Origin of the sequence: Arthrobacter sp. SLBN-83 (genome assembly GCF_006715285.1) — a bacterium.
In the GTDB taxonomy this organism is placed as follows: Bacteria; Actinomycetota; Actinomycetes; order Actinomycetales; family Micrococcaceae; genus Arthrobacter.
In genome coordinates this window covers 57,672-115,342 of the sequence record NZ_VFMX01000001.1, presented here as the reverse complement: position 1 = coordinate 115,342, position 57,671 = coordinate 57,672, and the positions used below count along the sequence as shown (strand labels likewise).

Sequence of the window (57,671 nt, the reverse complement as noted above, 5' to 3'; positions counted from 1 at the left end):
GCGTGAAGAGTGCGATGGCTACGAGGAAGAGGTTGCGCCGGCCCAGGATGTCACCGAACTTGCCATAGATGGGCATCACGATGGTGGTGGCCAGCAGGTAGGCCGTGGTGATCCAGGCCTGGTGCTCCACGCCGCCCAGCTTGCCCACAATGGTTGGCATCGCGGTCGAAACGATGGTCTGGTCCAGGCTGGACAGCAGCATTCCGGCGATCAGCGCGGAGAAGATGATCCAGATGCGTTTTTGCGTCAACAGCAGGGGCCCTGCCGGCGCCTTGGTGGTGGCGGTACTCATGATTGTCCTTTTGCGGAGATGGGATCCGGAATATCGAAGGGCTGGGAGAAGAGCAGGCTGGCTGCGGAAAGGTTTTCCAGGAGCAGGTCCCGGTAACTTCGGGTGTTGCCGTCCGCGAAGTAAGCCATGCTGCTCTTGCGCGCGATGGTGCTGAGCAGCACCACCGCCATCTGCACCACGGGGTGGTCCGGGGCGACACCTTCACGCCGGGCAACATCCCGCGCGAACTGCGCCTCCCGCTGCTCCGTCACGCCGATGATCCGGAGGATGAGCTGGGGTTCCTTGCGGACCACCCCGATGAGCTGCCGGGTCTCCTCTTCCGAGGCAGCCATGTCCTCGGCCAGGCGGAGCGAGAGCCTCACCAGGTCCCGGAACAGGGTGGGCGAGATGTCGCCTGCGGGTGAGCCGGCTCCGCCAGCCACGAATTCCTCAACGGCGTCAGCCGGAACGTCGTCATCCGCGTGCCCGATGATGGCGTCTTCCTTCGTGGGGAAGTAGTTGAAGAAGGTCCGGCGTGATATGCCCGCTGCCTCGCAGACTTCCTCCACGGTGTACCCGTTGAGCCCGCGTTCGGCCGTCAGGGCGCGGGCGGTGGAGGTGATGGCGGCGCGGGTGGCGGCGCGTTTGCGCTCGCGGAGGCCGGAATCAGCGGAAGTTGCACCATCGGACATAGAGTATATTTTTGCACTCATATGCACTTAGTGCAATTTGGTGCTTCGACGTTAAAGTACGACGGCGGCCGGCCACCTTCCGTGCGAAAGGTGGCCGGCCGCCGTCGGGCGTTCAGCCGTTGGCGCCGGGGGCGTCAGGCCTTGTGGGCCGGGGCCGTCATGGTGGTGACGTCCAGTGCTTTGTCCAGGTCGGCTTCGGAAACCTTGCCCTCACCCTCGCCGACGAAGCCAAGCTTCTCGGTGGCCTGGCGGATGGTCAGGCCCTCCTTGACGGCGGTCTTGGCGATCTTGGCGGCGTTCTCGTAGCCGATGTACTTGTTCAGCGGGGTGACGATGGACGGCGACGCCTCGGCCAGGAAGCGGGCGCGCTCCACGTTGGCGGTGATGCCGTCGATCATCTTGTCTGCCATGACGCGGCTGGTGTTGGCCAGCAGGCGGATGGATTCGAGCAGGTTGGCGGCCATGACGGGAATGCCGACGTTGAGCTCGAAGGCACCGTTGGTGCCGGACCAGGCGATGGTGGTGTCGTTGCCGATGACCTGGGCGGCCACCATGATGGAGGCCTCGCAGATGACCGGGTTGACCTTGCCGGGCATGATCGAGGAGCCCGGCTGCAGGTCCGGGAGGGCGATTTCGCCCAGGCCCGTGTTGGGGCCCGAACCCATCCAGCGAAGGTCGTTGTTGATCTTCATGAAGGAGATGGCGATGTTGCGCAGCTGGCTGGAGGCCTCGATCAGGCCGTCACGGTTTGCCTGGGCCTCGAAGTGGTCGCGGGCCTCAGTCAGCGGCAGGCCGGTGTCCGTGGCGAGCAGTTCAATGACGCGCTCAGGGAAGCCTGCGGGCGTGTTGATGCCGGTGCCCACGGCGGTGCCGCCCAGCGGAACCTCGGCCACGCGGGGGAGCGAGGCGTTGATGCGCTCGATGCCGAACCGCACCTGCGTTGCGTAGCCCCCGAACTCCTGGCCCAGGGTCACCGGGGTGGCGTCCATGAGGTGGGTGCGGCCGGACTTGACGACGTCCTTGAACTCGGCTGCCTTGCGTTCCAGCGACTCGGCCAGGTAGCCCAGGGCGGGAATGAGGTCGTTGATCAGCGCGGAGGTGGCGGCAACGTGGACGGAGGTGGGAAACACGTCGTTGGAGGACTGGGAGGCGTTGACGTGGTCGTTCGGGTGGACCACCTTGTCGCTGCCGGCCGCCTTCAGTGCACGTGTGGCCAGCTCGGCGATGACCTCGTTGGTGTTCATGTTCGACGAGGTGCCGGAACCGGTCTGGAAGACGTCGATGGGGAAGTCGCCGTCGTACTTGCCGGCGGCCACCTCATCGGCAGCGTCCGCAATCGCCTTGGCCAGCTCGCCGTCGAGCACGCCCAGTTCTGCGTTGGCCTGGGCAGCAGCCTTCTTGACCCGTGCCAGCGCCTCGATGTGGGTGCGCTCCAGGGTCTTGCCGGAGATGGGGAAATTCTCTACTGCCCGCTGCGTCTGCGCGCGGTACAGTGCGTTCATGGGGACGCGGACTTCGCCCATCGTGTCATGTTCAATGCGGAACTCTTCAGTGGAAGTCATGGGGCTAGCTTATGGCGATTGGGCGCCCCATCGAAAACCGTTAAGGGTGCTTTGCCGGCGGCCCGTCTGGCCGCCGGCAGGTTGCTTCTAGAGCTCGCCGATTCCGGAAACAAGGTCGGCGCGGCCCTCTGCCAGGCGGTAGGAGAGGCCGATGACAGCGGTGCGGCCTTCCTCGATTGCGGTGGAAATCACACGCGAGCTGTCCGCGAGGCGCTGCGACATCTGCTTGACGTTCTCCACCACCATGTCGTTGACCTCGGTCTGGTTGTTCCGCAGGGAGGTGAGGACGGAGGGGGTGATGCGTTCCACGAGGTCGCGGATGAACCCCGCCGGCATCTCGCCGGTCTCAACAGCGTCCCTGGTGGCCGTGACGGCACCGCAGCTGTCGTGCCCAAGCACCACGATCAGCGGCACCCCCAGCACGGCCACGCTGTATTCCAGGGAGCCGAGGACGGCGTCGTCAATCACCTGCCCGGCTGTTCGGACCACGAAGACGTCGCCCAGGCCGACGTCGAAAATGATCTCAGCCGCAAGCCGGGAATCGGAGCAGCCAAAGATCACCGCAAAGGGGTTCTGGGTCTCCACCAGCGAGGAGCGCCGTGAGGCGTTCTGGTTCGGATGGCTGGATTCGCCGTTTACGAAACGTTCATTGCCTTCGCGCAGGCGGCGCCATGCCAGTGCAGGGGTCAGGTTAGTAGCCATGCTTACTACATTAAGGCGCGGGGGTGGCGGACAGGGAAACTGTGACGGCCGGGTTGGCGTCAAGGGAGGCTACGACGGCGGCAGCCAGGGCCGCGAATTCGTCCAGTTCCGCGGCGCCGGAGAGGACGACGGTGCTGCCCTTGTAGTTCAGGATCATCGATTTCTCGCCCTTGCCGGTGTCCCGCAGTTCCCATTCCTGGCCGCCGGCGTTCCGGGTCCCGGTGACGGGGGCGTTCTTGGTTTGCTGGAGGAGCCAGGTGGGGTTGGCCTTCGTGGTCTGAACCAGGCCGATGAAGGACGTCTTGGGGGTTACGTAGCCGACCTCCCACGTGGGCACGCCGTTGCCCGTCCCAGCCTCCCACCGGGCATAGTTCGCGCGGAACGCGTTGCCGGTGTCCGGTGCAACCGGTGTGAATCCGGCCACATCCGCCGCGTTCCGTGCCACGGACGCAACATCGACGTCCGGCCGGAAGCTTTCGCCCTTGGGCTGGGGATTCATGAGGACAACAGGCAGGAACGCAGCAATGCTGAGCACCAGGGCGATGATCATGCCGATTACCGAGGCGTTGGCCCGCTTGGCGGCGGCCGCCGGAATGACGGGCTTAACCGGGGTTTCGGCACTGCTGCCGGCAGCGGCGGGGCGGCCTTCGGGCTGTGCCTCGCCGGAGCTGGGACTGGTGGCTTCCTGCATGTCGTTCACCCCTCTATAGTCGCCCATCCCGGAGCCGGACTTCCATTCGGGCCCTGACCTGGGGCTGCAGGCAGTTGCAGGGGTACATTGCGCAGTTGCGTCATGGGCCGCCCGCGGCACGGCGCCGCGACTATGATCGATAGCAGAGGAATCACCGTTCTGCTGCACCGGCGGGCGGGTTCAATGATCGCCACTCGAAGAAGAGGTTCACGTGTCACCAGCGTCCATGACCCAGAAGTACTCCACGATTTCACCGTCCCTTGCGGTGGGCCACGACGAGCCGGACCGCAACCTTGCCCTTGAACTTGTCCGCGTCACCGAGGCCGCCGCCATTGCCGGCGGCCACTGGGTTGGCTTCGGCGACAAGAACACCGCCGACGGTGCAGCCGTCGACGCCATGCGTTCCTTCCTGCAGACCGTCCACTTCAACGGCGTCGTGGTGATCGGTGAAGGCGAAAAGGACGAAGCCCCCATGCTGTTCAACGGGGAGCGTGTTGGCGACGGCACCGGCCCCGAGGTGGACGTGGCTGTCGACCCCATCGACGGAACGCGCCTGACTGCCCTGGGCATCAACAACGCACTGGCTGTCCTGGCTGTTGCCGAGCGTGGCTCCATGTTCGATCCCTCCGCCGTGTTCTACATGGAGAAGCTGGTCACCGGCCCCGAAGCCGCGGACATGGTGGACCTGCGCCTGCCGGTCAAGCAGAACCTGCACCTGATCGCCAAGGCCAAGGGCGTCAAGGTCAACCAGCTCAACGTCATGATCCTTGACCGCGACCGCCACCGCCCGCTGGTGGAGGAAATCCGCGAAGCCGGTGCACGCACCAAGTTCATCATGGACGGCGACGTTGCCGGCGCCATCGCCGCGGCCCGGTCCGGAACCGGCGTGGACGCGCTCATGGGCATCGGCGGAACCCCCGAGGGCATCGTGGCCGCCTGCGCCATCAAGTCCCTGGGCGGCGTCATCCAGGGCCGCCTCTGGCCCACCAGTGACGAAGAGAAGCAGAAGGCCATCGACGCCGGCCACGACCTGGAGCGCGTGCTGTCCACCAACGACCTCGTCTCCAGCGACAACTGCTACTTCGCCGCCACCGGAATCACCGACGGCGACCTGCTCAAGGGCGTGCGCTACTCCAAGGACAAGGTCCTGACCCAGTCCATCGTGATGCGCTCCAAGTCCGGCACCATCCGCTTCGTGGAGGGTGAGCACCAGGCCAGCAAGTGGGAAGGCTACGCCCGCAAGAACTGATTCCCTTCAGTGCGGGATCCAAAGCCCCGGGGCGCAGCGTGCGCACCCGGGGCTTTGCCGTGAATGCGTTGGTATAGGGTTTAAGCCATGATTCCTGCTGTTGTGCCCTGTACTGACCGCGCCCTTTGGGACGAGCACGTTGACCGGTTCCAGGGGCATCCGCAGCAGCTGTGGGGCTGGGGCGAGACCAAGGCGGCACACGGCTGGTCCGTGGACCGGGTCCTGGTCAAGGCCGGGGACGAAACCATCGGTGGCGCCCAGCTGCTGGTCCGCAGCCTTCCCTTCCCCTTCCGTGCACTGGTCTACATTCCGCGCGGCCCCATGTGCTCCGTCGAGCACACCCAGGTGGTCCTCAACCGGCTGGCCGAACACGCCCTCCGGCACCGGGGCGTGGCCCTCAGCATCGAACCTGACTGGGACCGGGACTCCGCTTTCGCCGGCGCCGTGGCCGCCGCCGGGTTCCGCGAGTCCACCAACACGGTGCTCATCCCGCGCACGCTCATCCTTGACCTCACCCGGACCGACGACGAGCTGATGGCGGAGATGTCCAAGTCCACGCGGGCCAACATCCGCAAGGCGATGCGCAGTGACGTGGAGTTCCGCAAGGTGAAGAACGATTCCGAGCTGGAACAGGTCCTGGCCATCTACCACCAGACCGCCGAGCGTGCGGGCTTCGGCATCCACGAGGACCAGTACTACCGCGACATCTTCCACAACCTCGGGGACGCCTCGCCCATCATCGGAGCGTTCGACGGCGAGCAGCTGCTGGCGTTCACGTGGCTGTCGCGCAGCGGTACCACCGCCTTCGAGCTTTACGGCGGCGTCTCCGCAGAAGGACAGAAGCAGCGCGTCAATTACGGCGTAAAGTGGGCGGCCCTGCAGTCCATGCGCGAGGACGGCTGCAACCGGTACGACTTCAACGGCCTGCTCAACGACGGCATCTCCGACTTCAAGAAGCAGTTCGCCCGGCACGAGAACATGCTGCTGGGCACGTGGGAGAGGCCGCTCTCGCCCTTCTACCCTGCCTACGCCAAAGCCATGCCGCTGGCGCGCAAGGGCCTCCAGCAGGGGCGCCGGCTGGTGAAGGACGCAGCCGGGCGGGTCCTGCCCCTGGTCCGGAAGCTGCGTCCGGGCAACTGACTGAACCAGAAAAGAAGGGCGACTCCGGCACCCACGCGGGTGCCGGAGTCGCCCTTCTTGTTGCCGTTGGCTAGAGCCCGGTGGTCACGGCGAAGGCCAGCGCAGGTTCCCCGCTTCCGGCCACCCAGTGGACGTTGATGGGGGCTTCCGCGGCCGCGATGAACGCGCTCCTGCCCCGTGACAGCTGCAGGTCGCCCTTGGGTGAGTCAAGGTACACCTCGCCGGCCACGACAATGACCACTGCGGCCCCGGACTGCGCCAGGGGTACGGGGCCCGAATCCGGTCCCAGCTCGATGCGCTGCAGCTGGAACTCCTTGAACGGGGGACGGAACAGTTCCTGGTCCATCACCGTCTTCTCTGCGTCCAGCATGGGCACGGCCACGGGGTGGAAATCGATGGTGTTCAAAAGCTCCGGGACATCGACGTGCTTGGGCGTCAGGCCGCCGCGCAGGACATTGTCCGAGGAGGCCATGACCTCCACGCCCAGCCCGTGCAGGTAGGCGTGCACGTTCCCGGCGGGAAGGTAGACCGCTTCGCCGGGCTTCAGCGAGATCCGGTTCAGCAACAGCGAGATCAGCACGCCGGGGTCGCCCGGGTACTTTTCGTTGAGGCTGATCACGGTGCCCAGTTCGGCCTGGTACGGCTCGAGCGAAGCGCGCGACAGCAGTGCTTCGACCAACAGGGCGGTATCCTCCGCCACTTTCTGGCCGCCGGTGATCAGCCGCTCAAAGGCCCGGCGCAGTCCTGCGCCTTCGTCCGTGGCGGCGAGATCGTCAATCAGGGCCTGGACCAGCGCGGGGGAGGAGGTTCCCTCGGGGAAGGCATGGGCGATGTGCTGGAAGACTTCCCGGGTTTCAGCGGCAGGACGGAACCCGCACAGCGCCTCGAACGGAGTCAGCGCGAAGATCATCTCCGGCTTGTGGTTGTCGTCCTTGTAGTTCCGGTTCGGAGCATGGGCATCCAGGCCGGCGGCGTTTTCCCGGGCAAATCCCTCGCGCGCCTGCTCCAGGCTCGGATGGACCTGGAGGGAGAGCGGCTGCGCGGCCGCCAGGATCTTGGCCAGGAACGGCAGCCGGGGGCCGAAAGCGGAGACGGACTCCGCGCCCAGGAAATGTTCCGGGTTTGACGAGATCAGCGCATCGAGCGGGCTCCGGGTACCGTCCTCCGGCACGTGCGCCACCGACGGCGAGTCGGGGTGGGCGCCGATCCACAATTCGGCTTCCGGGCCCCCCGACTCGGGGCGGCCCAGCAGCGAGGCGATGGCCGTCGTCGAACCCCAGGCGTAGTCCCGGAGGACGTTTTCAATCTCGTACAAAACCGTTCCGTTCCTTGTGGATGGGCATTGATGCTTGGGCGGCCGCCGTTGCCGCTAGAGCGGGCGGCACTGTCCGTTGGTGGCCACGAGCTGGCGGATGGCCTCTTCGTTGCCTTCGAGCTTGAGCTGGGTGAGCATCTCTTCGGTGATCGGCTCACCGTCGGGCGTGGTGGTCACCGGGGTGAAGTCCGACGGCGAGGGCTGCTGGGCAGCGTTGCCGCCCGTGGGCAGGGTGGCGGGGATGGACCCTGCCGCCTGGACATGTCCGGCGCCTGCCGCTGGAACTGCCGTGCCGTCGTCGGGAATGCCTGCGGACTGTGCGCCCTTTGCGGATGCCTGTGCCAGCAGTTGATCCACCCGCTCGTGGATCTGGTCGAAATCCGGGTTGGTGGAGAAGGACGGGTCGAAGTCCGGCGGGCCGATGGTGAGCCGCTTGACGTCCTTGCCCCGTGCCTTGATGGCGAGGTCCAGGAAGCTGCCCAGCTGGGCGGAAGAGACGTTGGACTCCACCACCTTGGTTCCCGCGCTGGCAATGTCTTCGAACTTGGACAGCAGGGTAGTGGGATCGAGCTGTTTCAGCATGGCCTGCTGCACGCACTGCTGGCGCTGGATGCGGGAGTAGTCGTCAACGTATTCGCGCGAGCGTCCGTACCAGAGTGCCTGGTCCCCGTTGAGAGTCTGGTCGCCGGCCGGGATCCAGCCGAGGGGCATCCCGTGGGTCTTGGTGGTTTCGTCGAAATAGCCGCTCATGGGAACCCACCCGCCGGCCTTGATCCGGATACCGCCCATGGCATTGATCAGAGTAGAGAAGCCCTGCATGTCAACCAGGACGTAGGACTGGATCTGCATGCCGAGTGTTCCGGAGACGGCTTCCATGGTTGCCTGCGCGCCCGGGTCCGCCACGCCGGGGTAGAGGTTGGCGTGCTCGTTGGTGACTTCTGTGTTGATGGCGTTGATGAGGCATTCGTCGCCGCAGTTGTAGCCGTCGGGGTAGAGGGCGCGCATGGGGGAGCCCTCGCTGAACTGCGCGTTCTGGAAGTTTCGAGGGACCGAAATGATGGCGGTCTGGCCGGTCTCGGCGTCCACGCTGAGCACGGAGAGGCTGTCCGGACGGCGGCCGGTGCGGTCATCGCCCGCGTCGCCGCCCATCATGAGGAAGTTATAGCGCCCGTCCACGGGTTTGATCGCCGGGCCGGACGAGAAGATGTTGCCGATGGCATTGCGGCCCACATTCAGCAGATAGGCGGCATAACCCATGGACCCGCTGCCCAGGACCAGGGCAACCACTAGGGCGATGCCGACGGCGGGGCGCGCCTTCGGTGCCAGCAGGACGGGGCGGATGAGCCTCAGGGTGTTGAGGAACAGCAATGCCCAGCCGAGGGCCAGCGCAGCCAGCAGGACCACCAGCACCAGCGACGTGACCGGGTTGGTCACGATGCTGATGACCATGCTTCGGTCCAGCAGCAGCAGGACCACTGCCAGCAGCAGGATGGCCCACACACAGAGCGTGATGCGCAGCGCGGTCCGCCCCAGCTTCCGGTCGCCCGCCACCAGCTGCGCGCTGCCCGGTACCAGGAGCGTCAGCAGGACCAGTACGAAGGCGCGCTTTGTACGGACCGGGGAGGAAGCGCTGACCGGGTAGCGCACGGGGTCTGTCAGGGACGCCCCGGACCCGGTATTGAGCACGCTGCTGCTGCTGCTGGCCATGCCCGCCGCCCTAACGGCTGCCCCGAAGAGCGCCGGAGCCGTCCGGGAAGACTTCGCTAACTTTTTGCCGCAGGTTTGCGCCCTTGCGGGAGGCGACGGCGTTGAGGTCGGCGGCGAAGTCGAGGAGGTCAGCACGCAGGGAGGCGGCGAGCTCGTCCGTGCCCGACGCCAGCATCCGAACGGCCAGGAGCCCGGCGTTCCGTGCTCCGGCGATGGAGACCGTGGCCACCGGAACCCCGGCCGGCATCTGGACGATGGACAGCAGGGAGTCCATCCCGTCAAGGGTCTTCAGGGGAACCGGGACGCCAATGACGGGAAGCGGCGTGACGCTTGCGAGCATGCCCGGGAGGTGGGCGGCACCGCCGGCGCCGGCGATGATCACCCGCAGGCCGCGTTCATGCGCCGTCTGCCCGTACCGGATCATTTCCGTGGGCATCCGGTGGGCTGAGACCACGTCCGCTTCGAACGGTATGCCGAATTCGGCCAGGGCGTCCGCCGCGGCCTCCATGACCGGCCAGTCCGAGTCGGAGCCCATGACCAGGCCCACCAAGGGGCTGGTGCCGGATGCGGCGGGGGTGGCTTCGGCGCTCATGCCTTCTCCTCGAAAATCGCAGCAGGTTCTTCGGTGGAAACCCGTCCGTCACGGATGATGCCGGCCACGGCTGTGGCGCGGCGGCGGACCGAGTCCACCTCCGCGGTGGAACTTCCCACCAGGTTGACGTGGCCGATCTTACGTCCCGGACGTACCGATTTGCCGTAGCAGTGGACTTTCGCGGCGGGTTCGGCGGCGAGTGCCATGGGGTAGGCGGAGTACAGGTCCTGGTTCTCCCCGCCCAGGAAGTTCTTCATCACCGTCACGGGAGCCAGCGCGTCCGTGGCGCCCAGCGGCAGGTTCAGGACGGCACGGAGGTGCTGTTCGAACTGGCTGGTGATGGAGCCGTCCTGGGTCCAGTGGCCGGTGTTGTGCGGCCGCATGGCCAGTTCGTTGATCAGGAACCCCGCTCCGCTGCCCGGCGTTTCGAAGAGTTCCACGGCGAGGACGCCGGTTGCGTCCAGTTCGGCGGCGATGCGCAGGGCGGCGTCCTCCGCGGCGGCCGCCACCTCCAGCGGGATGTCCAGCGCGGGAGCAATCACCTCGTCGCAGACACCGTCCACCTGGATGGTGTGGACCACCGGCCAGGCACGGGCCTCGCCGTCGGGAGTCCGGGCCACGAGGGCGGACAGCTCGCGGGTAAATTCAACCTTGGCCTCGGCCAGGAGGGGACTCATTGCGGCGAACCAGTCGGCCGCCTCGGCGGCCTCCTCCGGCGAGCCAACGATCCGCACGCCCTTGCCGTCATATCCGCCGCGCGGGGTCTTCAGGACAACGGGCCAGCCGATCTCCTCGCCGAAGCGCACCAGCGCGTCAACGTCGGCCACCGATGCCCAGGCGGGGTTCGGCAGTTCCAGCCGGTCGATGGCTGCACGCATGACCAGCTTGTCCTGGGCGTGGACCAGGGCGTCCGGTCCGGGCTGGACGTTGACTCCGGCCTCCTGCAGTGCGCGGAGGTGGTCCGTGGGCACGTGCTCGTGGTCGAACGTCATCACGTCCAGGCCCTTGGCAAAGTCCAGGAGCGTCTGCAGATCCTTGTAGTCGCCCACCGGCGTGGTGGGTACTGCCGATACTGCGGACACGTCCTCACCCTCGGCGAGGACGCGGAGTTCAAAGCCGAGGGCTGTAGCGGCAGGGGCCATCATTCGCGCGAGCTGGCCGCCGCCAACCACGCCTATCACTGGAAAAGTCACATGTGCCAGCCTACCGAAGACGGGGCCGATCGACGCTTTTGCGGCCCGACGGGGGATGGACATTTTCGGTGGCAGGGGCACCCCGCTCCTGCATTCGGGGGGCCGCTTTGAGCCTTTGGGGCTAAAATGGACCTTTGGCCGAGTGGCCCACAGTTCGTCACGGCCATGGAGGGTCATGTTTAGCGCACTTGCAGATCGTATCCGGGGGCTTGCCTCACTTTTTTGGCGCGAGGTGGCCAAGTTTGGTGCGGTGGGCGGTGTGGCGTTCGTCATCGATAACGGCCTGACCTATTACCTGATGCACGGCCCCATGTCTGACAGCGAGGCGAAGGCACGCTTCGTGGGTGCCACCGTGGCAACGATCTTCTCGTGGGTGGCAAACCGCTTCTGGACCTTCCGTCATCGGCGGCAGGCCAACGTGCTCCGCGAGTTCGTGATGTTCGTGATCATCAACGGCATCGGCATTGGCATCTCCACCGGGTTTACCGCCCTGGCCAAGTACGGCATGGGCATCGACGACAAGAACCTGCTGTTCCTTGCGGGCGTGGTTGGCATCCTGGTTGCCACGGTTGTGCGCTTCTTCGCCTACCGCTTCCTGGTGTTCAACCAGGAACTGGACCAGGAACCGGAGTTTTCCCACGACCACGAAATCATCGAAGCGCACCCCCACAAGCAGCCCGCGGGTGCCGCGGAACGCCCGGCACCAACGCCGGCCGACGGCGGCCCGCAGGCCTAGGCCGGCGGCTGCTAGCTTCCGTGGATCCGTTCGTCGGCCATCAGCTTGTCCGTGAGCGCCACATCGGGATGGGTCAACACCACTGAGCCGCCCTGGTGCCAGGCTCCCAGCGCATTGGCCAGTACAGCTTCAAGTCCGGCATCGGCCGGAACGTGCAGCCTGGCGCCTTCGGTATGCGGCACGGCAAAACCGGTGATCAGGTCCTGGTGCAGGACACTTCGTCCCTGGCTGGTCAGCACAGCGCGGGATGACGGATCAGGATCGGCGTGCGGCATGAACACGTCCCCGTGTGACCGCACTTCGGCGGCATAGTCGAGGCAACCGGCCGGAAGGTCACCGCCCCAGCGCATGGCGAGGGCCGGCAGGGCAACGGCAACGACGGCGTCGTACTGTCCGTCGGACCCGGCAGGATCGTCAGTGGCAAGGAAGTCCGCCTGGCCGTCGTCGAGCACTGTTTCCAGTCCCAGCTGCCAACCGGCCAGTGCCCAGACCAGAGCCTTCCAGTGGGCCGGAAGCGCGAGCCGGAGCCGCATGCCGGGTTCCGCGTCCAGTTCGTCCTGCAGCAGGTTGCTCGTCTTGGCAACCCAGTTGTCCAAGACCCGGCCCGACAGTTCCACCCGCTCCGAGTCAGGCCCGTACCAGGTCAGGCGTGGTGCCGTGGAGTTGCCGGAGCGGAGGCCTGCCGTGAGTTCGAGCGCGGGGATTGATGTCATGCGTTCATCCTGCCACTGTCCGAATCCCCTGGATATCCAGCTGCAGAGACGACGGTGAGGCTGGCCGGGTGGATGGTGATGTTAATCACCCTTATTGCTAAGCGTGCTTGCTATTTCGGGGGATAGCGGGTATTTTCCCCGCCAGCACACGGGATGGACGGCTTTTCTGCCGCAAAATCCACACCATATCCATCCGCCACGCCCGGCCGGTGGGGAAACCCGGGCGTGGCGTGCGCGAATTTCCCGGCTTCGACTGTCTATTATCCCGGCAACGGCTTGACTCACCCTAGTTACACACGTGTAATTAGGTAACTAAAGCAATTGCGTAAATACCGGCACACAACCGAGTGTCCATGTATCCAGGCAGTGGCTGAACCATCAGGAGGGTCGCCGTGGGGCAAGCAGAGCGTATCCAGGAAGATGCCGTCGTGGCCGGTCAGGCAACGGCAAAATACCGTGCGCGGGGGGTGCCAAGCGATTGGTACGTGGATCCCGCTGATCCTGATGCTGCGGACCGGTACAACAGGAATTCCACCAGCGTCCTCGAGGACCAGGCAACAGCGTTCCTCGCGGCGCACGAGGCCCTCCTTGACGGCGGCGCCGAGCCGGAAGACGACCTCGATCCGCCCATGGAGCTGGCTGCGGCCGGTACCACCCAGCCGGTGTGGATCGGGCTGCCGCTGCAGCAGGATTTCGACGACGAGGGCGAACTGGGCTGGCAGACGGACGCTTTGTGTGCCCAGACGGATCCGGAAGCCTTTTTCCCCGAGAAGGGCGGCTCCACCCGCGATGCCAAGAAGGTCTGCGGGGCCTGCAACGTGCGGTCGCAGTGCCTGGAGTACGCGCTGGCCAATGACGAACGGTTCGGCATCTGGGGAGGCCTTTCCGAGCGTGAGCGCCGGCGGCTTAGGAAGCGAGCAATCTAATTCTTCAGGATGTGCATGTCACTGCCGTTGTGGTTGCCCACAACGGCAGTGCTTATCTGCCCAGAACCCTTTCAGCCCTGGCGTCCCAAACCCGGCCCGTTGACCGTGCCGTGGGGGTGGACACGGGGTCCGGCGACGACTCCTGCCGCCTCCTGCGGGAGGCTTTGGGTGAAGCCAACGTTCTCAGCCAGCCCCGGAGCAAGGGTGGCATGGGCGCAGCCGTCTCCGCTGCGCTCGCGGAGCTGGTTCCCGTGCACGGGGACGGCGATGGTGGCAGGACCGAGTGGATCTGGCTGCTGCACGACGACGCCGCACCCGCGCCCGAAGCCCTTGCCGAACTCCTGGGTGCCGTGGAGCGTGCGCCCTCGGTCACCGTTGCCGGCTGCAAGCAACTGGACTGGCATTCCCCGCGCAGACTCATTGATGTAGGGCTTTCCACCAGCCGGTGGGCGGAGCGTCTGACCCTGATCGACGCCGATGAAATGGACCAGGGCCAGTATGACGGCCGTACCGATACCTTTGCCGTCAATTCCGCAGGCATGCTGGTGCGCCGGGATGTCTGGGACCAACTGGGCGGCTTCGACCCCGCCCTGCCGGGCAGCGGAGACGACGTTGACTTCTGTTGGCGGAACCGCCTTGCAGGCCACCGTGTGGTGGTGGTCCCGGCAGCCCGGATGCTCCATGTGGCGCATCGTCCACATGCCCTCGGAAACCCCTCGGCGGCGCGCAAGGCCCAGGTTCACCTGCGCCTGAAGCACAGCCCGCTCTGGATGGTGCCTGTCCACGGCATCGGTGCCTTGCTGGGCAGCCTCTTCAAGCTGGTCCTGAGTATCGTGGTCAAGGACCCTGGCCACGGGATTTCCCAGCTTTTCGCCACGTGCGCCGCACTGGGCAGGCCCGGCGCCGTGGCCAAGGCCCGGCGGGCAGCCAGGCGGACACGCCGGATCCGCCGGTCTGTCATCCGCAAGCTGCAAACCCCCCGCCGCGAGGTGTGGAGCCACCGCCGGTCGCTGATGGAGGCGCTGGGATCCGACGGGTCCGGTGCCGACCACCTCGTACAGGATCCGTTTTCGCACCAACCCACCGGTGACGCCGCAGATGACTTCGCTGCCCTGGCCACCACAAAACGCGGCTGGGTGGGCAACGGTGCCCTGGCCGCCGTCATCATCGCATCCGTGGCCTCGCTCCTTGCACTCGCGGGACTGTTCCGGGCGGGAGCGGTATCCGGCGGCGCCCTGATTCCCGTCTCCGCGGGCCTGGGGGATATCTGGCACAACGCCTCCAACTGGTGGATCAGCCTGGGAGCGGGCCTTCCCGGCCGCGGCGATCCCTTCGACTACGTGCTGTGGATCATCGGAGTCCTGGGCGGCGGCGACGCCAACCCCGCCATGGCCTGGCTGCTGCTGCTCGGTGCCCCGTTGTCCGGCCTCACGGCATGGTTCGCGGCGGGCGGGCTGACGGTTCGCCGGCGGCTCCGCCTGGTGGCGGCGCTCTTTTGGGCAGCGGCCCCCGCGCTCCAGGCCGCACTTAACCAGGGCCGGGTGGGTGCGCTGATTGCGCACATCATGCTGCCGCTGGTGGTACTTGGCCTGCTGCGGGCTACGGGCTGCGCGGTGGGACACGGCAGGTTCGAAGCCGGCACATCACCGGGACACAACCCGAGTGAACAGGCACCGGCCAAGGCAGGGGTCAACGGCATGCCCTCGTGGACGGCGGCGGCAGCCGCGGGCCTGGCCCTGGCGGTCACTACCGCCGCGGCGCCCTCCCTGCTGATCCCGGCTGCCGTGGCCATCGTGCTTTGCGGCCTGCTGCTGGGACGGCGGGGGCGCACCGTGTGGTGGGCGTTGCTGCCCGCTGCAGCCCTGTTTATCCCGTTTGCACTGTCCACACTCGACAGGCCGCGTGCTGTTTTGGCCGATCCCGGGCTGCCCCTGGGATTCGACGCCGCCCCGCTGTGGCAGCAGGTCCTGGGCCAGCCCCTGTCATTCGACCCCGCTGCCGGCCTCCAGGGACTGGCCGCCTTTACCGGCGGGACCGTGCCCTGGGCCCTCCTGCTCGCCCTGCTCATCGCGGGGCCGGTGCTGGCCCTTGCCATCGTGGGACTCTTCAGCGCAGGACGCCGGGCCCGTGTTGCCCGATGCTTCTGGATTGTGGCGCTCGTCGCCCTGGCCGCCGGCTGGTTCAGCAGCCATGTCGCCACAGGCTTTAATGCCGGCGTCCTGGTAACGCCTTTCACCGGTCCGGCGGTGTCCGCCGCGTCCTTTGCCCTCCTTGCGGCGGCACTCCTCGGAGCCGAGCAACTCCTGTCCACAGCGGACCGGTCAGCGGGCACCGCGGCGAAGACCGGAAGGGCGGCGCGCACAGGGCTGGCGCTGGGCTTGGTAGTGGTGCTGGCCGGGCCGCTGGCCGGGATGGCTGCCTGGTCGGCGCAGAACCTTTTGCGTCCGGCCGGGACAGGCGCCGCCCAGGCCATCGCATCCCAGGGAAGCGTTGCTGCCCCCGCGCCAACAGGTTCCGGGAACGGGGGAGCCCTGGGCACGCCGCGCCTGGTGGAAGCCTCCAACGCACGCTCCCTGCCCGCCACCGCCGTCGACCGGGGGACCGGGCCTGAACAGACCCGGACCCTCCTGCTCAGCACTGGAGAGGACGGCACCTTCAACGCGTCGTTGATGCGTGGTGCGGGCACCACGCTGGACAGTCTCTCCGCCATCGCCTCTGCGCGGAACATCATCGGTGCGCCGGGTGCCGAGGAGGTGCGTGGCGACGACGATGTCACCTCGGCGGTCCGCCGCGTGGTGGCCACCCTTGTGGCGGGTCAGGGTGTGGATCCACGCGCCGACCTGGAACAGCTCGGGGTTGGATTCGTGGTGCTGCGTGCCGCGGACACCGCAGCCCAGCTCACCGCCAGCCGGATGGATGCCGTCCCGGGGCTTGTCGCCGTGGGACAGACCGACGTGGGCTGGCTCTGGCGCATCAGCCCACTGAACCAGCCGGTTCTGCAGGCTGCTGACGTGGCCCATCGCGTCCGTATCGTGGATCCCCGCGGCGCGGCCACCGCTTTGGTCGCCTCCGGAACCGATGACGTCGATGCCGCCGTCCCTGCTGGGCCGGAAGGCCGGCTGGTGGTGCTTGCAGAACGGGCCGATCCGGGGTGGAGCGCTTGGCTCGACGGCCGGAAGCTGACCTCCACAACGGACGGCTGGTCCCAGGCCTTCACGCTTCCGGCATCGGCCGGGCAGCTGACGGTCCGATACGAGAACCCGTGGTCATTCTGGGCTGCCGCCGCCCAGATCACGGTGATCGGGCTGACCGTCATCCTGGCAATCCCCATGCCGGCCCGGCGCCCGCGGACCGGTATCTCGCGTGACGAGGGCTCCCTGCGTAAGGAACACCAACATGCATGAGCACACCCCGCCGGCCGCCGGCGATCCTTCCGCCGAGGGAGAAATGCAGGTCCGGGCCGGTGAAACGCCCCAAACAGCGTCCGGCAAAGGCAGGAAGACATCCGGCCGCGGCGCCACACGTGTGCCAGGTGGCAAGGGGCGGGCGGCCTCTGTGGCCGGAGTTGCCGCAGGCGTCCTCATCCTCGCCGGTGGCGGAGCACTGGTGGCCGGAGGGTCGCTAATGGCCGGGCCCGTATCCACCCGGACAGTGCCGCCCACGGAAGCCGCCGTCCCGGCAGGAGCCAGTATTGGCGTCTGCCCCGGCCCTGCGCGGCTGCTGGCGGGAACCGACGCCGGCACCGACGCCCAGTTCCGGCCTGAGTCCGCCACTGCGGCAACGAAGGTCAGTGCCGCCGTGCTCAGCGCCGGAGGTGTGCTTCCTGGAAGCAGGCTCGCGCGCCTGGATGGTGAGGGCGCCCTCGAAATCTCCAAGGACCCTGGTCCGGCACCTACTGCCGCCGCACCCCAGGAGCTGCTTGCCGGAGTGGCCGCGGACCGTGTGGTGGACCAGGTAAGCGTCCTCACTGCCAAGGCCGTGGCCAACCAGAATGCCTCGGCCGCCGCCGCAATGAAGTACACCGCCAAGGATGGTGACCTGCAGGGCAGTGCTGCTGCCACCTGCGCGCAACCTTCCAACGACCAATGGCTGGCAGGTGCCAGCACCACCGTCGGCCGGACCTCCGTGCTGGCACTGACCAACGCCTCCAGTACCCCCGCCACAGTGAGCCTTGAACTTTTTGGTTCCGGCGGGCAGATCCAGGCGCCGGGCAGCCGTGGACTGCTGGTTGCCCCCGGCAGCACCCGCAGCGTGGTCCTGGCCGGCCTGGCACCCAACGAGCCGAGCCTCAGCGTGCACGTCCGCAGCGCCGGTGGCCCGGTGGCCGCCTCCATCCAACAGAGCGTACTGCGCGGCCTCACTCCGGGCGGCGTGGATTTCATTAGCCCAGGGACCGCCCCTGCTGTCCGCCAGGTGATGACGGGGGTGGATATCCAGGACCCCGCGGGGATTGCTGCCCTGACGGCCCAGGCCGCCTACAAGGATGCCGGCCCGGCCCTCGAGCTGACAGTTCCCGGCGCCGCCGATGCAGTGGTGGAAATCAAGCTCTACGGACGGGACGGCCAGCACGCCCTTCCCTCCGGCGGCGTCATCACCGCGAAGGCTGGGTCCACCACCGAGGTCTCCCTGGCCGGTGTACCCGCCGGCCAGTACACCGTGGCGGCCTCATCCGACGTCTCCTTTGTTGCTGCCGCACGCATGGGCCGCGGGCTGCAGGCAGGACAGCCATCGGATGTTGCTTGGGCGCCGTCGGCCGTGCGGCTTGGCAGCCAGCACGTGGTTCCCGTCCCCAAGGGCGGCCAACGCCAGTTGGTGTTCGGGGCGCTGGACACCAGGGCCAACATCACGTATGCACCCATCACTGCCGATGGAAAGGTGCGTGCAGCCGCCACCGCCGACATTGCGGGCGGAACGACCGCGACCATCGGCATTCCGGAACAGGCTGACGGGGTGGACGTCGTGGGCTATGTGGTTTCCGCCTCCGGCGACGCCGCCTACGGGGCGGTACTGGTGGGCCAGGACGGACGCAACGACGTCTCGTCCCTGGCTTTCCTTGCTGCCGCTGCCGGCCAGGAAACGGTCCCGGTCGCCCTGGGCTACTAGGCTGCGCGTTCAGTAGCGGCGGCGGTACACCGGATCCAGCGTCTCCGGCGCGACACCCAGCATTTCCGCCGTGTGCTCCACCACCACGTCGTGCACCAGGTCCTGGAGCTCTTCCACGCTGGAGCATGCCTGCTCCACCACCCGGCGGTACACAGTGATCGTGGGCCCGTCCTCTCCCGCGGCGGGGGTATAGGCGCCCATGGGTGCAGGGGTGGCGTTGGCGGCAAGCTGTTCCAGGTCCGGCGGAATCTCATCCACACCGAACCTGACGCCGTCGAGCGTTTTGCCCCAGATGTCGTGCAACCGTTGGGCGGAGTCCAGCACCATGTCGTCAAAGCGGTCGCCGCGCGTCCGGTAGCCCGGATGCGTCGGCAACATCACTTCGCCCCGAAGGCCGCGCCCGTGGCGGTTCCGGCGCCGCCTGAAGAAGCTCCTGCCGGCGGTTCCCACGCCCGTTGCCGCTGGGGCATCCGGGTCAGCCAACCGGACCGAAAAACCTGATTCATGGTTCGATGACTGCATACATCGACTGTAAACCCGGGGGAGGATTTACGCGATACATCCTCCCGGCTGCCCAGGGCGCGTCTGATTGGGCCGGCAATGCGCAGCTTTTGGTCGGTGAAGGGGTAGTCTGTGATGTCGTGGGAGCTATCCGTCAGTGTTCAAGGTCTGCCTGCCGCCAGCCGGCGGTAGCCACCCTGACGTACGTTTATGCAGACTCCACCGCGGTCCTGGGGCCGTTGGCCACCTACGCCGAGCCGCACTGCTACGACCTTTGCGAGCAGCATGCTGATTCGTTGACGGTTCCCCGCGGCTGGGAAGTACTTCGCCTGGCAATGCCGTCCACTCCACAGCAGCCCGGGCCCGATGACCTGCTTGCCTTGGCAAATGCAGTGCGCGACGCCGCAGCCCTGCCTCCGGAGGCGCAGCCGCCCGCCCAGCGCGGCCACCATTCGGCACTGGAAGCTCCGGCAGGCACGGACGGGGCGCGCCGCGGCCACCTGCGGATCCTCCGCGAACCTTCCTGACCCGCATCTGGCGGTACGCTGGAACCTGCACATCTTTTCCGCTACCGGCGCGAGCGCGCCCGCCAGGGAGCATGAACAAATGCCAAAGATCAGCCCCGAGCTGTTGTCCGTCCTGCGTTGCCCCGTGACCGGCTCGCCCCTGGTCCAGGAGGGGGAGGAACTGGTGGCCACTGCCGCCGGGGACACGGGCGTGAAGAACCGATACGCGATCGAGGACGGGATCCCTTTGCTGCTGCCTCCGGAACTGCTCGCCGCAGCAGCCTCGGCAGGTTCGGACCAGCACGATTCCGCTGCAGCAGGGCAGTAATCCACCTGTATCAGCTTCACCTGCACTGGTTATCACAGAAACAGCAGAACGGGGACTGGACCAGGACCCGGACCAAGCAAAGGACCACCCATGACTTTTGAGTACAAGGTTGCCGATATTTCCCTGGCGGAAGCCGGCCGCCACCAGATCCGCCTCGCGGAACACGAAATGCCCGGCCTGATGTCCCTCCGTGAGGAGTTCGGCCCCTCGCAGCCGCTCAAGGGCGCCCGGATCGCCGGTTCCCTGCACATGACGGTGCAGACCGCTGTGCTGATCGAGACCCTCACCGCGCTGGGTGCCGAGGTCCGCTGGGCGTCCTGCAACATCTTCTCCACCCAGGACGAGGCCGCGGCGGCCGTGGTGGTGGGCAAGGGCACCGTCGAGGACCCGCAGGGCGTCCCGGTGTTCGCATGGAAGGGCGAAACCCTCGAGGAATACTGGTGGACCGCCGAGCAGATCCTTACCTGGCCCGGCGCCGAGTCCAATCCCGAGCTGGGCCCCAACATGATCCTTGACGACGGCGGCGACGCCACCATGCTGGTCCACAAGGGCGTCGAGTTCGAGGCCGTGGGCAACGTTCCCTCCGCCGACCCCGAGGATTCCGAAGAGTACGGCATCTTCCTCGACGTGCTCCGGCGCTCCCTTGCCGCCGACCCGCAGAAGTGGACCAGGACTGCCGCCACCATCAAGGGCGTCAGCGAGGAAACCACCACGGGTGTGCACCGCCTGTACCAGCTAGCGGACCAGGGCAAACTCCTCTTCCCTGCCATCAACGTCAACGATTCCGTGACCAAGAGCAAGTTCGACAACAAGTACGGCATCCGCCACTCCCTGCCCGACGGCATCAACCGTGCCACCGATGTGCTCATGGGCGGCAAGGTGGCCGTGGTCTGCGGTTACGGCGATGTTGGCAAGGGCGCGGCGGAAGCCCTGCGCGGCCAGGGCTCCCGCGTCATCGTGACCGAGATCGATCCCATCTGCGCGCTCCAGGCAGCCATGGACGGCTACCAGGTGGCCAAGCTGGAATCGGTCCTGGCCCAGGGCGACATCTTCATCACCACCACCGGCAACAAGGACGTCATCCTGGCTGAGCACATGGCCGGCATGAAGAACAAGGCCATCGTGGGCAACATCGGCCACTTCGACAATGAGATCGACATCGCCGGCCTGTCCCGCATCCCCGGGATCAAGAAGGTTGAAATCAAGCCGCAGGTCCACGAATGGGTCTTCGACGAAGGAACTGACGCGGAGCGCTCCATCATCGTCCTGTCCGAGGGCCGGCTGCTCAACCTGGGCAACGCCACGGGCCACCCGTCGTTCGTCATGAGCAACTCGTTTGCCAACCAGACCATTGCGCAGATCGAGCTGTGGACCAAGCGGGACCAGCACGAGTACGAAAACAAGGTCTACGTCCTGCCGAAGGTCCTGGATGAGAAGGTGGCCCGGCTGCACCTGGCTGCCCTGGGCGTTGAACTCACGGAGCTGACCAAGGACCAGGCGGAATACCTGGACATCGACGTCGCGGGCCCGTACAAGCCCGAGCACTATCGTTACTGAGACGTAAGGGCCCGGGCGCTGGACAAGCGCCCGGGCCGTTATTTTCTGCACGTAGGATCAAAAACATGGAGTCTGATGTAAAGCCCCGTCGCCGGGGGAAGACCAAGAAAATCCTTGCCGTGGTTGCCGTCTGTGTCCTGGCTGCCGTGGGCGGGGTTTTCGCCGCCGTCGCTCCGGGCCTTGCCGGCGGACCCCTGGAATCGGAAGCAGGCTCCGCGCTGCGGACATCCCCGGGAATCGCGTCCCCCGTTGTGCCGCCGGTGGCCCTCGATGCTGTCCCCGCCAACGGCGCCAAGCAGGTAAACCCGGCCGCGCCGGTTTCCCTCAAGGTGGGCAACGGAATTATCCAGCGCGTCACCCTCGCCAGCACGGCCGGGAAGAGCATTGACGGCAGCATCGACCCCAGCGGGACGGCGTGGTCCGCCACCGGGCCCCTTGAGTTCGATACCGAGTACAGCTACACCTACGTGGTCAAGGACTCGGCAGGACGCGAAACAAGCACCACCCAGTCCTTCAATACCGTGTCCAGCTCGCACGAGGCCGACGCCGCCATCTACCCCCTGAACGGCATGAAGGTGGGTGTGGGCCAGCCCCTGCAGATCATTTTCAGCGAGCCCGTCACCAACCGTGCGGCAGTGGAGAAGGCCATCAAGATCACCACCACGGCAGGGCAGGCCGGGGCTTTCCACTGGTACAGCGACACCATGGTCCGGTACCGCCCCGAGAACTTCTGGGCTGCCAACTCCACCATCACCATGGACATGCAGCTCTTCGGCGTTGACCTTGGGAACGGCCAGATCGCCAACTTCAACAAAAAGGTGAACGTCTCCATCGGGGACAAGAAGGTAGCCATCGCCGATGCCACCGCGCATACATTTACGCTGAGCGTCAATGACCAGCCCGTGAAGACTCTGCCCGTCAGCATGGGGGACAAGCGGTTCCCCTCGGCCAAGGGATTCGCGGTGCTGATGGAGAAGAACCGCTTTGACCACTTCCGGGCGGCGAGCATCGGCCTGAAGCCCGGCGACCCCGCCTATTACGGTGAGGCGGACGTCGAATACACCATCCGCCTCACGCTCAGCGGGGCCTACATCCACCAGGCGCTCGAGTCCGCGTATCCGTACATCGGCAACACCAACGTGTCCCACGGCTGCATAGGTTTCCTGCCGGACGGAGCGGCCTGGGTCTTCGACAACATGGGAACCGGGGACGTGGTCCAGATCATCAATACCGAAGGTGACTACGCGGCGCACACCGACGGTTTTGGCGACTGGAATATCCCGTGGAGCGAATACGACAACTAAGGTCAGCTGCTGAACGGCAGCCGCTGCAGCCGCTGCCCCGTCTCGGTGTACCGGCGGCGTGATTGCGACAGCCTGGTGAACTCCCGGTTCCGCCGTTCAGCCACGACGGCGGCCAGAAAGTCATCGGGGCCCGTTCCCGGCGGTGGGGCAGGGGCTACGTGGGCAGACAATTCGGCCGCGATCGACGCGGCCATGCCTGCCCTTGACAGCGGGGCCATCCGGCCCGCCTGGCGGATGAACTGGGCGGCCCTGCGCGCTGTGGCGTCAGGGATGCGGCCAATGTCCGCGGCCGCAGCCCAGGACTGCAGGTACGGCGGGACGAAAACCCGGATGGCCTGCTCAGCCGGCACCCGGCTCCGCACGGCGTAGGTCCCGGCCATCAGGTCGCCCAGCCGCCGGGATTTGTCGTTGAAGAGCGCCACGGCAAGGGCAAGGCCGCCGAACGTCAGGTAGATCTCCAAAAAACCGGTCAGGCCACGGATCACCGCGTGCCGGAACCGGATGGCGCCGCCATCCTCCCGGACCACGCGCAAACCTGTAGCCAGCTTGCCCAGGGACCGGCCCCTGCTCAGCGTCTCCACAGTCACCGGCACCACCACCAGGCAGAACACGACGGCGGCGAGGCCAAGGGCGCGTGCCGCCGCAGGGTCAAGGTCCCGGCCGGCGGCCGACAGGCCAATCATGATCAGCACGAGCAGGACGACATGGACAACGACGTCGATGACCAGGCCCAGGGCGCGCGCGGCAAAGCTGGCGGGCCGAAGCTCGAGTACGACGGCCTCTCCGGTGATGATTGGACCCACCCTGCGGCCCTGCCCTTCGCAGCTGATGTTCGGTTGGTGCGGACGGTCAAAGTCTAATGCCGGGCGCTAGGCTGTAGCCGTGGACATGGATGCCTTCGCCGCCGTCAATGCGGACAATTGGGCGCGGTTGCAGGAGCTTGCCGGCAAAGGCAGGCTGACCGGCGCCGAAGCCGACGAATTGCTGGCGCTGTACCAGTCCACGTCCGGACACCTGTCGCTGGTCCGTTCCGTGGCCCCGGAAAGCGGACTCTCCGCGTCCCTCTCCGCCACGCTGGCCCTGGCCAGGACCCGCTTTACCGGCGCCCGGTCCAACGTGATGGCTGACCTGGCCCGGTTCTTCGTGGTGGCCCTTCCGGCCGCGCTGTACCGGTTGGCCTGGCTTACCCTGGCCTGTGGCGCAGCATTCGTCCTCATCGCGGCCGCCTACGCCGTATGGATCGGCACATCCCCTGAAGCCCTTCGGGCCGTGGCGTCAGAGACCGCGGCAGCCCAGTATGTGAGCCAGGACTTCATCAACTACTACTCGGAAAACCCGGCAGCGTCGTTCGCCGGTGCCGTATGGACAAACAACGCGTGGATCTGTGCCCAGGCGGTGGCACTGGGCATTACAGGCGTGTGGGTGCCGATGATCCTGTTCAGCAATGCGCAGGGGGTGGGCGTCGCGGCCGGGATCTTCGCATCGGCCGGCAAGTCCGATGTGTTTTTCAGCTACATCCTGCCCCACGGACTGATGGAGCTCACCGCCGTCTTTATTGCCTGCGCCGCAGGCCTCCGGATCTTTTGGGCCATGGTGTCACCCGGTCCCCGCACGCGCGGCCGGGCTGTAGCCGAGGAAGGCCGCTCACTGGTCACGGTGGCCCTTGGACTGGTCCTCGTTCTTTTCGTCTCGGGGCTGGTTGAAGGGTTCGTCACCCCCAGTCCGCTGCCCGTGTGGGCCAGGATCGGCATTGGCGCTACGGTTCTCGCCGCGTACTGGGTGTATGTCCTGGTGTGGGGCAGGCGGGCGTTCCTGGCGGGGGAGCGCGGGGATATCCGCCGGGAAGACGCGGGCTACACGGAAATCGCTGCCTGAATCGTTGTAATCCAGCCGGGGTGGTTCCTCGCCCAGCGGAAGTTCCGGACGGTAGGCTCGTCTGCAGAATGAAGCGCGCCGGCGAACTGGGACCGGTGCGGAACCCAACGGAAGTGACGCTGCTGTGAATGACGAAACACCGGCCCGCGCCAAAAGCGCTGCGCCGCAGCCGGAGCCTTTCCTGGACACGTCCGGGGATTCCGACGAGCCCGCGTTCTCCTGGCTGACGCCCACCGACGGAGACACGTCCCACCGGGACAACCCCAATGCAGACCAGTCGGATGCAAACAAGTCCGCTGCAGACAAGCCCAGTGGGGACAAAACCTCTGGGGGCATCACTGACGGCGGCGCCTCCGACCGGAACATTGCCGGGGAGGGACCGGGCAGGGGAGCGGTCGGCGGTGAAACCGACCGGGAGGCACGCCGGGACACCCGCAATGCCGCCCAGCCTGAAACCAGGGCCGACCGCAAGGCTGCGGAAGCCGCCGTCGGATCTTCTGCCCTTGGGACTCCGGCGTCCGCACGTCCCGACGCGGAACGTCCGGCAGCCGGAGCGTCAACAGCCGGCCCGCCTACAGCCGGCGCGTCCATACCGGGATCCTCCGCCGATGAGGGGAACGACAGCGATTCTCCGGTCTTCAAGGAACCCCTCCCCACGTCAGCACTGCACGTACGCCCCCCGGAAGAGGAGGTGGAGCGCCGCAACGCCCAGCGTGAAAGCGCCGCCAATGCCAAGCCGGTGGCGCCGCGTGTCATGCAGGTCCTGCTCGCCATCATCTATCCGTTCATCCTCCTGATCCTGGCCGTCCGGGCCGTGACCAGCCCCCTCTTCCTCTGGGTGGAATATAATCGGCCCGGCTTCCCGGGCGATGGCTACGGCTTCAACACCGATGACCGGATGACCTATGGCTCCTACGCCGTGGACTACCTCAGCAACTGGGCGGGCCCGCGGTACCTGGGTGACCTGGTGAACCGCGGCGGCGAAAAGCTCTTCAAGGACGGCGAAGTCAGCCACATGGCGGACGTGAAAGTGGTCATCCTGTCCACCTTCGGCGCCGGCGTTGCGCTGCTCCTCCTTGCCCTGATCGCCATCCTGTACCTGCGCAAACGCAGCACCGGCGGGACCAGGCGCGGACTCTTCGCCGGCTCCATCATCACGCTGGTCCTGATCCTGGGCCTCGGTACACTGGCGGCCCTGGGCTGGCAGCAGTTCTTCACCGAGTTCCACCGGATCTTCTTCGCCGACGGGTCCTGGACCTTCAGCCTGGACGACACCCTCATCCGGCTCTTCCCCAGCCAGTTCTGGATGGATGCCGGCATCGCCATCGCGGCAATGGTGCTCCTGGCATCCATCGTGACGCTGGTGCTTACCTGGCCCACCCGCCGTCGTCGTGGTGTTGTACGCGCGGAAGAGCCGGCCAAGGCCGGGCGGGAAAAGGCGGGCCAGGAAACGCCGGAGCAGGAAAAAGCGGCTCAGCCGTAGATCTTGGCGATTTCCGCCTGGAACTCCCTGACCACGGCTGACCGCTTCAGTTTCAGCGACGGCGTCAGGTGCCCGGACTCCACGCTGAACTCCGCATCCAGCAGCCGGAACGTGCGCACCGACTCCGCCTTCGACACCATCTTGTTGGCCAGGTCCACGGCTTCCTGAAGGGCAGCCAGGACCTGGGGATCGTTGGCGGCTTCACTGAGGGGGAGCGGGGGCAGGCCCCGCTCGGCGCGCCAGTCTGCAACGCCTTCCGGGTCCAGGGTCAGGAGGGCTGAGACGAAGGGCTTGCCGTCGCCCACCACCACGGCATGGGCCACGAGCTGGTGGGTCCGGATCATCTCTTCCAGTGGCCCGGGGGCCACGTTCTTGCCGCCCGCCGTGACCAGGAGGTCCTTCTTTCGGCCCGTGACAGTGAGGAAGCCGTCCTTGTCCAGCTCGCCAAGGTCGCCGGTGCGGAAGAAGCCGTCCACGAACGCTTCGGCGTCCGCCGCCGGGTTGCCGTGGTATCCCCTAAAGACTCCGATGCCCTTGACCAGGATTTCGCCGTCCTCGGCCACGCGGATGGTGGTGCCGGGAATGGGAATGCCCACCGTTCCCACCCTGGTGCGGGAGGGCGTGTTCACGGTGCATGGCGCGGTGGTCTCGGTCAGCCCGTAGCCTTCGAGGACCGGAATGCCCACGCCCCGGAAAAAGTGTGCGTCTTCGGTTGCAAGGGGACTGGCCCCGGAGACGGTGTACTCCACCTCGCCCCCGAACGCCTGGCGCAGCCTTGGATAGACCAGCCGGTCATACAAAGCGTGCCGGGCACGGCTCAGCAGCCCGGGACCGGATCCCTCCCCACGGCTCTGCCGGTCCTGTTCCCGGGAGTAGGCAATGGCGGCAGCTGATGCGGCATCGAACAGGCGTCCCTTGCCTGCCACCGCCGCCTTGTGCGCGGCCGTTGCCCGGACTTTTTCGAAGATGCGCGGCACCACCAGAAGGAACGTTGGCCGGAAGGTGCCAAGGTCTTCGAGGAGCTGCGCCGCCCCGGGGCTGTGAGCCACCGTTGCGCCTGCGGTAACGCAGACCACCTGGACCGCCCGGGCCAGGACATGGGCCAGCGGCAGGAACATCAAAGTGCGCGCCATGTCCTTCTGCAGGATCTCCGGCAGGAACGCGACGATGTTCTTGGCCACCAGGGCGAAGTTCGCGTGCGTGATCTCGCACCCTTTGGGTTTGCCCGTAGTCCCGGACGTGTACACCAGCGAGGCGAGGTCGGCCAGGCCTGCACGGCTGCGCTGCCGCTCCAGTTCGGCGTCGCTGACTCCGGTGCCTGCAGCGGCGAGGCTGGCAAGGTCCGGGGCCTCGCCGTCGTAATCCATCCGCACCACGTTGACCAGGCGGTCGCTGAGCTCGGCGGAGCCGGCCACCACGCCGGTGACCAACTGCACCATGGCGCGTTCGCCCGCGAAGACCCGCCGGACCCCGGCGTCCCTGATGATCCACTCCACCTGGCTCGCTGAGGACGTTTCATAAATGGGCACGGTAACGCCGCCGGCAAACCAGATGGCAAAGTCCACCAGGGTCCACTCGTAGGAGGTACGGGACATCACGGCCACGGTGTCCCCGGGTTCCAGGCCGCCGGCGATGAGTCCTTTGGCGAGGGCGCTGACGTCCTGGAGGAATTTCTGCACGGGAACATCCACCCAGCCATTGGGCCCCTTCCGCCGGTACAGGGCGCGGCTGGGATTGGCGGCGTGCTGCTCCAGCAGCAGGTCGGTCACGTTGCTGCTGGCGTCCATTTCAACCAGCAGTTCCGTGCTTGCTTCTCTCACAGCAGGTCTCCGTTTCCGCTGCCACGCCGCGGCAGCGGCTCCTTCAGGTCTCTTTTGACATCCTGCCCTAGATCCAGGACGGCATCCACATCCGGACCTTCCAGTCGATGTAGGGGATCACTTCGGCCGTCCAGATCGGGTAGAAGAACGCCGACAGCAGGACTGCCGCCACCAGGAACAGCACCACCAGGTACAGGCCGGAGCGGCGGCGCCACGGCGGGTCCGAGGACCTGCCCAGGACCAACCCAAGGCAGTACACCAGGGCCAGGACCAGGAACGGCTCGAAGGACACCGCGTAGAAGTAGAACATGGTCCGTTCCGGGTACATGAACCACGGGAGGTATCCTGCCGCGACGCCAGCCAGCACGGCACCGGCCCGCCAGTCCCGGCGCCCGGCCCACCAGAAGAGCAGGACCACCAGCGAGATGGCCGCCGACCACCAAATCAGCGGGTTTCCGACGGACAGGATGGCGGACGTGCACTTCTCCACGTCACAGCCCGGAGTGCCTTGGGGCGGGGATTCATAGAAGAACGACGTGGGCCGTCCCATCACCAGCCAGCTCCAGGCGCTGGCCTGGTACGGGTGCTCGGCACTCAGGCCCTGGTGGAACTTGTACGCTTCCAGGTGGTAGTGGACCAGGGAGCGGACCGAGTCGGGGAGCCAGCCCCATTCGGCCGACGGGTTGCTTTCCGCCCAATGGCGGAAGTAGGCGTTGTCGGAAAGGAACCAGCCCGTCCAGGTGGCGGAATAGACGATCCCTGCCACCGGGACCATTCCGAGGAACGCCGGGATCCCGTCCCGGATCACGCCGCCGCTGATCCAGCCGCGGATACCTGCCACGCGGCGCGCATTGAGGTCCCACAAGACGGTGAGGATGCCGAATCCGGCGAGGAAGAAGAGGCCGGACCACTTGGTTCCCACCGCAAGGCCCATGCAGATGCCCGCGGCGACCCGCCACCAGCGCACGCCCAGCCACGGCCCGGACAGCAGCGCGCCCGCGGGGGGCTGGCCGCCGTTCGCGGCAACGGAACGGGCCAGCCGTACGGCCAGCCTGCGGCGTCCGTGGTCACGGTCCATCAGCAGGGCGCCGAAGGCTGCAAGGATCCAGAATGTGAGGAAGATGTCCAGCAGCGAGGTCCGGGACATCACCAGGTGATGGCCGTCGACGGCGAGGAGCAGCCCGGCGGCGCCGGCCAGCGGAAGCGAGCGGAACAGCTTCAGTGCGATCAGGGAGACCAGCAGCACGGTGAGGGTGCCGGTAAGGGCTGCGGCGAAGCGCCAGCCAAAGGGGTTTTCCGGCCCGAACAGCCACATGCCCGCCGCGATCATCCATTTGCCTACCGGCGGATGGACCACATATTCGGGAGTGTTCAGCAGGACGTCCGGGTTGCCGGTGTTGAAGGAATCGTTGGCTTTGTCCGGCCAGCTGCGCTCGTAGCCGCTGATGAGGTAGGAGTACGCATCCTTGACGTAGTACGTCTCGTCGAACACCAGCTTGTGCGGCACCTCGAGGCGGATGAACCGGAGGAGGCCGCCAATGACTGCCGTCAGGACGGGGACCAGGACGAACCAGAGCCGCAGCGACGGCGGGTAGTCCCGCCACGACGTGCGGGCACCGATCAGCCTGGCCTGCAGCGCCTCGGCGGTGAACGCCTCATCCGGCCGGCTGATCCAGGAACGGGCGGCCTTACCGCCAGGGTCCACCGCTGTGGCGCCTGTTGCTGGAGGGGATGCCGCCGGGCTGGGTTTCCCGGCCCCGGCGGGCCGCGTCGAGGTCTGCGTCACGAGGCCCATGCTACCTTTTGCGGCTGGAAGACCCGGCAGCAGTAGGCTTGGTGGGTGGACCCGAACCCCAGCCCCCTTCCCGAGCCAGCCCCTTCGACGGCGGGGCGGATCGTCCTTGCCGCTACACCCATCGGGAACACCGGCGACGCTTCCGCGCGGCTCGTGGAACTGCTGGGCACGGCCGACATCGTGGCCGCCGAGGACACCCGGCGGCTCCACCGCCTGGTCCAGAGCCTGGGCGTGACCGTGGCCGGCCGCGTCATCAGCTACCACGAGCACAACGAGGCCACCCGGACGGCCGAGCTCCTTGATCAGGTGCGTGCCGGCAGCACGCTTCTCATGGTGACCGACGCCGGGATGCCTGCGGTTTCGGATCCCGGGTTCCGGCTGGTGGAGGGCGCCGTTGCGGCGGGGCTTACCGTCACCGCTGTCCCGGGCCCCTCGGCTGTGCTCACGGCACTGGCGCTGTCCGGCCTGCCGACCGACCGGTTCTGCTTTGAAGGGTTCCTTCCGCGCAAAGCCGGCGAGAGGGCCTCACGCCTCGGCGACCTGGCGGGGGAGCGGCGAACCATGGTCTTCTTCGAAGCTCCGCACCGCCTGGAAGCCATGTTGCGGGCCCTGCGCGAGCGGTTCGGCCCTGACCGTCCCATCGCCGTCTGCCGGGAGCTGACCAAGACATACGAGGAGGTCATCCGCGGCACCGTGGGCGAACTCCTCACCTGGGCTGAGGAGAATGAGGTGCGCGGCGAGATCGCCGTGGTGCTGGGCGGTGCACCCGAACAGGCAGCCGGCACTCCGGAGGACCACGTGGCGGCAGTCAATGAACTGGTGAACCAGGGCATCCGGCTGAAGGAGGCCGTAGCCGCCGTGGCCGATGATGCGCGCGTGAGCAAGCGGGAACTTTATTCGGCTGTGCTCGCCGCCCGGTAGCGTCCACGGGGGCACCCCGGGTTCCTGTGCAGCTGCACAGCAAAGCTTCGATTCCGCAGTGCGCAACGGCGTAGACCGTTGCGGTGCCCCGCAGTAGTCTGGCAGTTAATCAGCCCCATGATCCCGGTCACTCCGAACCGCGGCGGCGGGCTGCCACAACCCTACTGACGAGGGAGTCATCGTGACTGTCACTGCACAGCCGGCCGTTACCGCCGAGCGCGAAACCCGGCTTTTGGCCTCCGTTCCCACCGGGCTGCTCATCAACGGTGAGTGGCGCGACGCCGCCTCAGGCGAGACGTTCGACGTCGAGGATCCCGCCACCGGGAAGGTGCTGCTGAGCATTGCCGACGCCGGCCCCGAGGACGGTGCAGCCGCCCTCGACGCCGCCGCCGCTGCCCAGGAATCCTGGGCGAAGGTGCCGCCCCGGGAACGAGGCGAAATCCTCCGCCGTGCCTTCGATATGGTGACCGAGCGGGCAGAAGACTTCGCCCTCCTGATGACCCTGGAAATGGGCAAGCCGCTGGCCGAAGCCCGCGGAGAAGTGACCTACGGCGCCGAGTTCCTGCGCTGGTTCTCCGAAGAAGCCGTCCGGGCCTTTGGCCGCTACTCCGTCTCGCCCGACGGCAAGTCCCGGCTCCTGGTGGCCAAGAAGCCGGTGGGCCCCTGCCTGCTGATCACGCCGTGGAACTTCCCGCTGGCCATGGCCACGCGCAAGATCGCCCCGGCCGTTGCCGCAGGCTGCACCATGGTGTTGAAGTCCGCAAACCTGACGCCGCTGACATCCCAGCTGTTCGCGGCTGTCATGCAGGAAGCCGGCCTGCCCGCCGGTGTCCTCAACGTCATCCCCACCTCCACGGCCGGAGCCACCACCGGGCCCCTGATCAAGGACTCCCGCCTGCGCAAGCTGTCCTTCACCGGCTCCACCGAAGTGGGACGCCGGCTGCTGGCCGATGCGTCCGAAAACGTCCTGCGGACCTCAATGGAGCTGGGCGGCAACGCCCCGTTCCTGGTGTTCGAGGACGCCGACCTGGACGCCGCCGTCACCGGCGCCATGGCAGCCAAGCTGCGGAACATGGGCGAGGCCTGCACGGCGGCCAACCGCTTCATTGTCCACGAGTCGGTGGCCGGCGAATTCGCGGAGAAGTTCGCCGCGAAGATGAAGGAAATGACCACTGCCCGCGGAACCGAGCCCGAGTCCAAGGTAGGCCCGCTGATCGACGGCAAGAGCCGTGACAAGGTCCACGAACTGGTATCCGACGCCGTCTCCTCCGGCGCCAAGACAGTCCTGGGCGGTGCGCCGGTGGAGGGGCCGGGCTACTTCTACCAGCCCACCATCCTGTCCGGTGTGTCCGAGGGTGCCCGCATCCTTTCCGAGGAGATCTTTGGCCCGGTTGCCCCGATCATCACCTTCAGCAGCGAGGACGAGGCCGTGCGGCTGGCCAACAACACCGAATACGGCCTGGTGGCCTACGTGTTCACCAAGGACATCAACCGCGGCATCCGGATGGGTGAAAAGCTTGAAACGGGCATGCTCGGCCTGAACGCCGGTGTCATCTCCAACGCGGCCGCACCCTTCGGCGGCGTCAAGCAGTCGGGCCTGGGCCGCGAAGGCGGGCTGGAAGGCATCGAGGAATACCTCTACACCCAGTACATCGGCATCGCCGACCCCTACGCCGGCTAGCATCCGGCCGGCGCAACCGCAGGCAGACCACAAAGTGCCGCCCGGGAGTTTTCCGGGGCGGCACTTTTGGTGTCAGCGCCCGCCTGCCCTCCGGCCGCCGTCGTGCGTGTCCGGCCTGGCTGGCCCTCCCGTGGCAGCGGGCCGGACCGAAGCGCCGGTCGCAGCCGACGTGCCGCGCCCGGACCGGAAACGTCCCACCGGCTGCCCCGCAGCCGCCAGGGCCCTGCCTGCCGCGCTGAACGGCTTCCTGAGCAGCAGGCCCAGCCGGCGGATGACCGACGGGGGAAGCCACGCCGCGGCCAGGCGCCGGGGCAGCGCGGCGTTGGCCCGCAGTGACGCTTCGATAGCGGCAACCCCGGTGGCGATGTCCGCGGGTGCCGCGTCGGTGCGAAGGCTGGTCACTTGGGCGCTGCCGGCCCTTTGGGTACCGCCTCGACCGGGCCGGCCATACCGGTGGTGCTCGAACGCCGATGTGAGTGACGCAACGGCATCATGCGCGTCCTGGTCCATGCCACCCGGCTCGCCCAGCAGCGTTTCCCTGAAGCGCGCCGAATAGGCCCGGGGCGTTTCACTGGCGGAAGCGGGCAGGCCGTAATCGGTGCCAAGGTCCCTGATCTCATTCCACGCCAGCGGCACAGCCTGTTCGGGCCGCTTTGGCCGCAGCCTGCGCGATCGCATGCCTGCGCGGACCAGATGGGGAGTGGCCGCCAGGAGCACCAGGGCCGCAACGCCGGCCGCGCCGATGAGCCAGGGCATCAGTTCGGGGCCGCCGCCGGTGCTGCTGCTCCCGGTGCCGGGAACAGCCGGCGCCGAGGCGCTGGGCGTTGGCGTGGGCACCGGGGCGGTATCGGGGACGAGCCCGTCGTTGTTGCCCAGGGAGTCCGGGGCCGAGGAAAGTGACGTCTCAGTGGCGTAGTCCGGGACCACGCCACGCGAGGGCGTCGGTTCGAAGGGCACCCATCCCAGGCCCTGGAAGTACAGTTCCGGCCATGCATGGGCATCGCGGGCGTCTGCCTCGTACTCCGGGAGGGCGCCCTGGCCGGCCACCGTTACTGTGGCCCCGGTCAACCTTCCGGGGGCATAACCCACCGCGATCCTGCTGGGAATTCCTTCCAGCCTGGCCATCACCGCCATCGCCGAGGCGTAGTGGATGCAGTAGCCGCTCTTCTGCTGCAGGAAGTCCGCCAGGACGGAGAGGCCATTGCCGTCGTACCCGCCCTGCACTGGAGCCTGCAGCGAGTAGGTGAACTCGGACGAGCGGAGGTACTTCTGGATGGCCATGGCCTTCTGGAAGGGTGTGGCCGCCGCTCCGGCCACCGTCTGCGCCGTGGTTTTGACGATGCCGGGGACGTTGCCTGGAATCCGGGTGAAGATATCCGGGATGCCCCGTGCGGGCCCTGTGGACTGGGCCAGGAGCGCCGACGAGAGCTTGGGCACCGCCGAGGTCACCAGGTATTCCTGCCGCCGGGTTGTGGTGTCGGTGCCCTTGATGCTCAGCGTGGCGGGATCCCAGGTCCATTGGCCGCCCAGGCCGCGGACGGTTTCGGGCGCATAGGGGACCGGCAAATACGGGCTGGTGAAGGATCCGGCGTCAATGGCAGTGACCAGCCGCACCTGCTCGTCGGCCAGGACCGCGTAGCCGGGATCGATCCTGCCATCAAGGGGCACCCGGGATGCGGTGCGGTCGTCCGGGCCCCATGAATCGCCGTCGAAATTGTCCACTGTGACGGACCTCAGGTACAGCGGAGTGGACGAGTTCGTGGCATAGGTGATCCTGCCGCTGCCGTCGGGGGCCCGAAGGCTGTTGCCCAGCGTAATCATCGGGTTGAGGCCGGTGGCTGACCCCCAGGGATTGATCCTCGAGCCCTGCGGGAAAGTGCCGCTGTCGAAGCCGGGAATGGCCAGGGGCAGCACCAGTGCGGCCGCCAGTGCCACGGCGCCGGTCAGTGCGGCACGCCGCACCAGGCCCGGGCTGCGCGCGGAACCGCCCTGCAATCTGCCGTCCGGGGCAAACCACTGGCTGCAGCCGAGGATGAGCAGGTATCCCGCTGCCGTGGCAACAAAACTCCAAACCCCTACGCTTTGGGGTTTGATCATGGCCGGCACCACCAGCAAGGCCAGCAGCCCCGTTCCGGAGGCCGCCGGCATGCCCAGGGGAACGGCGAGCGCGTCGACCAGGATGACTGCCAGGCCCAGCACGGCACAAACCACCATCACGATCCCGCCATTGGGCGCCACCGGCGCGGTTTCCGACAGCACCGTCTCGCTGGCCCGCCGGACCAGCCGGTCCAGCTCGGGAAGGGTGGCGCCGGTGGGGACCACCCAGAGGAAACTGGAGCTGCGGAAGAACGTCAGCGTCAGGACGGCCGCCAATGCCACGAATCCACCCGCCGTGACCAGCAGGGGCTGGGCACGGAGGGAACGCAGCGCGGCCAGGGTGAATGCCACCGCCAGTACGGTGGTCATCGCCGGCCAGAACCAGTTCCAGCCGCGGAGCACGCCGTTCAGGGACAGAGCCGCGCCGCAGGCAGCCACTGCGATGGCTGCCGCCATGGCCCAGGGATAGACGCCCGGCCGTGTCCGGGCCGTGGGTGATTCGGGCGGGGGCTGCGTCTGGTGCCCGCTGCCCGTTGCCCGCGCCGGTGCCATGGTCATCTGGCCACCCCCGCTCCGCGCCCTGCCTCGGGTGCCGGAGGCGACGGCAGGGCGAGGTCCTGGTCGAACTGGTTCCACACAGCGGCAAGCTGTGCCTTGGGCGCCACGGCCATTGCCCGCCACCCGCCCTGCCGTAGCATCTCAAGGATGTCCTGGTATTCCGCGGGCCGTTCCACCGCCACCAAGGCGATCGCATTGGTGGCGTACGCGGCAGCAGGGGCCAGGGCAGCGGCCTCCTGGGCGGTGATGCGTCCCAGCACTGCGATCAGGGGGCCCCGCATCCGGTGCGCGGAGAGCTTGTCCATCAGGTGGTCATCGAATGCCGTTGGTTCCTGCTCATTGCCCGTCGGTGTCCGGATACCTGCCGCCACCCCTGGTTCCGGGTTCCTGCCGGCAATGTCCCGGAGCATGCCGTCCCGACGCAGGCGGGCTGTTCCGGACAGGTGGATTGCGGCCAGGCTTTCGGCAATGGACTGCAGGCCGGAGGTCCCGCTGAATTCTTCCGCCGCCGGTTCAGGGGAAGACGGCGAGTGGAGGAACGCCGGGTTTCCTCCGGTGTCCAGCAGCCGCAGGCTGTAGTTCCGCTCTGCAAGGTGCGCGCTGATGGACATGGCGGCAATAACGGCCCACTCGAAGGTCCCGCTGGTGGCCAGTGCATGCCCGTCCTGGCCGGGAAGTCCGGGCATTGCCGTTCCGGTGCCGCCGGCGAACGCGCCGGAACGGTGGTCAAGGATGATGGTGGCCTCCGGGGTGGTGACGGATTCCTCCTGCCGGACCATGAGGGCCCCGTGCCTGGCGGTAGCGGCCCAGTGGACCCTCCGCATCGGGTCGCCGTGCCGGTATTCGCGGGTCATGACATCGTCATCGCTGGGGTTTGCCCGGACGCGGGTGGCGGTGACGCCATCGTTGCCGCGCGCCCCGGCCAGCAGGGTGGCAGGAAGGACGACGGCGGCAGGCGTCACGGTGAGGACGTCGCCGTCGTCAATGGCCTGGCGGTGCAGCGCGAGTCCGAAGGGGTCGGTGAACTCGGCGGTGACCGGTCCGATTCGAAACTGGCCGCGGTGCCGTGAAGTGAGGTGGTACTCGTAGCGGCTGGTGCCGCCGCTGGCGGAACGGGACGGGAACCGGAAAGCCGGTGCGTGGCCAAACTGTGCCGGCAGCCGCTCCTCCATGGCCACCCGGCCGCTCCCGGGGCCCGACCGGGCGACGGCAAGGTGGACCATTGCCGGGGCCGAGGTCTCCACTGGGGAGGGATTGAACTCGCGGTAGACCCGGAACCGGGGTTTGACCAGCCGGACGCCGGCAAGGCAGACAAGGGGAAGCACCAGCAGGAGCAATGCCAGCGTCAGAAGGTCGCGGCGCCCCATGACCTGCGCCGCGGCCAGTGTGAAGGCTCCGGCTGCGAGCATGCCCCAGCCGCGCCTGGTGAACAGGTGCCGCGGAAGCTTGTCCAGCAGGGCCATGGTGGTGTCCTAGCGGTTCCTGCTGCCGGCGGCAGCAGCCCGGCCCGGTTGGCCGGGCTGGGCCTGCGGAACGGGCAGCCGGGACAGGATGGCACGCAGGACACTGTGCGGTGTCTCGCCGGCGCCGGCGGCCTTCCGGTCCAGGATGATGCGGTGTGCCAGGACGGCCTCGGCCACGTCCCCCACGTCGTCCGGCAAAACGAAGTCGCGTCCATCCAGCGCGGCCGTGGCCTTGGCGGCACGCAGCAGCTGCAGCAGGGACCGGGGACTGGCGCCCAGCCGCAGCAGCGGGCTTTCCCTGGTGGCCCTGCCCAATGACACCGTGTATTCCTTCACGGGTTCGGAGACGTACACCTGCTGGACGGTGGCGGTCATGGCCGCAACATCGGAGGCGGTGACCACGGGGGAGACGTGGGCCAGCGGCGAGACCGCCTGATGGGTTTCCAGCATCTCGATCTCCGCGTCCTTGTCCGGGTACCCCATGGAAATACGGGCCATGAACCGGTCCCGCTGGGCTTCCGGCAGGGGATACGTCCCCTCCATCTCGATGGGATTCTGGGTGGCAACCACCATGAACGGCTCATCGAGCTTGTAGGTGTTGCCGTCCACCGTGACCTGGTGCTCCTCCATGCACTCCAGGAGGGCGGACTGTGTCTTGGCGGAGGCACGGTTGATTTCGTCGCCGATGACGATGTTTGCGAACACCGCGCCTGGCCGGAATTCAAAAAGCCTCGAGGCCTGGTTGTAGATGGACACCCCGGTGACGTCCGAGGGCAGCAGGTCGGGCGTGAACTGGATGCGGCTGACGGTGCAGTCGATGGTCCGGGCGAGGGTCTTTGCGAGCAACGTTTTGCCGACGCCGGGCACGTCCTCCACCAGCAGGTGCCCCTGGGCCAGGAGCACGGTGAGCGCCAGTTTGGCGGCCTCGGACTTGCCGTCAATGACAGTATTGACGGTGGTCAGGATCCGCTGCGCTGCGTCGTGGAAGGATGCGGGGTCCATGGCCGGCGGCCGGTGCCCGTTCAGGCGGCTGACGGCATCAGGCACGTCGGCCAGGTCGAGGTTCGATGCGCTTGCATTGTCGGCAGTGCGTCGGTGCGGTTCCATCGGCAACCTTTCAGCCCGGGTTTCACCTGGACGGGACAGCAAGCCTGCCTTCGCCCCTCGGTGGGCGTGCGCGTGTGTTCGTTCCAGACTACTAACACAACTGCCGCGGCTGACAGAGAGTTCCGGCAAATATGGGGGTGCCCGCCGCGGCTAGGCTGGGTGGATGTGCAATTCGTCGATTCCTGCCGCCTACCGGATGCCTGCCGTGGACGGAACAACGGACCCGGAAGCCGGAAGCCGCAAGGATTTCCCGCCGGCGCCGGAGCCCCTGCCCGTTCCGGTGATGGACAACCACACCCACCTGGACTTTCCGGAAGGGAAAACGCCGGTAGGAATCACGGCTGCGCTCGATGCGGCAGCGGCCGTGGGCGTCCAGGGCGCCGTGCAGGTGGGCTGCGACCTGGAGTCCTCCCGGTTCACCGTCGAAGCAGTGGACCAGGACCCGCGGCTCCTCGGGGCTGTGGCCCTGCATCCCAACGACGCTCCGCAATATGCCGCGAACGGCGAGCTCGAGGAAGCCCTGGCCGAGATTGAACGCCTGGCCGCGCATCCGCGGATCCGTGCCATTGGCGAAACGGGACTGGACTTCTACCGCACGGAAGGGGAGGGGCTTCGGGACCAGGAATACTCGTTCCGCCGCCACATCGACATCGCCAAGCGGCTGGACCTCACCCTCCAGATCCATGACCGGGATGCGCACAGCGACGTGGTGCGGGTGCTGCGGGAAGAGGGAGCGCCGGAACGGGTGGTGTTCCACTGCTTCTCAGGCGATGAGGAACTGGCCAGGACATGCAACAACCAGGGGTGGTGGATGTCCTTCGCCGGCACGCTGACGTTCAAGAACGCAGCCAACCTCCGTGCCGCGCTCGCGGTGGCGGACCGGCAACTCATCATGGTGGAAACAGACGCCCCGTTCCTGACCCCGCACCCGCACAGGGGGCGGCCGAACGCAAGCTACATGGTCCCGTACACGGTGCGTGCCATGGCAGAATTGACAGGCTCCGATTTGGCCGGCCTCTGTACCGCAATCAGCGAAAATACCGTGCGGGCGTACGGATCCTGGGCCTGACGGGCGCGCCGTCGGCCTCTCCCTGATGCATACCTGGTATGTAAAAATGTTGGTCGCTTTATAACGCTACGGTTACAGTGGGAAACTATTAGCCGGGGTCGGGGAAGGCCAACGGGTAATTTCACTCCTTTCGCAGCCGGACCGGCCTGTCCAAAAGCCAGCCATGCCGCTGCCCGGAGTGTGGCGGCGCATCGGTGCCCGGACTGTCCTTTACAGGCTTGTTCCGGGCATTTTTCTGCGCGTTTCCCCGTGCCCGGATGGACCGAGAGTTACGGGCAATCGTGATCAAGTTCTTTACATCGGACGGCAAGTTCAGCTTTATCAAGGTTGGCGCCCAGTTGCTGGTGCTTTGCGGCCTGGTCGCAGGCCTCGTAGCCTTCGTGGGCAATAACAAAACAGTCACGCTCAACGTGGACGGCAAAGCATCGTCCGTGCAGTCCTTTGGCGGAACAGTGGCACAGGTGGTCAAGAGTGCAAACCTTGACCTGAAGCCCGGCGACCGGGTGTCGCCTTCCCTCGACGCGACCGTCCAGAACGGTACCGTCATCAACATCAACCAGGCCAAAGAGGTCAAGGTCAGCCTGGACGGGGCCGAGAAGACCGTGAACACCACGGCGCAGGACGTCGAAGACCTGGTGACCGAGCTCGGCGTGGCCAGTGCCTCGTCCGTCTCCGCGCCCAAGGATGCCACCCTCTCGCTGGCCGGCTCCTACGTCTCCATCTCCACCCCCAAGACCGTCAGCATCGTGGCCGACGGCAAGGTGAACACTGCTACCACCACCGCGCCGACCGTGGGTAAGGTCCTTGAGGATTCCGGGGTCACTCTCGGCGCCAATGACCGCACCTCGCAGCCGGCCAACGCCAACGTGGTGAACAACATGGTCATCAAGGTCTCCCGCGTGGACACCAGCCAGACCGCCGTCACCAGTGAAGACGTGCCCTTCGAAACGGTTACCTCCGAAAACGCGGACATGCTCAAGGGTGAGAAGGAAGTCACGCAGGCCGGCTCCGCCGGAAAGCTCGAGCGCACCTTCAAGCTGGTGCTCGTGGACGGGCGGGAAGCTTCCCGCACGCTGGTATCCGAGAACGTGGCTGTCCAGCCGGTCACCGAAAAGGTCACCGTCGGCACCAAGGCCAAGCCTGCACCCCAGGCAGCACCGGCCCCCGCCGCTGCAGCCGCCAACACCGGCGCGGCAGCGCCGGCCATGATGAACGAGGCCATGTGGGACAAGATCGCCCAGTGTGAGTCCACCGGAAACTGGAGCATCAACAGCGGCAACGGTTACTACGGTGGCCTGCAGTTCGATATCCAGACCTGGATCGGCGCCGGCGGCGGTGCCTACGCTCCCAACGCCAGCCTGGCCACCAAGGCACAGCAGATCGACATCGCCAACCGCGTCTACGCGCAGCGCGGCCTGTCGCCGTGGGGTTGCGGCTGGGCGGCCAGCCGCTGATCCACTGATCATCAGGCAGGCAAAAAGTGTGGCCGGCCCCGGGTACTCCGGGCCGGCCACTGCCGTTAACCGGGCAAAGCCGGCGGGCCGCGCGGGATAGGATACCTAGGTGACTGAACCGACTCCCGCCGTGCCCGCACCATTGTTCGGCGCCTCCGACATACGCCGGATGGCAGAGGAAATCGGGGTCAGGCCCACCAAGACGCTCGGCCAGAACTTCGTGATCGACGGCAACACCATCCGCCGGATTGTTGCCGCAGCAGGCGTGGGGCCGGATGAGACAGTCCTCGAGGTGGGCCCGGGGCTCGGGTCGCTCACGCTGGGACTGCTGGACGCGGCAGCGGAGGTTGTCGCCGTCGAAATCGATCCTGTCCTTGCCGCCAAACTCCCTGACACCGTGAAGGAATGGCGGCCCCAAGCCGCCAACGCCTTCCACCTGGTGCACGCCGATGCCATGAAGGTCACCGAGCTGCCGGTTGAACCAACAGCACTCGTGGCCAACCTGCCGTACAACGTCGCCGTTCCCGTGGTGCTGCACCTCCTGCAGCATTTCCCCAGCCTGCGTCACGGCCTGGTGATGGTGCAGGACGAGGTGGCCGACCGGCTGGCGGCCGGGCCCGGCTCCAAGACCTATGGAGTTCCCTCCGTCAAGGCCGCCTGGTACAGCCAGATGCGCAAAGCCGGCGTGATTGGCATGAACGTCTTCTGGCCCGCCCCGAAAATCCATTCCGGGCTCGTGGCCTTCACGCGCCGGGAACCACCGGCCACCACCGCCACCCGGGAACAGGTGTTCGCCGTGGTGGATGCCGCCTTCGCGCAGCGCCGCAAGACCCTCCGGGCAGCCCTCGCCGGCTGGGCCGGGGGAGCGCCGGAAGCGGAGCGCTGCCTGCTCGCCGCCGGCGTGGATCCCACGGCCCGCGGTGAGGTCATTGACATAGCCGCGTTCGCCCGGATTGCCGAAGCCAGGGAAAACCGCCCGTGAGCGCGGGACTTGAGAGGCCAGGCAGGGGGCGGTTCGCCGCCAGGACTGTCCGCGTCAAGGCGCCGGGCAAGGTCAACGTCTCCCTGGCAGTGGGGCCGCTCCGGGCGGACGGATACCACTCGGTGGCCAGCGTCTATCTCGCGGTGTCCCTTTATGAGGAAGTGTCCGCCACCAGCACCGCCGCCCCCGGGATCACCATCAGCCTCAGCCCTGAAAGCACCCTGGACCTCGACGCCGTCGACATCCCCCTGGACAGCAGCAACCTGGCCTACAAGGCCGCCGCCATCATGGCTGACGTGTCCGAACACGCCACCGGCGTGCACCTGGAAATCACCAAGCGGGTTCCGGTGGCCGGCGGTATGGGCGGCGGATCCGCCGATGCCGCCGCCACGCTCCTTGCCTGCGATGCGCTCTGGAACAGCGGGCTGTCGCGCGAGGAACTGGCCCACCTTGCAGCGGAACTGGGCGCCGACGTTCCCTTTTCGCTCCTGGGCGGAACCGCCGTCGGCCTTGGGCTGGGCGATGAACTGTCCCCGGCCCTGGCCAAGGCGCAGACCCACTGGGTGCTGGTGGTGGCCAATTACGGCCTCTCCACCCCCGAGGTGTACCGCACGCTTGACCGGCTGCGGGCGGCCGAAGGGATCGAGGCCGGCGAACCCACCGGCGTGGACCCGCAGATCCTGGCGGCCCTGCGGGGCGGCGACGCCGAATCCCTGAGCCGCGTGCTGGTCAACGACCTGCAAAGGGCGTCCATTGAACTCTCGCCCGCGCTGCGCGATACGCTGGGAATCGGTGAGTCCCATGGCGCCATCGCCGGCATGGTCTCCGGATCCGGCCCCACCGTGGCGCTCCTGGCAGATGATTCCGTGGCCGCCGAGGCACTGGCGGAGGACCTGCGGCGCCAAGGCCTCACAGCGATCCCCGTCCACGGTCCGGTCCCGGGCGCGCGCATCATCTCCGACACCCTCCTTTAACACTTCCAGTCCGGCAGCAGAAAGCAGTTCCCTTTGGCACACCTTCTTGGCGGCGAGAACCTCACGGTTTCCTACGCAACCCGCACCGTCCTGGACGGCATCACCCTGGGGCTGGAGGAGGGCGACCGGATCGGCATGGTGGGCCGGAACGGCGACGGCAAGTCCACCCTGATGCGGCTCCTGGCCCTGCGCTCCACCCCCGACTCCGGCCGGGTCACCAAGCGCGGCGACGTCAACGTGGGCTACCTGGACCAGAGCGACGTGCTCGACGGCGACCTGACGGTGGGTGCCGCGATCGTGGGGGACCAGGCGGACTACGAATGGGCGCGCAACCCCCGGATCCGGGAGATCATGGGCGGGCTGGTGTCCGACGTCGACTGGCATGCGAATGTCCACGCCCTCTCCGGTGGGCAGAAGCGGCGGGTGGCGCTCGCCAAACTGCTCATTGAGGACCACGACGTCATCATGCTGGACGAGCCCACCAACCACCTCGACGTCGAGGGCGTGGCCTGGCTTGCCCGGCACCTGAAGACACGGTGGCGGGCCAACCAGGGCGCCTTCCTGGTGGTCACCCACGACCGTTGGTTCCTCGACGAAGTCTGCACCAAAACGTGGGAAGTCCATGACGGGATCGTGGATCCCTTCGAGGGCGGTTACGCCGCGTATGTCCTGGCCCGGGCAGAGCGGGACCGGATGGCTTCCGTGGTGGAAAGCAAGCGCCAACAGCTGGTCAAGAAGGAGCTCGCCTGGCTGCGCCGCGGCGCCCCGGCGCGGACGTCCAAGCCGAAGTTCCGGATCGAGGCGGCCAACGCCCTCATTGAGGATGTCCCCGCGCCACGCGACTCCATGGCCCTGAGCAAGATGGCCACCGCACGCCAGGGCAAGGACGTCCTTGACCTGGAAAACGTCTCCCTGAATTTCCAGGGCGGCGAGGCCGGCCGGAAGCTCTTCGACAACATCACCCTCCGCCTGGCCCCGGGGGAGCGGCTGGGCCTGGTGGGCGTCAACGGCGCCGGAAAGACCACCCTCCTGAAGCTGCTCAACGGCGAGATCGCCCCCGACGCCGGCAAGCTGAAGAGGGGAAAGACGGTGGCCACCGCCGTCCTCACGCAGGAGGTCAAGGAGCTCGACGACGTCGCGGACCTGCGCGTCATCGAGGTCATCGAGCGGGAAAAGCGTTCCTTCAACGTCGGTGGCAGGGAATTCACGGCCGGCCAGTTGGTGGAGCAGCTCGGGTTCACCAACCAGAAGCAGTGGACCCCTGTGAAGGACCTCTCCGGCGGTGAGCGGCGCCGCCTTCAGCTGCTGCGGCTGCTGGTGGGCGAACCCAACGTGTTGATGCTCGACGAGCCCACCAACGACCTGGACACCGACACCCTCGCCGCCGTCGAGGACGTCCTGGACGGCTGGCCCGGGACCCTGGTGGTGGTCAGCCACGACCGCTACCTGCTGGAACGCGTCACCGACCACCAAATGGCACTGCTGGGCGACGGCAAGCTCCGCGGCCTGCCCGGCGGCGTGGACCAGTACCTCGAGCTGCGCGAAGCCGCCCTGGCCGGCTCTACGGTCACCGGCGGCGGCAACCCGGTCACCAGCGGAGGCCAGCAAGGTACAGCCGCGGCCCCGTCGGGTCCCTCCGAGGCCGAGAAGCGCGAAGCCCGCAAGGCCCTCAACAGGATCGAGCGGCAGCTCAAAAAGCTGGATCAGGAGGAAAAGAAGCTCCACGACCAGATGGTGAAGACCACCGAGGCCGGCGACTTCGACGCCCTCGCCGCACAGAACAAACAGCTCAAGGACCTCACCGACGAAAAGGACGCCCTGGAAATGGAGTGGCTGGAGTCCTCCGAGCTCCTGGGCGACTGACAAAAGCGACGCCGGCACAAGTGGCGCAGGAGTCCTTCGTGTAGTCGCGCATCGCGGCGCATCGTGACGTGGAGGTCGCCCAGCGACCGCAACGTCACCTATGCGTTGTGTCTAAGCGACGGCGAAGGGCTAGTGCGCCGCGGAGGCGCGCCGGACGAAGGTGACCAGCGTCTACCCCTCGACGTGCAGCTCAGGGTCCTTCTTCAGCCCGGTCAGGCCGTTCCAGGCGAGGTTGACCAGGTGCGCGGCGACGGTGTTCTTGTCGGGCTGGCGGCTGTCCTGCCACCACTGGCCGGTCATGGCTACCATGCCGACGAGCATCTGCGCGTACATGGCGCCGTCGTCGCCGCTTAAGCCGCGGCGCGAGAACTCATCGGAAAGGATGTGTTCCACGCGGGCGGTGACGTGGGAGAGCAGGGTGGAGAAGGCGCCTTCGGGCTGGGACGGGGGAGCATCGCGCATGAGGATGCGGAACCCTTCGGTGCGTTCCTCGATATAGGTGAGCAGGGCGAGTGCCGCGCGTTCGACGAGGACGCGGGGCTTGGCTTCCTCGGTGAGCGCCGCGTTGATCGAGTCCAGGAGGAGGTGGAACTCGCGGTCCACCACCTCTGTGTACAGCCCTTCCTTGGAACCGAAGTGCTCGTAGATGACCGGTTTGGACACGCCTGCACAGGCGGCGATCTCTTCGATGGTGGTCCCGTCCAGGCCGCGGACGGCGAAAAGGCCGCGGCCGACGTCGATCAGCTGGCTTCGGCGCTGCCGGCCCGTCATCCGCATGCGCGGAAGGTTGTTGCTCACCTTCCCATCATGCCTCACCGCCGACCGGCCGGATCCGGCCGGACCGGCAGGCGGGAAGGGCCGTGTCGCGCGGCGCCCTGAACCCGTGGCAAAATAGGGACTTGTGCCCGGGCCTTGAGTCTTCGGCACGGTCCGCTCTGGTGTAACGGCAGCACCCCGGCCTTTGGAGCCGTGGAGTATAGGTTCGAATCCTATGGGCGGAACTGCTGCGCAAGGAGCGATCATGAGGATGGCACCCGGTGCCCGGCGGCCTGGGCTGCGGGACACCGCAAAGCGCCAGCACAAACAAGCAAGGAGAGCCCGTACGTGATCCCCGAGAATGCCGGTCCGGCCGCTGTAATCGTTCTGGCCGCAGGCGCCGGCACCCGGATGAAATCGCGTACTCCCAAGATCCTGCACGAAATCGGCGGTCTCTCCATGGTGGGCCACGCCCTCCGTGCCGCCCGCAGCATTAATCCGCAGCGGCTTGCCATCGTGGTGCGCCACGAACGCGACCTGGTGGAAGGCCACGTGGCCGCCCTCGACCCGCAGGCCCTCATCGTGGACCAGGACGACGTCCCGGGCACCGGCCGCGCTGTTGAAGCCGCGCTCGAGGCGCTGGACGCCGGGCAGGCCCTGGATGGAACCGTCGTGGTCACGTACGGCGACGTGCCCCTGCTGTCCGGGGAACTGCTGACCGAGCTCGTTGCCACCCATGAGTTCGAAGGCAACGCCGTCACGGTCCTCACGGCAGTCCTCGATGACGCCACCGGTTACGGCCGCATCCTCCGCGGCGTGGACGGTTCGGTCACCGGCATCCGCGAACACAAGGACTCCTCCGAGGCCGAAAAACTGATCCGGGAAGTCAACTCCGGCATCTACGCCTTTGATGCCGCGGTGCTCCGCGATGCGCTGGGCAAGGTCACCACCGACAACGCCCAGGGCGAGAAATACCTTACTGACGTGCTGGGACTGGCCCGGGAGGCAGGCGGCCGCGTCGCCGCCGTTGTCACCGACGACCGCTGGCAGGTGGAGGGCGCCAATGACCGCGTCCAGCTCGCCGCCCTCGGTGCCGAACTGAACCGCCGCACCGTGGAAGCCTGGATGCGCGCCGGCGTCACCGTGGTTGACCCGGCCACCACCTGGATCGACTCCTCCGTCACACTGGACGAGGACGTCCGCCTCCTGCCCAACACCCAACTGCACGGCTCCACCACCGTGGCGAGGGACGCCGTCGTGGGCCCCGACACCACCCTGACCGACGTCACCGTAGGCGAGGGCGCCACGGTTGCCCGCACCCATGGTTCCGGCTCCGTGATCGGCCCGCGCGCCGCCGTCGGCCCCTTCACGTACCTCCGCCCCGGCACCGTGCTGGGTGAGAAGGGCAAGATCGGCGCCTTCTACGAAACCAAGAACGTCACCATCGGCCGCGGTTCCAAGCTGTCCCACCTGGGCTACGCGGGCGACGCCGAAATCGGCGAGGACACCAACATTGGCTGCGGCAACATCACGGCCAATTACGACGGCGAGAAGAAGCACCGCACGGTGATCGGCTCGGGCGTCCGCACAGGCTCCAACACTGTCTTTGTTGCCCCGGTCACCGTGGGGGACGGCGCCTACAGCGGCGCCGGCGCGGTGATCCGCAAAGACGTTCCGGCCGGAGCGCTTGCGCTGAGCGTCGCTGCCCAGCGCAACGCCGAAGGCTGGGTTCCCGCGCACCGTCCGGGGACCCGCTCCGCCGAACTGGCCCAGGCGGCCACCAATGACTCCTCAAGTACCCCGGCATCTACAGAAGAGGGCAAGTAACAATGAGCGAAATTACGGCGCACGGCGAAAAGAAGCTGGTGCTCGCCACCGGGCGGGCCCATCCGGAGCTGGCCCGGGAAATCGCAAAGGAACTGGGCACCGACCTCCTTCCCGTTGACGCCTACGACTTCGCCAACGGCGAGATCTACGTCCGGGCCGGGGAAAGCGTCCGCGGCACCGACGCCTTCGTGATCCAGGCCCACCCCGCACCGCTGAACAACCACCTCATGGAACAGCTGATCATGATCGATTCGCTGAAGCGCGCCTCCGCCAAGCGCATTACCGTGGTGTCGCCGTTCTACCCCTACGCCCGCCAGGACAAGAAGGGCCGCGGCCGCGAGCCCATCTCCGCCCGCCTGGTGGCGGACCTCTACAAGACTGCGGGCGCTGACCGCATCATGAGCGTGGACCTGCACACGTCGCAGATTCAGGGCTTCTTCGACGGCCCCGTCGACCACCTGATGGCCATCCCGCTGCTGGCTGACTACATCCGCACCCGCGTCGCCGCCGACAACATCACCGTTGTTTCCCCAGACACCGGCCGTGTCCGCGTGGCTGAACAGTGGGCCGAACGCCTGGGCGGCGCCCCGCTGGCCTTCGTGCACAAGAGCCGCGACCTCACCGTCCCCAACCAGGCCGTCTCCAAGACCGTGGTGGGCCAGATCGAGGGGCGCACCTGCGTCCTGATCGACGACATGATCGACACCGGCGGAACCATCTCCGGTGCCGTCAATGTCCTAAAGAACGCCGGTGCCAAGGACGTCATCATCGCCGCCACCCACGCCGTCTTCTCGGATCCGGCCGCACGCCGGCTTTCCGAGTCCGGCGCCCGTGAAGTGGTGGTTACCAACACCCTCCCCTTGAACTCGTCCCAGCGTTTCCCGCAGCTCACGGTGCTGTCCATCGCCCCGCTGATTGCCCGCGCCATCCGCGAAGTGTTCGACGACGGCTCGGTCACCAGCCTCTTCGACGGCAAGGCGTAAGGCCGTACGTTTCCTTAGAACGGGACCCCGCCGGCAGGAGCCGGCGGGGTCCCCTTTTGTCGACGGGGCCTTGTTTTAAGGAATCGGTCCCGGCACTGGTAGGCTGTTAGGCGATACCTTGGCGAGGGAGGGCATAGCCTCCGTTATCGACTGGGTCTGCTGGTCCCTTCACAGGGACTGCCTTCTTGAAGGGCCGCCATCCGGGCGCCCGGCGTTGAAGGTCACACCAGACCTCCGCCCTTGCTGAACACCATTTAGTCTTCAAGGAGATTTCCATGTCTGAGCAGAAGCTCGCAGCAGAACTGCGCACCGAATTCGGCAAGGGCTACGCCCGCCGCGCCCGCATGAACAACCAGATCCCCGCTGTCATCTACGGCCACGGCGCAGAGCCCATCCACGTGACCCTGCCGGCAAAGGCCACCACCCTTGCCGTCCGCACCCCCAACGCCCTGCTGTCCCTCGACATCAACGGCGAAGGCCACCTGGCCCTGGTAAAGGATGTCCAGCGCGACGCCGTCAAGCAGATCATTGAGCACATCGACCTCCTGACCGTCCGCCAGGGCGAGAAGGTCACCGTTGACGTCCCGGTCCACGTTGAAGGCGAAACCGCTCCCGGCACCGTGCACAACCTTGAGCTGACGGCCGTTTCCGTCGAGGCCGAGGCAACGCACCTGCCCGAGACCGTCAGCGTGAGCATCGAAGGCCGTGCAGCCGGCGAGCACATCCTCGCGTCCGACCTTGCACTTCCCAAGAACGTTACGCTGCTGACCGACGCCGAGACGCTTGTCGTGAACATCTCCGAAGCCACCGTCGTGGCCGAGGAAGAGGAAGCCGAAGCTGCCACCGAGGCCGAAGCCGAGGAAGCTCCCGCAGCCGAGGAAGCCGCAGCCGAGTAACAACTCCGCAATATCAGCAGTGGCCGGACCCCCAGGGGCCCGGCCACTGCCATGTCTGGCCACCGCCGTACCCGTGTTGACTGTCCCCGTCCGCACGCTGTCCTTCCCGCCCAAGCCGCCCCATAGGATTGATTCCATGACAGATACCTGGCTGATTGTTGGCCTCGGCAACCCCGGCGCCCAATACCGAGGCAACCGGCACAATGTGGGCCAGATGGTGCTTGACGAACTTGCCGGCCGTATTGGGGCCGGCTTCAAGACGCATAAGGCCCGCGCCCAGGTTCTGGAAGGCCGGCTGGGCATCGGCGGTCCCCGCGTGGTCCTGGCGAAGCCGATGAGTTACATGAATGTCTCCGGCGGCCCCGTCTCCGCCCTGGCCAACTTCTACGGCATTTCCGCCGATCACGTGGTGGCCGTCCATGACGAGATCGACATTCCCTTTAACACCGTCAAACTCAAGCTCGGCGGCGGGGAAGGCGGCCACAACGGCCTGCGGGACATCTCCAAGGCGCTGAGCACCAAGGACTACCTGCGTGTCCGTGTGGGGGTGGGAAGGCCGCCCGGCAGGATGGACACCGCCGATTACGTTTTGCGGGATTTTGGCACCACGGAACAGAAGGAACTGCCGTTCCTGCTGGATGACGCCGCCGACGCCGTGGAGTCCCTGCTCCGTGACGGACTCACCGCCGCCCAGCAAAGGTTCCACCCCGCAAAGTCGGGGTCACGCCAGCCGGAATCGTAAAAGTTCCCTTCGACCCTATTTCCTTGTCTGTGGCAGAGGGTACTCTTCTTCCTATGCGGGGGAGCAAAGGGGCTACATCCCGCTATTGCAGGATGTAGGGGATAAGTTCATGTCAATCGAGCCACTCAGCTGGGGACGTGGGTCAACACCTCAAGGTGACAGGCTGCCCACGCCACCCTCCGCAGCGCCGGAGAACCAGCAATGGTCCGTGCCTGCACGCAGCGCCAACCTCGACGCCGTCCGCAGCGCCCTGACCAGCGAGAACTCTCTCGGCGTCGTCATCACAGGTGCCCGCGGGGTGGGGAAGTCCTCGCTGGCCCGTGCGGCAGTGGCAGACCTCGGCCCCGATATTTGGTCGCTGCAACTGCGGAACGGACCGTCGGGCTCCAGCACCCCGTACGGCTGCCTCTCCTTCCTGCTGGCCCGGCTGCCGCAGGCCTACATGGGCTCGCCCACAGCCATCCTGCGGGGCATCACCTCCCTGATCCGCAGCGATGCCGCCGGCAGGCCGTGCATCATAACCCTGGACACCTCTGCCAGCATCGACGATATGAGTGCCGGGGTGCTGCTTAACGTCCTGCTTACCGGCACGGCCAAAATCGTTGCGGTGGCCCCCAACTCCAGTGACCTGCCCGCAGACTTCCACTGGCTGCTGACGGACCGGAAGCTGACCGAGGTGCGGCTCAGCAACCTCAACGAACTGCAGACCCGGCAAGTCCTGCTGTCACTTCTGGGGCACCGCGTCGCTTCCTCCCTGGTCAGCACCTACCACCAGATGGTCGGCGGCAACCCCCTGCTGCTCAAGGCACTGGTCACAGAACAGCAGCTCTCCGGAAACCTGGTCCTGTCGGACTCCGTCTGGACCCTCCGGGACAAAGTGGTGCTTGATGGCGCAGCCAGCCTGGACGACATCGTCCGGTCCCGCTGGTCACGTGAGACCCCACAGACCCGCGAAGTCATCGAGATGCTCTCCTGTGCCCGCAGGGTGGAGTTGTCCCGCCTCACCACGATTTACGGTGCAGATGTAATTGCAGACATGGAAGACGGCGGGCTGCTGGAAATTGACGAGTCCGAATCCCGCTGGGTGTCCCTGCGGGAGAGATACATCGGGGATGTGGTCAGGACCTGGCTGAGCATCTCACGGCGGCGGGAGCTTCGACACGTGATGCTGGGCGGCGCGGAGCCGGATCCAGCGTCCATGACCGTCGAAGAACTGATGTCTTTTGCCGCCTGGACCCATGAGTGTGAGGCCGAGCTCAGCCCGGCGCTGGCGCTTGCGGCCGCCCAGGCCGCAGTCCAGCTCTTCGACCCCCGTTTTGCCTTGACCTACGCGGACATGCTGAGGAGGACCGACGCAGGGTGGGCGCCGGCGCAGCGCCAAAAGGCTTCGGCGTACCTCCAGCTGGACCTGCCAGTCCAGGCCCTCGCAGCCCTGGACGACATTTGGCAGCCCGAGCTCGACGCACTGGACCCCGAGGAGTACGCCCAGGTAGTCGCCGCCAAAGCCAGGGTCATGCTCTCCATTCCGGAACAGGCGGGTAAAGTGCCGGAACTCCTCGCCTCCGCCCGCGAACGCCTGGAACCGGCAGCCCAGGGTTCTTCCTGGCCTGCGCCTGCCGTCAGCGCAGTCAACCGGATTGCCTTGAGCGAATTCGAGTACCAGGCCCATGCCGGTGACTTTGCCGCCATGATCCCGGCACTTGAGCGGGCAGCCGATCCTGCTGCCAACCCCGACACGGGATTCCGGCTCCAGGCGGCCATCATCCTGATGACCGCCCTCGCCTTCACGGGCCGCGAGATGGACGCCTTGGGCCTCATGCGCCAACTCGGTGGCCAGCTCACCGATGCCTCGCACATTGTCGGCCTTCGTGAGCGCTACACCAAGGAGGCATTCTTCGTCCTGCTGCTGGCGGGCCAGTGGCGGCGCTGCATTGATCTCCTCACTCCCTTCAGCGCAGGGCAGCTCCACCGGCTTCCCTTCCGAAGCGCCGCAACTGAATTGGCGGCCGGCGTGGCCTATGCCTTCTCCGGGCGCGGCGAGGCTGCCCTGGAGCCGTTGATTTCCGCCACAGCCCAACTGGAACTGCAGCCGGTGCAGGCCGCGCTGCGCACCGGCTATGCCGCCACAGCCCTCGCCTATGCCCAGACCGGCAATGCAGGGTTTGCCCGCAAGTACCTCACCAAGCTCCAGAGGACCCCCGGCAGGGCCGGGTTCGCCACGGAATGCATCATCGATTTTTGCGCGCTGGTGGCCGGGCGCTGGCTGGGCGACCCGGAGGCGGTTGCAGGACTGAAGCAAGGAGCCCGCCGGAACCTGGAGGCGGGCCGGGCTACCGTTGCCGGCATCTACCTGCTGGCCGCAACCGTCAATGGCAGCGACGCTGACTTCCGGCTGCTGGAGGAGATTGCCGGCCACCGGCAGGGCCCGCTGGCCGACGTCTCACGGCTGATCGCCGTTGGAAGCAGGACAAAGGACGCCAAGGCACTCCTTGCCGGCGGCGAACTTGCTGCCACGCTCGAACTGGACGCCGTTGAGGCGCGGTGCATGGCACTGGCCGTGGATTTCGCGCGCCAGGACGGGGATGCGCTCTCGGCCAGGACGGCCCAGGCGCGGCTGGACATCCTGGCCGCCACTGTAGCCAACCTGCCCATCGTGCCCAGCAGCGGAAGCCCGTTGCTGACAAGCCGGGAACGGCAAATCGCCAGGATGGCCGGCCGAGGCGCTTCAAACCGTGACATCGCCATGGAAATGGGCGTGTCGGTCCGCACCGTGGAAGGCCACCTGTACCAGGTCTTCACCAAGCTTGGCGTGACTTCAAGGGGTGATCTGACTGGACTCGTCTAATGGCCACAAGCAGGCGGCCACACACCGGCTCCTGACCGGACGCCGGGAGCCGGTGGAGCGTATCTGCGCCATTCTGCGGAACGGAGCCCACCACGCCGTTTTCATCATGGCAGGCCCCGGCATTGGCAAATCGGCCGTGACTGATGCCGTGACGGAGCGCCTTGCCGGATCCATGAACGTTGTGCGGATCCACGCAAGTTCGGCCCTGGCCTCCGTGCCGTTCGGGGTCCTGACCCCCTACACGGGGGAGCTCACCGCTGAGGAGTCCGTCTCGCCCGTCGCAGTGCTCCGTTCCATGTGGTCATACTTCGAGAAACTGAAGGCCGGCAACACGGGATCCGTCCTCATTGCTATGGACGACGCCCATCACCTGGATGACGCTTCTGCCGGCGTCCTGGCTGAGGTGATTTCGGCAGGATGGGCCACAGTGGTGGCCGCGGCCAGACCCCGGCCGGGCCTGCCGCAGCCACTCGACCAGCTTTGGTACGACGGCCTTGCCGAACGGGTCGACCTCCGTCCCCTCAACCGTGAACAAATCGAAGAGGTCCTGGCCCATGCCCTGGACGGGACCGTCCCGGGTTCCACGGTGGACGCCATTTGGAACGCGTCGGGCGGCAACCCCCGGATCCTCGATGCCCTGCTCCACGACTCAGCTGAAGCCGGTGTCCTGGTCAAACGCAACGGAATCTGGATGCTCCTGGGCTCCTTGCCGAGCGACGGGGCACGGCTCGCCGCGGTTGTTGCCAAAGACCACCTTCGGCGGCGGACCGAGGAACAGGAAGCGCTGAAGCTCATTGCCCTTGCCGGGCCGGTGGGCAGGAAAGTCATCGAAGACATCAGTGGTGCAGCGGTCGTCCGGTCCCTGCTGGACCAGCAGATGATCGTTGAAGCGCCCGGTATTCCGGCTGAACTGTCCATTTGGAACGGGCTCTTTGCCGGCGCCATCAGGCATACCGTGTCGGTCTCCCGCAGCCTTCAACTGCTGGAGAAGGTGAAGGCGCACCAGGACCCCACCCTGCTGCAGGGGGAGGGCCGGCTGCGGTCCGTGGAGTGGTCCCTTGAGTGTGGGGTCCGGGTCAGTGACGACGAGATGCTGGCGGCGGCCCGGGAGGCCCTGCTTCGGTTCCACAACCACAGCGCACGGACCATCGCGGCCCGGGTCCACGAGCCCGCACTGGTTCCGCTGGCCCAGGCGGTCCAGGCGCGTGCGCTGTACAACGAAGGGGCTTACCAGGAAGCCGCTGCACTCCTTGATGAATGCTGGCTCCCGCTGGCCGAAGACCCCCAGGGTGCGGCCGTCCTGCTGCTCCGGGTCTCGGCGCACCAGGCCATCGGCCACCCGTTGGCGGTGGTGGCGGAAGACGTCGAAAGGAGCGGCGGGGATACAGCCAGCAGCGGGAGGAACTGGCAGGCGGAACTCCTGCACCTGCTCCAGCTTGGAGCGGAGGTGGATTTCCAGGCACTGAACGACCTAGTGGAAACGATCCGGAAGGGGCCTCCGGCAGGCACCGGCGGAGAACCGGTCCGCGCGCTGGCTGAGGGTCTTCTGGCCCATGCGCTCGCTTCGGCGGGAAGGCCCGTCCAGGGGTTGGAGGCCGCCCTGCTGGCAGCCTCGGAACTTCCACCCCTTGAAGGCAGCCTGTTCTTCTTTCCCGAGTTCGTCTTGGGGCGGCTCGTGTCCGACTACCTCGCCATGGGTGAATGGGAGTCTGCAGAGCGGGAAATCAACCATTACGCCGCCGGGCATGCCCCCGGCGCCGACACCTTCAACGGGAGCCTCCAGATGCTTCAGGGCTACTCGCTGCTGCGACAGGGGAGGATGGAGCGCGCCTACCAGGTCCTGTTGCCCGCAGTGGAAGCTCTGAGGCTTAACGACCCGTTGCAGCTGTACCGCTTTGGCACAGCCCTGGGGTTCTATGCGGCGGCCCGGCTTGGCGATGCGGAGCAGGCCAAACGCCTGGAACAGGACCACAAGGACGCTGATGCCGGCTGGCCCGCCCATGACCTCCTGGCGGAAGCCTATGTGGCGGCGGCAGCTGAGTACCTTGCCCGGGACGGGAAGGGTCTGGCCGCCCTGCAAACGTTGATGACCACCACGGAGGCCTCCGCGCGCACGGGAAACCTCCTCGAAATCCTGGCCCTGTGCTGGGACCTCGGGGACCCCTCTGTGGTTCCCATGGTGCAAACAGCGGCGCGCGGCGTGGAGGGCCGCTGGGCGGAAGCGCTGCTGACCCTGGCCTCCGCTTGGGAAAACGCCGACGGCGACACCCTCATGGCGACGGCTGCCTCGCTGGAGGAGGCAGGCTTTGTCAATCTGGCCCGCGAGGCCTACGCCCGTGCCAGCACCGTGCTGGAGCAGGCCGGGGAACGCCGCCGGTCCCGGCAGGCCGTGGCCCAGCGCGAGAAGTGCGACCACGAACTGGGCGAGCGGTTCCGGGAAGGACGGTTCATCGCTGCGGCGCCCACAGTCCGCCTCACCCGCAGGGAACAGGACATTGTCGAGCTGGCCGTGCAGGGCCTCACCGACAGGGAGATCGCGCAGCGGCTGATGGTTTCGGTCCGGACAGTGGAAGGCCACCTGTACCGTACCTACGTCAAGCTCGGGGTCCGCAGCCGCGATGAGCTGGAGTCGGCGCTGCCAAAGTAGCCCCGGCACCGGCTCGGCTGGCGTCCGGCACCCTGCCGCCGGGCCGTCGTCGTCTGTCCTGCCCACTGGCGTCCGGCCCCCCGCGGCCCGTCCTCATCGGGCTCATGACCCAATTGTCCTGCCCTGCCTTCCTGCCCGCCCCGGTGCATGGTCCAGGGGCCTGCGGGCGCCATCCGCGCACTTAGGTGGCTGGGCGGCGCCCCGGTAGTGCGGCCGCCGGGATTCGAGTACACCCTACTCGTGTACGGGATGGCACCGCGGGATTTACTTAAGGAGGCAAAGCAAAGCGGCAGGCTGGAGGCCGCGGAGCAGCAGAACAGGACATTGAGCCCTTTCGATTTCCGGTCCGCAACGGGCCGGGCACAGACGGGGCCGGCGACGTCAGAGTCTTCTGAGACCGAGACTCTCCCCCCAGCCGTCGCCGGCCCTCTGCTCCCTCGGCTGAAGCCCGGGACAGCGGTGGCGGCTGCCCCTCCCGGGCGGCCGCCACAGCCGTGTGTGGGACAATTGGGTGTCAGACATTGGCAGCCCAAGGAGTTCGTTTTGGCCGTAGTATCAACGCCAGCCACACTGGAACGTGCCGTACCTGTCATGGATAACGCCGAGGTGCTGCGCATCCGTAATGACTTCCCGGTCCTCAACCAACTGGTCAACGGGCAGCCCCTGGTCTACCTCGACTCGGGCGCCACGTCGCAAAACCCCGTGAGCGTCATCGAGGCCGAACAGGAATTCTACGAGCAGCGGAACGCCGCTGTTCACCGTGGCGCCCACCACCTTGCCGTTGAAGCCACCGAAGTATTCGAGGACGCCCGGCAGACAATTGCCGATTTCATTGGCGCGGACTACGCGGAGACCGTTTGGACGTCCAACGCCACAGAGGGACTGAACCTCCTGTCCTACTCACTCTCCAATGCCGGGCTGTGGGCGGCCCAGGGGCGCGGCGACCAGGGGCTCAAGGGACTGGCACTGAAGCCCGGCGACGAGATCGTGGTGACCGAAATGGAGCACCACGCCAACCTGATTCCGTGGCAGGAACTGGCGTTCCGAACCGGAGCCACGCTGCGCTACATCCCCATTGACGATCAGGGCAGCCTCCGCATGGACCAGGCCGCCGCAATCATCGGCCCACGAACCAAGGTCCTGGCCTTCACCCACGCCTCCAACGTCCTGGGAATCATCAACCCGGTGCAGGAACTGACCGCGCTCGGCCACGCCGCCGGTGCCTTGGTAGTCCTTGACGCCTGCCAGTCCGCTCCGCACCTGCCCCTGGATGTCAAGGATCTTGACGTGGACTTCGCGGTTTTCTCCGGCCACAAGATGCTGGCCCCCACGGGGATCGGCGTGCTCTACGGGCGGCAGGAACTGCTGGACATCCTGCCGCCGTTCCTGACCGGCGGATCCATGATCACTACGGTCACCATGGAGCGGGCCGAGTACCTTCCGGCGCCCCAGCGCTTCGAAGCCGGTACCCAGCGGATTTCCCAGGCGGTGGCCATGGCCGCCGCCGCGAACTACCTCACCGAAACCGGGCTGGACCGGATCCATCGCTGGGAAGCCGAGCTGGGCCAGCGCATGGTGGCCGGGCTGGAGGGCATTCCCGGAATCCGGGTCCTGGGCCCTGCCGCCGGGAAGGAACGGATCGGCCTTGCCGCGTTCGACGTCGAGGGTGTCCACGCGCACGACGTGGGGCAGTTCCTGGACTCCCAGGGAATCGCCGTCCGTGTGGGACACCACTGCGCGCAGCCGCTGCACCGCCGGCTTGGACTGACAGCCACCACCCGAGCCAGCGCCTATCTGTACAACACCACAGACGACGTGGACCGCTTCCTTGAAGCCGTTGCCGGCGTCCGGGCCTACTTCCGCGCCTAGCGCCGAAAACGAAAGTTGACACCATGAGCCTTGACCAGCTGTACCAGCAAATCATCCTGGATCACTCCAAGGCCCGCCACGGCAGCGGGCTCGCCGCCACCGACGCGCCGCAGGGCAGCTCCACCGGCCAGTCACACCAGCTCAACCCTGTTTGTGGGGACGAAGTGACCCTCCGGCTTGCCGTTCAGGACGGCAAGGTGGCCCAGGTGGCCTGGGACGGGGCCGGATGCTCCATCTCCATGGCCTCAGCGTCGGTCCTCACGGACCTCGCCGAGGGCATGACCATCGCCGAACTGCATGAGGTCATCGACAGCTTCCGGGAGGTGCTTCGCTCGCGGGGCAAGGTCCACGCCGATCCCGAGCTGCTGGGCGATGCCGCCGCGTTCGAAGGAGTGGCCCGCTACGCCGCCCGGGTCAAGTGCGCCATGATCTCCTGGGTGGCCGCCGAGGACGCGCTCAACCAGGCTGCCTGAGCGGGAAAGCAAACAGCCCGGGCCCCTTCAGCAGAAGGAACGCCCGGGCTGTTTCACGTGCAAAACGCCTGGTTCGCCTGGCCTGGTTCAGCCCAGCAGGCCGAGGACGCCGATCACCGCTGTGGCAAGGCCCAGCACCATGGAGATGGACACCAGCACCACATGCACGGTCAGGAACTTTGTTGCCTTGCCGGCGGCGTCGCGGGCCCGCGGATCCTTCATGACGCGGCGGAGGAACTGCGGCCAGACCACCAGGGACCAGACGCCGGCGACGATGAGGACCAGCGCGGCGAAGACGGGAAGCTGCATGGGCTAGTGGCTTTCCAGCCAGGCCTGGGCCTGGGCGGCCTGCAGGTTGAGCGCCTTGGCCACCATGGGCTCGGCGGCGTCGGCGATCTTGCCACCGAGGAACGGCACGGAGGACTTCACGGCACCCTCAAGCTCAACACGGGTTCCGCCGGCGTCGGCCACCAGCCGCTGGACGGCGGTGACGTCCACGGGGGCGCCGGCGATCTTCAGGGAAATGTTGCTCTGGCGCGAGCCGTCCGCGGCGGGGGCTTCCCAGTTCTCCACCTGGGTCACCTTGAGGTGCTCGCCGACGAACTTGCGGGCAATCTCGGGCAGCCGCGTGGTGGGCAGCGTGCGCACGGACGTGGTGTTGAAAGCCCCTGCGATATCGCCGTCCAGGGTGAAGGACTCCAGG

Annotated in this window: 47 protein-coding genes and 1 tRNA gene (2 of these 48 cut by a window edge); 28 read left to right on the top strand and 20 right to left on the bottom strand. The window is 66.9% G+C overall.

Annotated features, from left to right (window positions below; genetic code table 11):
• From FBY30_RS00425 to FBY30_RS00405, 5 genes are all read right to left on the bottom strand, one after another.
• Positions 1-292, bottom strand: the 5' portion of a protein-coding gene (locus tag FBY30_RS00425; RefSeq protein WP_142130670.1) for an MDR family MFS transporter. The gene continues 1,394 nt to the left of window position 1, outside the view; the window shows 292 of its 1,686 coding nt (coding positions 1-292); it begins with the start codon at positions 290-292; its stop codon lies off the left edge, out of view.
• Positions 289-963, bottom strand: coding sequence for a TetR/AcrR family transcriptional regulator (locus FBY30_RS00420; protein ID WP_142130669.1), 675 nt, complete (start codon positions 961-963; stop codon positions 289-291). Before FBY30_RS00420 ends, FBY30_RS00425 begins: the two co-directional genes overlap by 4 nt.
• A gap of 134 nt (positions 964-1,097) precedes the next feature.
• Positions 1,098-2,525 (bottom strand): class II fumarate hydratase, encoded by a 1,428-nt coding sequence (locus FBY30_RS00415; protein WP_142130668.1) that lies wholly within the window; start codon positions 2,523-2,525, stop codon positions 1,098-1,100.
• Between the two features lie 87 nt (positions 2,526-2,612).
• Complete coding sequence (locus tag FBY30_RS00410; RefSeq protein WP_142130667.1) at positions 2,613-3,227, bottom strand: carbonic anhydrase; 615 nt, start codon at positions 3,225-3,227, stop codon at positions 2,613-2,615.
• A 10-nt stretch (positions 3,228-3,237) separates the two neighbouring features.
• Positions 3,238-3,918, bottom strand: a complete 681-nt coding sequence (locus tag FBY30_RS00405; RefSeq protein ID WP_235009525.1) for a DUF4245 domain-containing protein — start codon at positions 3,916-3,918, stop codon at positions 3,238-3,240.
• A gap of 226 nt (positions 3,919-4,144) precedes the next feature.
• On the opposite strand from FBY30_RS00405, the gene glpX reads away from it, so the two are divergent.
• Both glpX and FBY30_RS00395 read left to right on the top strand, forming a co-directional pair.
• Positions 4,145-5,167 (top strand): class II fructose-bisphosphatase, encoded by a 1,023-nt coding sequence (gene glpX / locus FBY30_RS00400; RefSeq protein WP_200830737.1) that lies wholly within the window; start codon positions 4,145-4,147, stop codon positions 5,165-5,167.
• An 87-nt stretch (positions 5,168-5,254) separates the two neighbouring features.
• Entirely contained in the window at positions 5,255-6,307 is a 1,053-nt protein-coding gene (locus FBY30_RS00395) for a lipid II:glycine glycyltransferase FemX (protein ID WP_142130664.1), read from the top strand.
• A gap of 70 nt (positions 6,308-6,377) precedes the next feature.
• Here the strand turns inward: FBY30_RS00395 and manA are convergent, their stop codons facing one another.
• From manA to FBY30_RS00375, 4 genes are read right to left on the bottom strand one after another with little or no spacing between them, the layout of a single operon-like run.
• Entirely contained in the window at positions 6,378-7,622 is a 1,245-nt protein-coding gene (gene manA / locus FBY30_RS00390; RefSeq protein ID WP_142130663.1) for a mannose-6-phosphate isomerase, class I, read from the bottom strand.
• Positions 7,623-7,676: 54 nt separating this feature from the next.
• Positions 7,677-9,329 carry an LCP family protein gene (locus tag FBY30_RS00385; RefSeq protein WP_142130662.1) on the bottom strand — a complete coding sequence of 551 codons (1,653 nt, stop codon included), beginning with the start codon at positions 9,327-9,329 and terminating at the stop codon, positions 7,677-7,679.
• A 10-nt stretch (positions 9,330-9,339) separates the two neighbouring features.
• The gene (gene purE, locus FBY30_RS00380; RefSeq protein ID WP_142130661.1) at positions 9,340-9,921 is read right to left on the bottom strand and encodes a 5-(carboxyamino)imidazole ribonucleotide mutase; all 582 of its coding nucleotides are present in this window, start codon (positions 9,919-9,921) and stop codon (positions 9,340-9,342) included.
• Complete coding sequence (locus FBY30_RS00375; RefSeq protein ID WP_142130660.1) at positions 9,918-11,114, bottom strand: 5-(carboxyamino)imidazole ribonucleotide synthase; 1,197 nt, start codon at positions 11,112-11,114, stop codon at positions 9,918-9,920. Before FBY30_RS00375 ends, purE begins: the two co-directional genes overlap by 4 nt.
• Positions 11,115-11,289: 175 nt before the next feature.
• On the opposite strand from FBY30_RS00375, the gene FBY30_RS00370 reads away from it, so the two are divergent.
• Positions 11,290-11,850: a GtrA family protein gene (locus FBY30_RS00370; RefSeq protein ID WP_142130659.1), complete on the top strand. Its 561-nt coding sequence runs from the start codon at positions 11,290-11,292 to the stop codon at positions 11,848-11,850.
• Positions 11,851-11,861: 11 nt separating this feature from the next.
• Here FBY30_RS00370 and FBY30_RS00365 read toward each other — a convergent pair whose 3' ends face one another.
• Positions 11,862-12,563, bottom strand: coding sequence for a TIGR03089 family protein (locus FBY30_RS00365; RefSeq protein WP_142130658.1), 702 nt, complete (start codon positions 12,561-12,563; stop codon positions 11,862-11,864).
• A gap of 392 nt (positions 12,564-12,955) precedes the next feature.
• Here FBY30_RS00365 and FBY30_RS00360 point away from each other — a divergent pair, with 392 nt between their 5' ends.
• From FBY30_RS00360 to FBY30_RS00350, 3 genes are read left to right on the top strand one after another with little or no spacing between them, the layout of a single operon-like run.
• Positions 12,956-13,489: a WhiB family transcriptional regulator gene (locus FBY30_RS00360; protein WP_142130657.1), complete on the top strand. Its 534-nt coding sequence runs from the start codon at positions 12,956-12,958 to the stop codon at positions 13,487-13,489.
• A gap of 29 nt (positions 13,490-13,518) precedes the next feature.
• Positions 13,519-16,893 carry a glycosyltransferase gene (locus FBY30_RS00355; protein ID WP_200830736.1) on the top strand — a complete coding sequence of 1,125 codons (3,375 nt, stop codon included), beginning with the start codon at positions 13,519-13,521 and terminating at the stop codon, positions 16,891-16,893.
• Positions 16,886-18,592 (top strand): DUF5719 family protein, encoded by a 1,707-nt coding sequence (locus tag FBY30_RS00350; protein ID WP_142130655.1) that lies wholly within the window; start codon positions 16,886-16,888, stop codon positions 18,590-18,592. The genes FBY30_RS00355 and FBY30_RS00350 overlap by 8 nt, the downstream gene beginning before the upstream one ends.
• 9 nt (positions 18,593-18,601) lie before the next feature.
• Here the strand turns inward: FBY30_RS00350 and FBY30_RS00345 are convergent, their stop codons facing one another.
• Positions 18,602-19,114, bottom strand: a complete 513-nt coding sequence (locus FBY30_RS00345; protein WP_142130654.1) for a metallopeptidase family protein — start codon at positions 19,112-19,114, stop codon at positions 18,602-18,604.
• 119 nt (positions 19,115-19,233) lie between these two features.
• Between FBY30_RS00345 and FBY30_RS00340 the strand changes: the two genes are divergently transcribed.
• The 4 genes from FBY30_RS00340 to FBY30_RS00325 all read left to right on the top strand — a co-directional run bounded on the left by FBY30_RS00340 (position 19,234) and on the right by FBY30_RS00325 (position 22,788).
• Entirely contained in the window at positions 19,234-19,620 is a 387-nt protein-coding gene (locus FBY30_RS00340) for a DUF3499 domain-containing protein (protein ID WP_142130653.1), read from the top strand.
• 79 nt (positions 19,621-19,699) lie between these two features.
• On the top strand, positions 19,700-19,927 hold the full coding sequence (locus FBY30_RS00335; RefSeq protein WP_142130652.1) for a Trm112 family protein: 228 nt from the start codon (positions 19,700-19,702) through the stop codon (positions 19,925-19,927).
• A 90-nt stretch (positions 19,928-20,017) separates the two neighbouring features.
• Positions 20,018-21,484 carry an adenosylhomocysteinase gene (gene ahcY / locus FBY30_RS00330; protein WP_142130651.1) on the top strand — a complete coding sequence of 489 codons (1,467 nt, stop codon included), beginning with the start codon at positions 20,018-20,020 and terminating at the stop codon, positions 21,482-21,484.
• Between the two features lie 65 nt (positions 21,485-21,549).
• Positions 21,550-22,788 (top strand): L,D-transpeptidase, encoded by a 1,239-nt coding sequence (locus FBY30_RS00325; RefSeq protein ID WP_142130650.1) that lies wholly within the window; start codon positions 21,550-21,552, stop codon positions 22,786-22,788.
• A 2-nt stretch (positions 22,789-22,790) separates the two neighbouring features.
• Here the strand turns inward: FBY30_RS00325 and FBY30_RS00320 are convergent, their stop codons facing one another.
• A complete protein-coding gene (locus FBY30_RS00320; protein ID WP_142130649.1) occupies positions 22,791-23,591 on the bottom strand; it encodes an RDD family protein in 801 nt (266 codons plus the stop codon).
• Positions 23,592-23,670: 79 nt separating this feature from the next.
• Here FBY30_RS00320 and FBY30_RS00315 point away from each other — a divergent pair, with 79 nt between their 5' ends.
• Both FBY30_RS00315 and FBY30_RS00310 read left to right on the top strand, forming a co-directional pair.
• On the top strand, positions 23,671-24,663 hold the full coding sequence (locus FBY30_RS00315) for a stage II sporulation protein M (protein ID WP_200830601.1): 993 nt from the start codon (positions 23,671-23,673) through the stop codon (positions 24,661-24,663).
• A gap of 124 nt (positions 24,664-24,787) precedes the next feature.
• The gene (locus FBY30_RS00310) at positions 24,788-26,146 is read left to right on the top strand and encodes a TIGR01906 family membrane protein (protein WP_142130648.1); all 1,359 of its coding nucleotides are present in this window, start codon (positions 24,788-24,790) and stop codon (positions 26,144-26,146) included.
• Here the strand turns inward: FBY30_RS00310 and FBY30_RS00305 are convergent.
• Both FBY30_RS00305 and FBY30_RS00300 read right to left on the bottom strand, forming a co-directional pair.
• Positions 26,137-27,966 (bottom strand): AMP-dependent synthetase/ligase, encoded by a 1,830-nt coding sequence (locus tag FBY30_RS00305; RefSeq protein WP_142130647.1) that lies wholly within the window; start codon positions 27,964-27,966, stop codon positions 26,137-26,139. The genes FBY30_RS00310 and FBY30_RS00305 overlap by 10 nt on opposite strands.
• A 67-nt stretch (positions 27,967-28,033) precedes the next feature.
• On the bottom strand, positions 28,034-29,761 hold the full coding sequence (locus tag FBY30_RS00300) for a dolichyl-phosphate-mannose--protein mannosyltransferase (RefSeq protein WP_142130646.1): 1,728 nt from the start codon (positions 29,759-29,761) through the stop codon (positions 28,034-28,036).
• 45 nt (positions 29,762-29,806) lie between these two features.
• On the opposite strand from FBY30_RS00300, the gene rsmI reads away from it, so the two are divergent.
• Both rsmI and FBY30_RS00290 read left to right on the top strand, forming a co-directional pair.
• A complete protein-coding gene (gene rsmI, locus FBY30_RS00295; protein WP_142130645.1) occupies positions 29,807-30,682 on the top strand; it encodes a 16S rRNA (cytidine(1402)-2'-O)-methyltransferase in 876 nt (291 codons plus the stop codon).
• Positions 30,683-30,863: 181 nt separating this feature from the next.
• A complete protein-coding gene (locus FBY30_RS00290; protein ID WP_142130644.1) occupies positions 30,864-32,363 on the top strand; it encodes an NAD-dependent succinate-semialdehyde dehydrogenase in 1,500 nt (499 codons plus the stop codon).
• 72 nt (positions 32,364-32,435) lie between these two features.
• Here FBY30_RS00290 and FBY30_RS00285 read toward each other — a convergent pair whose 3' ends face one another.
• Genes FBY30_RS00285 through FBY30_RS00275 form a run of 3 tightly spaced genes read right to left on the bottom strand, consistent with a single transcriptional unit; the run spans position 32,436 to position 37,588 of the window.
• On the bottom strand, positions 32,436-35,018 hold the full coding sequence (locus FBY30_RS00285) for a transglutaminase family protein (protein ID WP_142130643.1): 2,583 nt from the start codon (positions 35,016-35,018) through the stop codon (positions 32,436-32,438).
• On the bottom strand, positions 35,015-36,481 hold the full coding sequence (locus FBY30_RS00280) for a DUF58 domain-containing protein (RefSeq protein WP_142130642.1): 1,467 nt from the start codon (positions 36,479-36,481) through the stop codon (positions 35,015-35,017). Before FBY30_RS00280 ends, FBY30_RS00285 begins: the two co-directional genes overlap by 4 nt.
• Before the next feature lie 9 nt (positions 36,482-36,490).
• Positions 36,491-37,588 (bottom strand): AAA family ATPase, encoded by a 1,098-nt coding sequence (locus tag FBY30_RS00275; RefSeq protein WP_142130641.1) that lies wholly within the window; start codon positions 37,586-37,588, stop codon positions 36,491-36,493.
• A 163-nt stretch (positions 37,589-37,751) separates the two neighbouring features.
• Between FBY30_RS00275 and FBY30_RS00270 the strand changes: the two genes are divergently transcribed.
• From FBY30_RS00270 to FBY30_RS00250, 5 genes are all read left to right on the top strand, one after another.
• A complete protein-coding gene (locus tag FBY30_RS00270) occupies positions 37,752-38,657 on the top strand; it encodes a TatD family hydrolase (RefSeq protein ID WP_142130640.1) in 906 nt (301 codons plus the stop codon).
• 257 nt (positions 38,658-38,914) lie between these two features.
• Entirely contained in the window at positions 38,915-40,111 is a 1,197-nt protein-coding gene (locus FBY30_RS00265; RefSeq protein ID WP_235009276.1) for a resuscitation-promoting factor, read from the top strand.
• Positions 40,112-40,220: 109 nt separating this feature from the next.
• Entirely contained in the window at positions 40,221-41,093 is an 873-nt protein-coding gene (gene rsmA, locus FBY30_RS00260; protein WP_142130639.1) for a 16S rRNA (adenine(1518)-N(6)/adenine(1519)-N(6))-dimethyltransferase RsmA, read from the top strand.
• Entirely contained in the window at positions 41,090-42,067 is a 978-nt protein-coding gene (locus FBY30_RS00255; RefSeq protein WP_142130638.1) for a 4-(cytidine 5'-diphospho)-2-C-methyl-D-erythritol kinase, read from the top strand. Before rsmA ends, FBY30_RS00255 begins: the two co-directional genes overlap by 4 nt.
• Positions 42,068-42,100: 33 nt before the next feature.
• The gene (locus FBY30_RS00250; protein WP_142130637.1) at positions 42,101-43,930 is read left to right on the top strand and encodes an ABC-F family ATP-binding cassette domain-containing protein; all 1,830 of its coding nucleotides are present in this window, start codon (positions 42,101-42,103) and stop codon (positions 43,928-43,930) included.
• Positions 43,931-44,101: 171 nt separating this feature from the next.
• Here FBY30_RS00250 and FBY30_RS00245 read toward each other — a convergent pair whose 3' ends face one another.
• Positions 44,102-44,728, bottom strand: coding sequence for a TetR/AcrR family transcriptional regulator (locus FBY30_RS00245; RefSeq protein WP_142130636.1), 627 nt, complete (start codon positions 44,726-44,728; stop codon positions 44,102-44,104).
• Between the two features lie 131 nt (positions 44,729-44,859).
• On the opposite strand from FBY30_RS00245, the gene FBY30_RS00240 reads away from it, so the two are divergent.
• The 9 genes from FBY30_RS00240 (at position 44,860) to sufU (ending at position 56,968) form a co-directional block, all read left to right on the top strand.
• A tRNA-Gln gene (locus tag FBY30_RS00240) sits at positions 44,860-44,931 on the top strand.
• A 103-nt stretch (positions 44,932-45,034) separates the two neighbouring features.
• Entirely contained in the window at positions 45,035-46,513 is a 1,479-nt protein-coding gene (gene glmU, locus FBY30_RS00235) for a bifunctional UDP-N-acetylglucosamine diphosphorylase/glucosamine-1-phosphate N-acetyltransferase GlmU (protein WP_142130635.1), read from the top strand.
• A gap of 2 nt (positions 46,514-46,515) precedes the next feature.
• Complete coding sequence (locus tag FBY30_RS00230) at positions 46,516-47,496, top strand: ribose-phosphate diphosphokinase (protein WP_142130634.1); 981 nt, start codon at positions 46,516-46,518, stop codon at positions 47,494-47,496.
• A gap of 275 nt (positions 47,497-47,771) precedes the next feature.
• On the top strand, positions 47,772-48,392 hold the full coding sequence (locus FBY30_RS00225; protein ID WP_142130633.1) for a 50S ribosomal protein L25/general stress protein Ctc: 621 nt from the start codon (positions 47,772-47,774) through the stop codon (positions 48,390-48,392).
• Between the two features lie 136 nt (positions 48,393-48,528).
• The gene (gene pth, locus FBY30_RS00220) at positions 48,529-49,134 is read left to right on the top strand and encodes an aminoacyl-tRNA hydrolase (RefSeq protein ID WP_142130632.1); all 606 of its coding nucleotides are present in this window, start codon (positions 48,529-48,531) and stop codon (positions 49,132-49,134) included.
• A gap of 109 nt (positions 49,135-49,243) precedes the next feature.
• Positions 49,244-51,979: a helix-turn-helix transcriptional regulator gene (locus tag FBY30_RS00215; RefSeq protein WP_142130631.1), complete on the top strand. Its 2,736-nt coding sequence runs from the start codon at positions 49,244-49,246 to the stop codon at positions 51,977-51,979.
• 136 nt (positions 51,980-52,115) lie between these two features.
• Complete coding sequence (locus FBY30_RS00210) at positions 52,116-54,626, top strand: helix-turn-helix domain-containing protein (RefSeq protein ID WP_235009275.1); 2,511 nt, start codon at positions 52,116-52,118, stop codon at positions 54,624-54,626.
• A 543-nt stretch (positions 54,627-55,169) separates the two neighbouring features.
• Complete coding sequence (locus FBY30_RS00205) at positions 55,170-56,495, top strand: SufS family cysteine desulfurase (RefSeq protein WP_142130629.1); 1,326 nt, start codon at positions 55,170-55,172, stop codon at positions 56,493-56,495.
• 23 nt (positions 56,496-56,518) lie between these two features.
• Positions 56,519-56,968, top strand: a complete 450-nt coding sequence (gene sufU, locus FBY30_RS00200; protein ID WP_142130628.1) for a Fe-S cluster assembly sulfur transfer protein SufU — start codon at positions 56,519-56,521, stop codon at positions 56,966-56,968.
• Positions 56,969-57,055: 87 nt separating this feature from the next.
• On the opposite strand, the gene FBY30_RS00195 is transcribed toward sufU, so the two are convergent.
• Both FBY30_RS00195 and FBY30_RS00190 read right to left on the bottom strand, forming a co-directional pair.
• Positions 57,056-57,277, bottom strand: a complete 222-nt coding sequence (locus FBY30_RS00195; protein WP_142130627.1) for an SCO4848 family membrane protein — start codon at positions 57,275-57,277, stop codon at positions 57,056-57,058.
• Between the two features lie 3 nt (positions 57,278-57,280).
• A protein-coding gene (locus FBY30_RS00190; protein ID WP_142130626.1) for a DUF2505 domain-containing protein crosses the window boundary here: on the bottom strand, positions 57,281-57,671 show its 3' portion. Its footprint extends 107 nt past the window's final position; the window shows 391 of its 498 coding nt (coding positions 108-498); its start codon lies off the right edge, out of view; the stop codon is at positions 57,281-57,283.

What these genes read in the sequence shown, in the direction of transcription:
- FBY30_RS00215 (WP_142130631.1), top strand. Translation starts at nt 49,244, where the DNA reads ATGTCAATCGAGCCACTCAGCTGGGGACGTGGGTCAACACCTCAAGGT.
- FBY30_RS00415 (WP_142130668.1), bottom strand. Translation starts at nt 2,525, where the DNA reads ATGACTTCCACTGAAGAGTTCCGCATTGAACATGACACGATGGGCGAA.
- FBY30_RS00420 (WP_142130669.1), bottom strand. Translation starts at nt 963, where the DNA reads ATGTCCGATGGTGCAACTTCCGCTGATTCCGGCCTCCGCGAGCGCAAA.
- FBY30_RS00345 (WP_142130654.1), bottom strand. Translation starts at nt 19,114, where the DNA reads ATGCAGTCATCGAACCATGAATCAGGTTTTTCGGTCCGGTTGGCTGAC.
- FBY30_RS00275 (WP_142130641.1), bottom strand. Translation starts at nt 37,588, where the DNA reads ATGGAACCGCACCGACGCACTGCCGACAATGCAAGCGCATCGAACCTC.
- FBY30_RS00225 (WP_142130633.1), top strand. Translation starts at nt 47,772, where the DNA reads ATGTCTGAGCAGAAGCTCGCAGCAGAACTGCGCACCGAATTCGGCAAG.
- sufU (WP_142130628.1), top strand. Translation starts at nt 56,519, where the DNA reads ATGAGCCTTGACCAGCTGTACCAGCAAATCATCCTGGATCACTCCAAG.
- purE (WP_142130661.1), bottom strand. Translation starts at nt 9,921, where the DNA reads ATGAGCGCCGAAGCCACCCCCGCCGCATCCGGCACCAGCCCCTTGGTG.
- FBY30_RS00265 (WP_235009276.1), top strand. Translation starts at nt 38,915, where the DNA reads ATGGACCGAGAGTTACGGGCAATCGTGATCAAGTTCTTTACATCGGAC.
- FBY30_RS00405 (WP_235009525.1), bottom strand. Translation starts at nt 3,918, where the DNA reads ATGCAGGAAGCCACCAGTCCCAGCTCCGGCGAGGCACAGCCCGAAGGC.
- ahcY (WP_142130651.1), top strand. Translation starts at nt 20,018, where the DNA reads ATGACTTTTGAGTACAAGGTTGCCGATATTTCCCTGGCGGAAGCCGGC.
- FBY30_RS00335 (WP_142130652.1), top strand. Translation starts at nt 19,700, where the DNA reads ATGCCAAAGATCAGCCCCGAGCTGTTGTCCGTCCTGCGTTGCCCCGTG.
- glpX (WP_200830737.1), top strand. Translation starts at nt 4,145, where the DNA reads ATGACCCAGAAGTACTCCACGATTTCACCGTCCCTTGCGGTGGGCCAC.
- FBY30_RS00365 (WP_142130658.1), bottom strand. Translation starts at nt 12,563, where the DNA reads ATGACATCAATCCCCGCGCTCGAACTCACGGCAGGCCTCCGCTCCGGC.
- pth (WP_142130632.1), top strand. Translation starts at nt 48,529, where the DNA reads ATGACAGATACCTGGCTGATTGTTGGCCTCGGCAACCCCGGCGCCCAA.
- FBY30_RS00370 (WP_142130659.1), top strand. Translation starts at nt 11,290, where the DNA reads ATGTTTAGCGCACTTGCAGATCGTATCCGGGGGCTTGCCTCACTTTTT.
- FBY30_RS00385 (WP_142130662.1), bottom strand. Translation starts at nt 9,329, where the DNA reads ATGGCCAGCAGCAGCAGCAGCGTGCTCAATACCGGGTCCGGGGCGTCC.
- FBY30_RS00230 (WP_142130634.1), top strand. Translation starts at nt 46,516, where the DNA reads ATGAGCGAAATTACGGCGCACGGCGAAAAGAAGCTGGTGCTCGCCACC.
- FBY30_RS00350 (WP_142130655.1), top strand. Translation starts at nt 16,886, where the DNA reads ATGCATGAGCACACCCCGCCGGCCGCCGGCGATCCTTCCGCCGAGGGA.
- FBY30_RS00410 (WP_142130667.1), bottom strand. Translation starts at nt 3,227, where the DNA reads ATGGCTACTAACCTGACCCCTGCACTGGCATGGCGCCGCCTGCGCGAA.
- FBY30_RS00325 (WP_142130650.1), top strand. Translation starts at nt 21,550, where the DNA reads ATGGAGTCTGATGTAAAGCCCCGTCGCCGGGGGAAGACCAAGAAAATC.
- FBY30_RS00270 (WP_142130640.1), top strand. Translation starts at nt 37,752, where the DNA reads ATGTGCAATTCGTCGATTCCTGCCGCCTACCGGATGCCTGCCGTGGAC.
- FBY30_RS00285 (WP_142130643.1), bottom strand. Translation starts at nt 35,018, where the DNA reads ATGACCATGGCACCGGCGCGGGCAACGGGCAGCGGGCACCAGACGCAG.
- FBY30_RS00300 (WP_142130646.1), bottom strand. Translation starts at nt 29,761, where the DNA reads ATGGGCCTCGTGACGCAGACCTCGACGCGGCCCGCCGGGGCCGGGAAA.
- FBY30_RS00280 (WP_142130642.1), bottom strand. Translation starts at nt 36,481, where the DNA reads ATGGCCCTGCTGGACAAGCTTCCGCGGCACCTGTTCACCAGGCGCGGC.
- FBY30_RS00395 (WP_142130664.1), top strand. Translation starts at nt 5,255, where the DNA reads ATGATTCCTGCTGTTGTGCCCTGTACTGACCGCGCCCTTTGGGACGAG.
- FBY30_RS00195 (WP_142130627.1), bottom strand. Translation starts at nt 57,277, where the DNA reads ATGCAGCTTCCCGTCTTCGCCGCGCTGGTCCTCATCGTCGCCGGCGTC.